Source organism: Lysobacter gummosus (assembly GCF_001442805.1).
GTDB lineage: Bacteria > Pseudomonadota > Gammaproteobacteria > Xanthomonadales > Xanthomonadaceae > Lysobacter > Lysobacter gummosus.
In genome coordinates this window covers 4,930,862-4,988,532 of sequence record NZ_CP011131.1, presented here as the reverse complement: position 1 = coordinate 4,988,532, position 57,671 = coordinate 4,930,862, and the positions used below count along the sequence as shown (strand labels likewise).

44 protein-coding genes and 1 pseudogene (2 of these 45 running past the window's edge) are annotated in these 57,671 nt (G+C 67.1%); 21 read left to right on the top strand and 24 right to left on the bottom strand.

Going from position 1 to position 57,671, the window contains the following annotated elements:
• On the top strand, positions 1-560 hold the 3' portion of the coding sequence (locus LG3211_RS20220; protein ID WP_148649039.1) for a hypothetical protein. It extends 208 nt beyond the left edge of the window; only the last 560 of its 768 coding nucleotides appear in the window; its start codon lies beyond the left edge, outside the window; its stop codon occupies positions 558-560.
• Positions 561-629: 69 nt separating this feature from the next.
• On the opposite strand, the gene LG3211_RS20215 is transcribed toward LG3211_RS20220, so the two are convergent.
• A complete protein-coding gene (locus LG3211_RS20215) occupies positions 630-2,156 on the bottom strand; it encodes a S8 family serine peptidase (protein WP_083512699.1) in 1,527 nt (508 codons plus the stop codon).
• Between the two features lie 396 nt (positions 2,157-2,552).
• Between LG3211_RS20215 and LG3211_RS20210 the strand changes: the two genes are divergently transcribed.
• From LG3211_RS20210 to LG3211_RS20180, 7 genes are all read left to right on the top strand, one after another.
• The gene (locus LG3211_RS20210) at positions 2,553-3,074 is read left to right on the top strand and encodes a YcxB family protein (protein ID WP_057944398.1); all 522 of its coding nucleotides are present in this window, start codon (positions 2,553-2,555) and stop codon (positions 3,072-3,074) included.
• A gap of 146 nt (positions 3,075-3,220) precedes the next feature.
• Positions 3,221-3,475 (top strand): hypothetical protein, encoded by a 255-nt coding sequence (locus tag LG3211_RS20205; RefSeq protein ID WP_148649038.1) that lies wholly within the window; start codon positions 3,221-3,223, stop codon positions 3,473-3,475.
• Positions 3,476-3,796: 321 nt separating this feature from the next.
• Positions 3,797-4,687 (top strand): hypothetical protein, encoded by an 891-nt coding sequence (locus LG3211_RS26550; RefSeq protein WP_057944396.1) that lies wholly within the window; start codon positions 3,797-3,799, stop codon positions 4,685-4,687.
• A gap of 44 nt (positions 4,688-4,731) precedes the next feature.
• Complete coding sequence (locus LG3211_RS20195) at positions 4,732-6,990, top strand: peptidoglycan-binding domain-containing protein (RefSeq protein ID WP_057944395.1); 2,259 nt, start codon at positions 4,732-4,734, stop codon at positions 6,988-6,990.
• Positions 6,991-7,332: 342 nt separating this feature from the next.
• Positions 7,333-7,557, top strand: coding sequence for a CPCC family cysteine-rich protein (locus tag LG3211_RS27545; protein ID WP_083512698.1), 225 nt, complete (start codon positions 7,333-7,335; stop codon positions 7,555-7,557).
• Positions 7,558-8,156: 599 nt separating this feature from the next.
• Positions 8,157-11,054: a winged helix-turn-helix domain-containing protein gene (locus LG3211_RS20185; protein WP_057944393.1), complete on the top strand. Its 2,898-nt coding sequence runs from the start codon at positions 8,157-8,159 to the stop codon at positions 11,052-11,054.
• A gap of 819 nt (positions 11,055-11,873) precedes the next feature.
• Positions 11,874-14,027, top strand: a complete 2,154-nt coding sequence (locus tag LG3211_RS20180) for a M4 family metallopeptidase (RefSeq protein WP_083512697.1) — start codon at positions 11,874-11,876, stop codon at positions 14,025-14,027.
• A 450-nt stretch (positions 14,028-14,477) separates the two neighbouring features.
• On the opposite strand, the gene fabV is transcribed toward LG3211_RS20180, so the two are convergent.
• Positions 14,478-15,683 (bottom strand): enoyl-ACP reductase FabV, encoded by a 1,206-nt coding sequence (gene fabV, locus LG3211_RS20175; RefSeq protein WP_057944392.1) that lies wholly within the window; start codon positions 15,681-15,683, stop codon positions 14,478-14,480.
• Positions 15,684-15,953: 270 nt separating this feature from the next.
• Here fabV and LG3211_RS20170 point away from each other — a divergent pair, with 270 nt between their 5' ends.
• On the top strand, positions 15,954-16,418 hold the full coding sequence (locus tag LG3211_RS20170) for a hypothetical protein (RefSeq protein WP_083512696.1): 465 nt from the start codon (positions 15,954-15,956) through the stop codon (positions 16,416-16,418).
• A gap of 24 nt (positions 16,419-16,442) precedes the next feature.
• Here the strand turns inward: LG3211_RS20170 and LG3211_RS20165 are convergent, their stop codons facing one another.
• Positions 16,443-17,315, bottom strand: a complete 873-nt coding sequence (locus tag LG3211_RS20165) for a helix-turn-helix domain-containing protein (protein WP_057944391.1) — start codon at positions 17,313-17,315, stop codon at positions 16,443-16,445.
• A gap of 397 nt (positions 17,316-17,712) precedes the next feature.
• Here LG3211_RS20165 and mltB point away from each other — a divergent pair.
• The 3 genes and pseudogenes from mltB to LG3211_RS20150 all read left to right on the top strand — a co-directional run.
• Positions 17,713-18,849: pseudogene (mltB, locus tag LG3211_RS20160) on the top strand (lytic murein transglycosylase B); the annotation flags it as partial.
• A gap of 89 nt (positions 18,850-18,938) precedes the next feature.
• The gene (locus tag LG3211_RS27260) at positions 18,939-20,606 is read left to right on the top strand and encodes a septal ring lytic transglycosylase RlpA family protein (protein WP_057944390.1); all 1,668 of its coding nucleotides are present in this window, start codon (positions 18,939-18,941) and stop codon (positions 20,604-20,606) included.
• A gap of 190 nt (positions 20,607-20,796) precedes the next feature.
• Complete coding sequence (locus LG3211_RS20150; RefSeq protein ID WP_057944389.1) at positions 20,797-22,050, top strand: D-alanyl-D-alanine carboxypeptidase family protein; 1,254 nt, start codon at positions 20,797-20,799, stop codon at positions 22,048-22,050.
• Between the two features lie 81 nt (positions 22,051-22,131).
• On the opposite strand, the gene LG3211_RS20145 is transcribed toward LG3211_RS20150, so the two are convergent.
• The 5 genes from LG3211_RS20145 to LG3211_RS20130 form a co-directional block, all read right to left on the bottom strand.
• Positions 22,132-23,901 (bottom strand): PI-PLC domain-containing protein, encoded by a 1,770-nt coding sequence (locus tag LG3211_RS20145; RefSeq protein ID WP_148649037.1) that lies wholly within the window; start codon positions 23,899-23,901, stop codon positions 22,132-22,134.
• A 303-nt stretch (positions 23,902-24,204) separates the two neighbouring features.
• Entirely contained in the window at positions 24,205-25,134 is a 930-nt protein-coding gene (locus tag LG3211_RS20140) for a hypothetical protein (protein ID WP_057944387.1), read from the bottom strand.
• 45 nt (positions 25,135-25,179) lie between these two features.
• Positions 25,180-25,380 (bottom strand): hypothetical protein, encoded by a 201-nt coding sequence (locus tag LG3211_RS27540; RefSeq protein WP_425479919.1) that lies wholly within the window; start codon positions 25,378-25,380, stop codon positions 25,180-25,182.
• Positions 25,381-25,423: 43 nt separating this feature from the next.
• Complete coding sequence (locus LG3211_RS20135) at positions 25,424-25,996, bottom strand: NIF family HAD-type phosphatase (protein ID WP_057944386.1); 573 nt, start codon at positions 25,994-25,996, stop codon at positions 25,424-25,426.
• Positions 25,997-26,040: 44 nt separating this feature from the next.
• On the bottom strand, positions 26,041-26,820 hold the full coding sequence (locus tag LG3211_RS20130; protein ID WP_057944385.1) for a hypothetical protein: 780 nt from the start codon (positions 26,818-26,820) through the stop codon (positions 26,041-26,043).
• A gap of 231 nt (positions 26,821-27,051) precedes the next feature.
• On the opposite strand from LG3211_RS20130, the gene LG3211_RS20125 reads away from it, so the two are divergent.
• The 5 genes from LG3211_RS20125 to LG3211_RS20105 all read left to right on the top strand — a co-directional run bounded on the left by LG3211_RS20125 (position 27,052) and on the right by LG3211_RS20105 (position 32,923).
• Positions 27,052-27,330, top strand: coding sequence for a DUF493 family protein (locus tag LG3211_RS20125; protein ID WP_057944384.1), 279 nt, complete (start codon positions 27,052-27,054; stop codon positions 27,328-27,330).
• The gene (gene lipB, locus LG3211_RS20120) at positions 27,330-27,998 is read left to right on the top strand and encodes a lipoyl(octanoyl) transferase LipB (protein ID WP_057945630.1); all 669 of its coding nucleotides are present in this window, start codon (positions 27,330-27,332) and stop codon (positions 27,996-27,998) included. Before LG3211_RS20125 ends, lipB begins: the two co-directional genes overlap by 1 nt.
• 161 nt (positions 27,999-28,159) lie before the next feature.
• The gene (lipA, locus tag LG3211_RS20115) at positions 28,160-29,200 is read left to right on the top strand and encodes a lipoyl synthase (RefSeq protein ID WP_057944383.1); all 1,041 of its coding nucleotides are present in this window, start codon (positions 28,160-28,162) and stop codon (positions 29,198-29,200) included.
• Between the two features lie 340 nt (positions 29,201-29,540).
• Entirely contained in the window at positions 29,541-31,763 is a 2,223-nt protein-coding gene (locus LG3211_RS20110) for a carboxy terminal-processing peptidase (protein WP_057944382.1), read from the top strand.
• 251 nt (positions 31,764-32,014) lie between these two features.
• Positions 32,015-32,923: a methylated-DNA--[protein]-cysteine S-methyltransferase gene (locus tag LG3211_RS20105; protein ID WP_083512694.1), complete on the top strand. Its 909-nt coding sequence runs from the start codon at positions 32,015-32,017 to the stop codon at positions 32,921-32,923.
• A gap of 277 nt (positions 32,924-33,200) precedes the next feature.
• On the opposite strand, the gene LG3211_RS20100 is transcribed toward LG3211_RS20105, so the two are convergent.
• Positions 33,201-33,704 (bottom strand): Lrp/AsnC family transcriptional regulator, encoded by a 504-nt coding sequence (locus tag LG3211_RS20100; protein WP_187313058.1) that lies wholly within the window; start codon positions 33,702-33,704, stop codon positions 33,201-33,203.
• A 94-nt stretch (positions 33,705-33,798) separates the two neighbouring features.
• Here LG3211_RS20100 and LG3211_RS20095 point away from each other — a divergent pair, with 94 nt between their 5' ends.
• The 3 genes from LG3211_RS20095 to rarD all read left to right on the top strand — a co-directional run bounded on the left by LG3211_RS20095 (position 33,799) and on the right by rarD (position 36,548).
• Entirely contained in the window at positions 33,799-34,356 is a 558-nt protein-coding gene (locus LG3211_RS20095) for a GNAT family N-acetyltransferase (RefSeq protein WP_222837528.1), read from the top strand.
• 324 nt (positions 34,357-34,680) lie between these two features.
• A complete protein-coding gene (yedA, locus tag LG3211_RS20090; protein ID WP_083512693.1) occupies positions 34,681-35,643 on the top strand; it encodes a drug/metabolite exporter YedA in 963 nt (320 codons plus the stop codon).
• Positions 35,640-36,548 (top strand): EamA family transporter RarD, encoded by a 909-nt coding sequence (gene rarD, locus LG3211_RS20085; protein WP_057944380.1) that lies wholly within the window; start codon positions 35,640-35,642, stop codon positions 36,546-36,548. Before yedA ends, rarD begins: the two co-directional genes overlap by 4 nt.
• A 9-nt stretch (positions 36,549-36,557) precedes the next feature.
• On the opposite strand, the gene LG3211_RS20080 is transcribed toward rarD, so the two are convergent.
• The 15 genes from LG3211_RS20080 to LG3211_RS20010 form a co-directional block, all read right to left on the bottom strand.
• Complete coding sequence (locus LG3211_RS20080) at positions 36,558-37,271, bottom strand: hypothetical protein (protein ID WP_057944379.1); 714 nt, start codon at positions 37,269-37,271, stop codon at positions 36,558-36,560.
• Between the two features lie 138 nt (positions 37,272-37,409).
• Entirely contained in the window at positions 37,410-38,735 is a 1,326-nt protein-coding gene (locus LG3211_RS20075; protein ID WP_057944378.1) for an ABC transporter permease, read from the bottom strand.
• 12 nt (positions 38,736-38,747) lie between these two features.
• Positions 38,748-39,914 (bottom strand): ABC transporter permease, encoded by a 1,167-nt coding sequence (locus LG3211_RS20070; protein WP_057944377.1) that lies wholly within the window; start codon positions 39,912-39,914, stop codon positions 38,748-38,750.
• 16 nt (positions 39,915-39,930) lie between these two features.
• The gene (locus LG3211_RS20065) at positions 39,931-40,623 is read right to left on the bottom strand and encodes an ABC transporter ATP-binding protein (protein WP_057944376.1); all 693 of its coding nucleotides are present in this window, start codon (positions 40,621-40,623) and stop codon (positions 39,931-39,933) included.
• A gap of 176 nt (positions 40,624-40,799) precedes the next feature.
• A complete protein-coding gene (locus LG3211_RS20060) occupies positions 40,800-42,059 on the bottom strand; it encodes an efflux RND transporter periplasmic adaptor subunit (RefSeq protein ID WP_057944375.1) in 1,260 nt (419 codons plus the stop codon).
• Between the two features lie 251 nt (positions 42,060-42,310).
• Positions 42,311-44,359 carry a GEVED domain-containing protein gene (locus LG3211_RS20055; protein ID WP_148649036.1) on the bottom strand — a complete coding sequence of 683 codons (2,049 nt, stop codon included), beginning with the start codon at positions 44,357-44,359 and terminating at the stop codon, positions 42,311-42,313.
• Positions 44,360-44,800: 441 nt separating this feature from the next.
• Positions 44,801-46,897, bottom strand: a complete 2,097-nt coding sequence (locus LG3211_RS20050; RefSeq protein ID WP_083512692.1) for a DUF7933 domain-containing protein — start codon at positions 46,895-46,897, stop codon at positions 44,801-44,803.
• Between the two features lie 326 nt (positions 46,898-47,223).
• Complete coding sequence (locus LG3211_RS20045) at positions 47,224-47,799, bottom strand: nucleoside 2-deoxyribosyltransferase domain-containing protein (RefSeq protein WP_222837527.1); 576 nt, start codon at positions 47,797-47,799, stop codon at positions 47,224-47,226.
• 91 nt (positions 47,800-47,890) lie between these two features.
• Positions 47,891-49,270 (bottom strand): leucyl aminopeptidase family protein, encoded by a 1,380-nt coding sequence (locus LG3211_RS20040; protein WP_057944372.1) that lies wholly within the window; start codon positions 49,268-49,270, stop codon positions 47,891-47,893.
• The gene (locus tag LG3211_RS20035) at positions 49,267-49,983 is read right to left on the bottom strand and encodes an HAD-IA family hydrolase (RefSeq protein WP_057944371.1); all 717 of its coding nucleotides are present in this window, start codon (positions 49,981-49,983) and stop codon (positions 49,267-49,269) included. The genes LG3211_RS20040 and LG3211_RS20035 overlap by 4 nt, the downstream gene beginning before the upstream one ends.
• A 187-nt stretch (positions 49,984-50,170) precedes the next feature.
• Positions 50,171-51,376 (bottom strand): AI-2E family transporter, encoded by a 1,206-nt coding sequence (locus LG3211_RS20030; RefSeq protein ID WP_083512691.1) that lies wholly within the window; start codon positions 51,374-51,376, stop codon positions 50,171-50,173.
• A 390-nt stretch (positions 51,377-51,766) separates the two neighbouring features.
• Positions 51,767-52,162: a hypothetical protein gene (locus LG3211_RS20025; protein ID WP_057944370.1), complete on the bottom strand. Its 396-nt coding sequence runs from the start codon at positions 52,160-52,162 to the stop codon at positions 51,767-51,769.
• Positions 52,159-52,662, bottom strand: coding sequence for a phage holin family protein (locus tag LG3211_RS20020; RefSeq protein ID WP_386816181.1), 504 nt, complete (start codon positions 52,660-52,662; stop codon positions 52,159-52,161). Before LG3211_RS20020 ends, LG3211_RS20025 begins: the two co-directional genes overlap by 4 nt.
• Positions 52,663-52,664: 2 nt before the next feature.
• Positions 52,665-53,027, bottom strand: coding sequence for a hypothetical protein (locus LG3211_RS20015; RefSeq protein WP_057944369.1), 363 nt, complete (start codon positions 53,025-53,027; stop codon positions 52,665-52,667).
• Between the two features lie 307 nt (positions 53,028-53,334).
• Positions 53,335-54,774: a Do family serine endopeptidase gene (locus LG3211_RS20010; protein WP_057944368.1), complete on the bottom strand. Its 1,440-nt coding sequence runs from the start codon at positions 54,772-54,774 to the stop codon at positions 53,335-53,337.
• Positions 54,775-55,636: 862 nt separating this feature from the next.
• Between LG3211_RS20010 and LG3211_RS20005 the strand changes: the two genes are divergently transcribed.
• A protein-coding gene (locus tag LG3211_RS20005; protein WP_057944367.1) for an adenosylcobalamin-dependent ribonucleoside-diphosphate reductase crosses the window boundary here: on the top strand, positions 55,637-57,671 show its 5' portion. Its footprint extends 119 nt past the window's final position; 2,035 of the gene's 2,154 nt are visible here — the first part of the coding sequence; its start codon is at positions 55,637-55,639; its stop codon lies off the right edge, out of view.

Genomic DNA, 57,671 nt, shown 5'->3' with positions numbered 1-57,671 from the left:
GGTGCATTGTGGACCCCGGTCTGCAAGGCCCCGCGTATCGCGCGGTGGGCCGTCGCAGCGCATCAGGCTTCGGGCATGGCGGCATTGAGTTCGAGCCTGTCGATCCGGCCGGCTTGAAACTCATGGAGATGCCTATGGATACGGACCTGTCTACCGCGCAAAAAGCGCTGCACGCATTGCAAAGCGCTTATCGCGCCCACGACATGGATTTGGCGGCCACGTACCGCGATTTCGGACTTGAAGCGCAATTGGTGCTGCAACATCTCGACAAGCGCCCCGGCGCGGTTACCGCCGAGGCGATCGCTCAACTCGCCACGACGCTGGAAGCGAAGTGGCGCCAGGCCGGGCCGCCGGATCTGGCCGGCGTCACCACCCGCGTCACCGCCACTGAGCATTACGCCGATTGCTTCTACGTAGTCACCGAAGAAGTGCGCACCGCCGACGGCCGCGTGTTCTCGCATCGCCTGTTCCTGTCGCAAAGCGGCGGACCGTGGGCGGTGCTGTGCCCGTATGCGGCGCCGCGGCAGGAGCAAAAGCCCTGGTGGGTGTTCTGGGGTTGAACCGCCCGGGCCGAGGCAGAGCGCGCCGTCAACAGCGCAGCTCTGCCTCCGCCGTTCGATCGTGCGTGCTTACAACCCCGCGTTGAGCTGCGCGATCGCCGCGCGCAGATTCGGCAACGGCCCGATCTTGCCGCCGGTGCCGGTCTGCGGCGTCCCCGTATTGACCAGCAGATCGCGCATCTGCCGCGGCGTCAGCGTGATGCCGCGTTGCCTGGCGATGCCCGACAAGGCCACCACCGCCGAGGCGACGATGGGCGAAGCGCTGGACGTGCCGGAGAAGGTCTTGGTGTAGAACGCGTTGGCGCCGCCGTTGTAGAGGTTGCCGTAGCCGCTGGTAGTGACGCAGCGGCCCCAGGCCTGCACGTTCACGCGGTTGCCGTAGGTGGAGAACGGTTGCTTGGCGCGTTCGGCGACACTGTCGCTGCACCAGGTGGTCGAACGCGGGCCGCCGGCGCCGACGATGATCGCGCCGGAATCCGCGCGTCCGCGCGGGAACGGCGCGCCGAAGCAGGCGGTGTTGTCGAGGTTCTGATTGCCGTTGCCGCCGGCCTGGACGACGTGGATGCCTTTGTTGACCGCCACGACAATGGCGTCGTAGATCGACGGCACCCATTCCACCGGCACGTAGCCGTTGCAATTGCTCGGGCCGCCGGTCTGCTGTTCGATCAGGATCACATCGCCGGCGCGCAACGCGTTGGCGGCGGTCAGCACGGCGTTGGCCGGGTCGTAGCCGCGCTGGGTGTTCATGGCATTGGTGAAGTGCGCGGTGGCGCCGGTGACCAATCCGGTGACGCCGATGCCGTTGTCGTCGGCGATCAATTGCCCCATCACCGCGGTGCCGTGATTGTTGTCGGAGAACGGATCGCTCGGCGTGCCGTTGTTGATCGCCGCGCCGGCCGCGCGCAGCTTCGACAGGTCTTCGTGATTGGTGTTCCAGCTGTACTCGATGTCGAGCACGCGCACCCCGACGCCGTTGCCGCCGGCGACGGTGCGGGCGTATTCGATGTCGATGCCGCTGTTGGCCGCGGGCAGCTTGTAGTACTGATAGTCGTGATACGCCGGCGACGCGGGCGCGCGCACCGGCAGCGGCGCCGGATAGGCGACCTCGACGATGCCCATGGCGTTGAGTTCGTCGATCGCGCGGGCGATGTCCTGGCCCGGGCGCACGCGCATGCGGTACCACTGGCTCAGATCGGGCTGCGCCTGCGCGGTGTCCTTCTGCGCGTTGCGCGACAGCGCCGACAAGGTGGCCGCATCGGCGCGGAACAAGGGCTCCACCGCAGCGATCGGCCCGGTGCCGGCGGTCAGGCTGTCCAGTGCCAGCAGCGGGCCGAACTTGGCCGAAGCCAGGCGTCCGCTTTTTTGTAAGTGCACCTGGCTTTCCTGGGCGAATTTGACCTCGATGAATTCACGCGAGTCGTAGCGGCCGAGCACGGTCTTGCCCGGCTTGTGCGCGATCGACTGCGGTGCGGCGGACGTGGCCGGCGGTGTCGCGGCCATCGCGGTCATGGCGGGCATCGCCGCCAACGCGATGCAGGGCAGCAGGCAACGGAACAGACGCGAAGTGGCGGGTGCGGAGTGGGAGTCAGAGCGCATGCGGAAGTCCTGAAGTGGAGGGCATGAGGCGGTGCGCGACTCCGCGTGGGTTGCGCGGGCGGCGCGGGGTCGGATCGGAGCGGATGGTTCGCATCCCGATCCGGCCGCGAGATTAGTCAGGCCCCCCTAGGCGCCGGATTGAGTCGCGTCACGCTTTGTGCAGGGCGATTTTCGCCGGGTATTTTTCTGCGAAAACCCGGATCGGGCGCACGGCTTCGGCGCCGGGCGAGGGTGTCCGAAGCCGTTGCGATGCGGGCCGGCATGGCAAGGTGAGAGGTTGTTTGCGCGTGCGATAGGCCTATTCCCGCATTAAGCCCGCGGCTCTGAGATGATGGCGGCAGGGCGCGGTGCCACATGGCATTTCGCTCACTTCATCCACATGCTCGAATCGCACACATGGACTCTCCGGAAAAAATCAGTTTCCCGTCGTCGTTCTCGTACTGGGAGCGCGTGCGCGCCAGCGCGCTGCTGATGCTCGAACGCAAGGCGAGCTATGTCTTCATCGCATTCTGGCCGTTGGCCGCCTTCGGCCTGGCGGCGTTGAGCCTGTCCAAGGGCCGGCCGTTCGATGCGCAATTGTGCGCGGTTGTCGCCGGATGCCTTTTGTTCGTGCCGGCGATGCTGCTGCTGGGCGCGGCGTCGACGCACTACCTGTACAAGCAATCGCGCGAACCGTTCACGTATGTCTTCGACGACGACGGAATCCGCGCCGTAGGCGTCAGCTACGAGTACGCGCACAAATGGCCGGTCATCTTCAAGGTGAAGCGCCGCGCCGGATTTCTGATGTTCTTCTTCGCGCCGGGGGCCGCGCATTGCATTCCGTTGCATTCGATCGCCGATGCGGACCTGCAGGCATCGTTGATCGCGATGGCGGCGGCGAAAGGCGCCGATGTGAGCGGGGCAGTGACACCGGCTTGATAATCGCCGTCGCGCGCTTGACGCTGCCACGAACGGCTCTGTATATCTGCGGAGCCCGTGGTTCGAAGGGTAAGTTATAGCTGGGGTAAGTTTTCTATTGCAGACAATCGCGAAGTTCAGACGAATATTCAATGGAGGAATACGTTATGGCTCGTTTGATCGCAAAGAGCGTTGCGCTTGCGCTAATGGTCGCAGCCGTCGGCTCGGCCTCGCCGGTATCGGCCGAACCGCCCGGGCCGTGCGCGCCCGAGGGCGGGTTCTTCTGGGAGCAGGTGGACCCGAGCAATCCGAACATCGTCAACGCCTATCAATGCCGCGCCGGCATCTGGCGCTTTCTGGCGCAGTGCCATGTATCGAGTTGCCCGTCGCCGGATCCGGATGGGCCGATCGTCGAGGCTTGATGGCGCGATGAAACGTCAGGTTTCCGGTTGCGACTAAGTGCTCGATGCAGTGGCGAGTTCCCGGCCGGCGACAGTGGGAGCAAGGCGTGTTTTTTTCAGGGGCTCGATTGCCTTGTGAAAACGTCGCTTTGCTCCCTTTATGTTTTTGACGAAGGGGATGCAAACTTCGCGGCCTCGGCTCGTTATGTGGCCGTGCCGACCCGTTGTGAAAGCCGGCGGGGTTGGGCAAGTTTCTGCAGTAAATCTCCTGGCCTCACGTCCGATACCTTTGCGGTGATATTTGGCTAAACTCGCCTCGACTTACTGAGAATCCGTCCGACTATGCGCGATCGAATCTGCCTCCTGCTGTTGCCGCTGGTATTGCTGGCCGCCTGCAAACCGGCGACGTCCGCTGTCGAGCCGGCTGCGGCCCCGGCGCCTGCCGCGGCTACGGCGGCCGCGACCGCGCCGACGATCGCGCAAGCGGCCGCACCCGCTGCGCCCACCGTGCCGGCGAAGGCGTCCGCCGAGCCGGATATCGCCAAGGGTTTCAGCAAGGACATGGCCTACGCCGATCTGCGCAAGCGCCTGATTGGCGCCGGTTGGCTGCCGCTGCGCGATCCCAAGTGCTGGGACAACGTCGGCGGCGAAGCCGAGGTCTGCAACTATCTGCCGGAAACGGAAAGCTGCAGCGCGGATGGGTTCTGCAAGATGTGGTTCGCCAATCGCGAACTCGGCGTGCGAATCCAGGTCGGCACCTACGGTCCTTACGACCGGAAGAACACCGTGGGTGGCGGCGTGGCGACGAAGGTGCGGTTCTGGGGCTTCCGCGATCTGGACAAGCCCGCCGCGGCCGCCTGCCCGTCGCGCGATTTCGATCAGTTCCTGAGCAAGTTCGCGGCCGACAAGAACCTCGCCCGCGAGTTCACCGCGCCGGTGGTCAAGGTGGCGGAATTGCTGTCGGACGGGGAAAGCGACCGCGCCCAGCCGGTGTATATGCTCGCGTCGAGCTACAACGGCTTCAATGTCCAATACAAGGACGGCGCCTTTCATTACGTGGACGGCCAGGGCGCGGTGGATGCCGCGCGCCTGCGGCTGGACGTGTCGAAGGAGGGCGCGGACAAGCGTCTGGTCCGTTACGCCATGAACATGTCGGAAGGCAACTCGTACCTTTTCGAAGACAGCAACGGTTGCTGGCGCCTCACCGAAGACCCGGAAGCTCCCGCGCCCTGAGTTGGCTGGGAGCCTTATTTCCCCAAGGATTAGGAGAAACGGCTATGGGCAGATTCACCATCACCGAGAGCGTGGACCGCAACCACGGCGTTGAGCACGTCCACAGCTTCGAAGACCTGGAAAAGCATCATCCCAGCGCCGGTCGCGAACCCGGTCGTCAGTACGCGACGGTCAACGGCGAGTTCGAAGAGGTGCGCAATCTGGCGGACGGGCGCACCTTCGTAAAGAAGGATTTCATCCTCTCGCAGGACACCGCCGGGCCGGTCAACGTTCCGGCGCCGGTTTCCGGATACGCGCATCGTCTCAACGATGCTTACAACACCGTGCAGATCTTCGACCGCCCGTTCAACGAGCCCGGCGCCGTGCGTCTGGGCCAGGTGCTGCACATGGCCCGCGGAACCACGCTGGCCGAGGGCACGCGCGTCGAATACGGCGAGCCGCTCGGACGCATGGGCGACACCGGCACGCCGGGGTCGGTGCATGCGCACGTCGAAGTCGAGGTCGGGCAGTTCCAGAGCTACATCCGCGATATCGACAACGGCACGATCCAGCCCGGCGTGATCTCGCCGATGCGCGACGGCGTTCTGCGCCGCGGCGAGCAGGGCGCGGAAGTGCAGCGGCTGCAGGAGGCGCTGAACCGCAACGGCGCGCAACTGCCGACCAACGGCGTCTATGGGCCGCAGACCGAGGCGGCGGTGGCCGATTATCAGCGCCGGCACAATCTCGGGTCGGTGGACGGCATCGCCGGTCCGCGCACATTGGGCGCGCTGGGAATCGCTGTGGCGGCGCCGGCCGCGACAGCGCCGAATGCACAGGCGCCCGCACCGGCTCCGGTGGCACCGACGCCGGCCGCTCCTCCTTCCGCGCCTTCGCCGGTGCCTGCGCCCGCGGCACCCGCACAAGCACAAGCACAAGCGCCTGCGCCTGCGCAGGCTCCAGCTCCCGCACCCACACAACCTTTCCGCGACAGTCCCCTTAGCGCGCTGATCTCCAGCGGCGAAGGCGGGTACGGCTCGTTCAACCGCGGTCGCGCCGGCGATGCCAACGGTGCGGAGATCGACTTTTCGGCCATGACGGTAGGCGAAGTCATGCGCCGTCAGCGTCTGCACGAAACCAATCCGGGCCATGCCGATGAGTTGTTCGCCGTCGGCAAATACCAGATGGTTCCCGCGACGATGCGCGAAGCGGTCGCCAAGCTCGGCATCGACGAGAACGCGCCGTTCACGCCGCAGTTGCAAGAGCGCATGTTCAACGATTATCTGGTCGATGAAAAACGTCCCGAGGTGCGGGCGTACATCACCGGGGCCGGTGGAGACCCGCAACTGCGCAGCGCGCAGTTGGCGCTGTCGCAGGAGTTCGCCAGCGTCGCCGATCCCAACACCAACCGCAGTTATTACGACGGCGACGTGGGCGGCAACAGCGCCTCGATCACCGCCGCGCAATCGGCGGCGGCGCTGCAGCAGATGCGCGAGCGTTATCAGCAGAACGTCCAGGGCGGCATGTCGCCCAACGAGGCCTATCGCGAAGTCACCACCGGCGACCGCAACAGCACGTTTCCGTCCGTGCTCGGCGGCTCGCTGCGTGAAGGCCGCGGCGCGCCGGACGACGTGCGTGAGTTGCAGACCGCGCTCAATCGCACCGGCGCCAACCTGCCGGTGACCGGCACTTTCGATCGCCCGACCACCGATGCGCTGAAGGCTTTCCAGCGCGCCAATCATCTCGATGACGACGGCATCGCCGGCACCAATACCCTCAAGGCATTAGGGATCGGTCAGCCGGGCCAGACTCGGGCGGCTCCGGAGCAAGCACCGGTTCCGCCGCAGCCTGCTGCCGCTCCGGCCGTGCCCGCACCAGCGGCTCCGGCTCCGGCCGTTGCGGTGCCCGCCGCCGAGGCTCCGGCCCGCGCGCCGGCCGCGCACGCGTCGCCGCTGATCTCCGATCCGGCCCATCCCGACAACGCGATGTACCGTCAGGCGCTCAGCGGCGTGGAGAAACTGGGCCCGCAATCGGGGCTGAACACACCCGAGAAGCAGGAACGCGCCGCGGCCACGATGGTGTACGAAGCGCGTGTCAGCGGCCTGAACCGGATCGACCACGTCGTGCAGAGTCCCGATGGCAGCCGCTTGTTCGCGGTCCAGGGCGGACTGCAGGACCCCGCGCATCGCCGCGTGGTCACCGACACCGCGCAAGCCGCGTCGCAACCGGTCGAGCAAAGCACGCGCGCGCTCGGTCAGGACGTTCCCGCCGCGGCCGCGCTTCAACACGAAGCGCAACAGGCGCAAGCGCGGGCGATGTCGCACTGATTCGAATGCCGGTGATGACTGTCATGCGCAATCCCCGCTTCGCTATCCGATCCGGATGACGAGGCGGGGATTGAAAACCGTGGTGCGATGGCGAGGCCGCATCCGAGCCGCAGCGCATGAAGCGCAAACGCTGCCCATCCTGATTTCCACAGTTGTCGCTCCGGAGCCAGGCCAATCATGCGAATCGCGCGAGTGTGGTGACGATGCGCAAGGTTGCCGGGGGTTCATTCAAAGGCACCTGGGTCGATGGCGAACTGGTCGGCTGGCGTACAAGTATTGTGGGGAGAGGTGCCTTACCGTAGCCGCCTCAATGCCCTGATGATATAGCCGCGAGAGTCGGGAATGACGATGGTCCAAAACCTACCCCTGCGTTGCCCCTGTTGCGGTGGCGAAACCCTGGATGAGCGCGGGCAATATGAAATCTGCTCGGTCTGTCGCTGGGAGGACGACGGTCAGGATGACGACGATGCTGACGAAATACGGGGCGGTCCTAACCGCGATTTGAGTCTTACCCAGGCGCGCGCCAATTATCTTCAGTTCGGAACCTCGGGTAGTCGCGCACAATAGTTGCATTGCGCGGGATGTGGACAGAGCCTTCGGGCGGGTGTCGTCAGTTAGTCCTGGCGAGACCGATGGAATGCAGCGATCTCAGATGCAACCAGTCCGAATGGATAAGTTCAGTGTAGTGACCGGTGTTTTTATTGTTGGCGGCGTTGAGTGGTTGCGGTGAGCCTCCGCAGGAATCCAAGCCGGAGTGGAAGGTTTGCGCTCAATTCCATTTCAAGGTGAACGACCAAGTTGATGGCGGTGCAGGTCCGCCGCAGCTTTTAGCACGATACAAATTCGAAACATCCGCATGGCGCGTGCTCGATTCGTCTGCGCAGACGCTGCGCCGCACTGGCACGCCCATCGTTGTGCCGCGCTTGCGAACTCGCGCCACGCCGCCATCCGTACGCGGCAGCACACGCTGCGTGCCGGCATTCGCCGAGCAAAGAAAACCTCGGCACTGTGACCGATCTCACCGGAACTTCGCTATGTGAGCAGGTTTTTGGTGCTCGATTAGTGCGCTCTTGTCGTACAGTCGAACACCCCCAAGCACAGCATCCGGACCGTGACGCCGAGAGCGATCTCGCCGTTCGCGCTGTCGTCTGCGACCAGGGAGGCCCATGACCATGGCAACGAGCGATGTCTGGCACAGCGATGCGCGATATGTGCGCGTCGGCAGCTTGTGTCTGGACTTGCACCAGCGCCGGATCGTCGGCATCGGACCCGATGTGGACCTGCCGCGGCGGGTGTTCGATCTGTTGCTGATCCTGTTGTCGGAACCCAACCGCCTGCATCCGCGCGAGGAGTTGTTCGACCGGTTGTGGCCGGGTTGCGTGGTCGAAGACAAGAACCTGTCGCGCAGCGTGTGGCTGTTGCGCAAGGCGTTGGGCGATGAGCGCAAGCATTGGATCCGCACGGTCACCAAGGCCGGTTATCTGTTCGAGCCCGATCATCCGATCGAAGCGGTCGATACGTTGCCGGCGATCGAAGCGACACCGGAAGAGCCGTCCGATGCGGCGCCGTCCCTGCCGGTCGCGATGGATACGGCACAACCTGCCGACACCATCGAAGCCGAACCCGCCGACGACGGCGAAGGATTCAGGCCGATCGCCGCTGTCGATCACCAGCGCCATGCGGCGATATTCGGCATGGCCTCGTTGCTGGTGTTGATGGCGGCGATGATCGGCATCACCGGATGGCTGGTTACGCGCCAGCACACGGCGCCTGTGCCCGGGCCGAGCGCCGCCATCGCGCTGATCGAAGTGCGCGATCCAGGCAACGCTGATCGATGGCCGTCGCGGCTGAGCTACGAATGGCTGGCGTGGAAGCTCGGCGGTATTCCCGATGTGGCGCTGCTGACGCCGTCGGAACTGGCGGCGCGCTCGGATGCGATCACCCCGCGCATCGCGGTGGTGTTCATTTCCTCCGCGACGCCGCCCAATGCGCCGAATCAGATCGTGCTGCGCGCGCGTTTCGAGGACGCCGGACGGGATCGCAACATCGAACTGCGCGGCTCGCCCGAGCAGGTGCCGGCGATGGCCGATGCCTTGTCGCGTCAGCTCATGCAGCGGTTGCTGCCGCGGCGCGAAGGCGTGTGGCCGAAGCTGGAACTCAACGAGACCGCGGCGCGCCGCTACGAAGCGATGTCCACCGCGATCGAGCGGCGCGACTGGATCGCCACGGTCGCGCTCGGCAACGAAGTGGTGCGCATGGCGCCGCGCTTCGGTCTGGCGCGCATCCAGTTGGCGCAGGCGCAATCGCGGCTGGCGCAATCGATGGCCGCGATCGAACAGATGGACGCGGCGCAGGCGATGCTGCGGCCGGTGCCGGAGGAAGTCGCGCGGCGGCTGCGCGCGCAGCGCCTGAGCATGGACCCGCGGCGCCTGAGCGATGCGGCCGCGGCTTACGCCGATTTGAGCCGGCGTCATCCCGGCGCGCTGCAATACGCGATCGAGCACGCGCGCTTGCTCAATGCCATCGGCCAGCCGCAGCCGGCGCTGGACGCGTTGGCCGGGCTCGACGCCGATCAGGCGCCGATGAATCTGCGCATCGCCCGCGCGCTGATTCAGGGCGATGCCTATGCCCTGGGCGGCGATCCCGATCGCATGCGCGCGCAGGCGCGCATCGCCCGGCGCATGGCGGGCAACGCCGGGCAGGGCTGGGAGATCGAAAGCGCCGATGCCGCGCTGATGCTGGCGCGCGCCGACACCATGCAATATCCGGAACGGCCGCCCTCGCTGTTGTACGAGGAAGCCGCGGGCCTGTACGAAACGGCGGGCAACGCCACCGGTGCGATGACCGCGCGCTTCTATGCGCTGGCGGCGAGTCCGCCGTCGCCGCAGGCCGACGCGCAACTCGACAAGTTGCTGGCCACCGCCAACGCCGGCGGCTTCCGGCAGTTGGAGGTGGACATTCTGTTGCGCATCGCCGCGCAGGCGCAGCGGGCCGGCGCCACCGACGAATACCGCGCGCGGCTGGAGCAGGCCGCCGCGGTGGCCGACGCGGCCGGCGATGCCGGCGCGCGCGCCAAGGTCGGGGTGATGTTGGCGGGCCTGGACATGATGAGTCTGCGCTTGAGCGAAGCGCAGGTGCGCATGCGACGCCTGGATCGCAACGATGTGTCGGGCCCGTTCCGGCGCTGGTACGACCAGGTGCAATCGCTGCAATACGAAATGCGCGGCGACGCCGCCGGCGCGCTGGACGTGGCCTTGCGGGTCGAGCGCGAACTGCCCGCGGCGGCGGCCGGCGATGCGCCTTCGGAACTGCGTTTGCGCATGGCCTGCCTGATCGGCGAGCAACGCCTGGCGCTGGGCGATCTGGCTGCGGCGCGCGCCAATCTGGAACGTTGTGCGGCCAGTCGCGAGAAGAGCAGCCAACTGCTGGCGAAACTGCTCGACGCCCAGACCGAGTGGATGAGCGGCGATCGCGACACGGCCAGGCTGCGTCTGGGGCAGGCCGCGGCGATCCTGCCGATGATGGGCACCGGTGCCGATCACTGGAACACCACCTTGCATCTGGGCATGTTGCTGACGCGCTTGGGCGATTACCCGGCCTCGCAGCGTTGGTATGCGCAGATCCAGGCGCCGGTGCGCGCGTCGGGCTATCGCTTGCCGATGGCGCTGCTGGCGATCGGTCAGGCCGAGAACGAAGCCGCGCAAGGCAACTGGAGCGCGGCGCGCGCGCATATGGACGAAGCGCGGCGGATCACCCCGGCTTCGGCGTGGCCGCTGGCGCGGCGGATCGAAGCGCTCGACGCGGTCGCCGCGTTCGCTGCCGGCGATTATCTGCATGGGCGCGATCGGGTGGTGCGGCTGCATCAACGCGCGCATGAACTCGGCGACGTGTACGCGCAGGTCGAACTGCACAGCCTGCTGCCGGCGGCGGAATGGGACCGCTGCTGCACCGAGCCCGATCGCATCGCCCTGGCCGAGCGCACCGGCCTGCGTGGGGCGACGCTGGATTGGCTGAGCCGGCCGCGCGGGCAGGTGACCGCCTCGTTGCCGGTTGCGCGGCACTGAGTCGAAGGGCGTCGAAGGCGGGAGCAAATTGCGGCGCGTCGTGCACGGGTGAGGCGGTGGTGTCTTGTCTGAGCGGGCCTCGCCTGGGACGTGAGTGCGGACGTTATCGGTACCACTGCCCGTTTCTCTATCGCTATTGATATCGCGAGCGCATGTAGCGACTGCATGCGTTTCGTTCGATCGCCTGCGCTGCCTTCAAGCCGTCATTCCCGCGAACGCGGGAATGACGGTAGGTGAGTTAGCTATTCGCTTTACACCCCCCCTTAAACGCGACCGCACCAGCTTGAAACCGCGGTCAGCGCTGCTGCGTCGCAGCACAACCCCATGCAACACGCATTACACCGCACCACATCTCCACCGCGATTTCAGTGCCCCCGACACAACACGCCCGCGCAGGCGATCACATATCGGCGCGAAGCGAACAAAAAAGGATATCCGCGGGGAAGTTCGCGACCGGTCCAACACCCCTTATGGCCCGGCGAACGGAATCGCGACGGCCGCATCGGCCGCCAGGTGGCCTTGGCCTTATCGGCTGTGGAATCGTCGCGACCCACTCGCAATACCGGTGTCGCCGATCGAGCCATACGCAATCGCATTGCCTGGCCACCCAGCAAGGCGCCAGCGAGCCGGATCGGCCATCGAAGGCAAGGGGCAGCACAAGCACCCGCACTACCCGTACTACCGGCAGTGACCGCGTACACCGCTCGGCTTTGGGGAGTCGCAGCGACGACCGCGCCCAGGCAGCAACCGGGCCGGCCGCACCGAACCGGCGTCTTTCACTTCTTACCGTCTTTCACTTCTTATTTGGGGTAATCCGGAATGAACCGTCAATTACGTATGCAGGTTTTGTTCGTCGCCACCACCTTGGCCCTGGCCGGCACCGCCGCCTCGGCCGCCGAACGCATCGACCTGCACCGCCTGAACACCGCCGCGCTGCAGCAGCGCAGCGCCGCATCCATCGCCGCCATCGGCCCGTCGGCCGCGCCCGCCGCGCGTCACGCCGGCCTGCTGGGCCTGGGCGCCGAGTCCAAGCTGACGCTGATCAAGCGCAACGCCGGCGCCGGCGTGGTCAATCATCGTTATCAGCAGAGCTTCCGCGGCGTGCCGGTGTTCGGCGAGCACGTGGTCGTCAGCGAAGACGCGAACGGCAACGTGCGCACGCTGTTCGGCCGCATGGTCGATGGCCTGGCCGCCGAGCTGCCCAACACCGCGCCGAAGCTGAGCAGCGCGCAGGCGCTGGACCTGGGCAAGCGCGCCGGCCTGGGCAACCGCCTGGCCGCGCTGCAGGTCACCAATCCGCAGTCCAAGCAGATGATCTTCGTCGATGACAACGATCGCGCGCACATGGCCTATGTCGTGTCGTTCAACGCCGACGCCGTCGGCGGTGGTTCGCCGACGCGTCCGTTCGTGATCGTCGATGCCAATACCGGCGCGGTGCTCAAGCAGTGGGACGGCCTCAACCATGCGCTGGTCGGCACCGGCCCGGGCGGCAACCAGAAGACCGGCCAGTACGAGTACGGCACCGACTTCGGCTTCAACGATGTCGCCCAGAGCGGCAGCACGTGCACGATGAACAACACCAACGTCAAGACCGTGAACCTCAACCACGGCACCAGCGGCACGACGGCGTTCTCCTATACCTGCCCGCGCAACACGGTGAAAACGATCAACGGCGCGTTCTCGCCGCTCAACGACGCGCATTACTTCGGCAAGGTCGTGTTCGACATGTACAACAGCTACGTCGGCGTCGCGCCGCTGACGTTCCAGCTGTCGATGCGCGTGCACTACAGCAACAGCTACGAAAACGCGTTCTGGGACGGCTCGGCCATGACCTTCGGCGACGGCGCGACCACGTTCTACCCGCTGGTGAGCCTGGACGTGTCGGCGCACGAAGTCTCGCACGGCTTCACCGAGCAGCAGTCGGGCCTGGTGTATTCCGGCCAGTCCGGCGGCATCAACGAAGCCTATTCGGACATCGCCGGCGAAGCGGCCGAGTTCTACATGAACGGCACCAACGACTTCCTGGTCGGCGCGCAGATCTTCAAGGGCACCGGCGCGCTGCGCTACATGGCCAACCCGCCGCAGGACGGACGCTCGATCGGCCACGCCCGCGATTACCGCAGCGGCATGGACGTGCATTACTCCTCGGGCGTCTATAACAAGGCGTTCTACCTGCTGTCGCAGAAGGCGGGCTGGGGCACGGTCAAGGCGTTCAAGGTCTTCGCCAAGGCGAACAAGGACTACTGGACCCCGAGCACCGACTTCAACCAGGGCGCGTGCGGCGTGGAAACCGCGGCCACCGACCTGGGCTTCACCCTGGCCGACGTGTCCGATGCGTTCCTGCAGGTCGGCGTCGATTGCCCCGGCGGCCCGAGCAACACCCCGCCGGTCGCCAACTTCACCTCCAGCGTCAGCGGCCTGAGCGTCAGCTTCACCGACACCTCGACCGACAGCGACGGCAGCATCGCCTCGCGCAGCTGGAACTTCGGCGACGGCACCACCTCCACCGCCGCCAACCCGAGCAAGACCTACAGCACCGCCGGCACCTACACCGTCACCCTGACGGTCACCGACAACGGCGGCTCGACCAACACCAAGACCGGCTCGGTCACCGTGGGCGGCACCGGCGGCAGCCAGACCTACACCAACGGCACCGACGTGATCATCAGCGACAACGCCACGGTGGAAAGCCCGATCACCGTGTCCGGCCGCACCGGTAACGGCTCGGCCACCACGCCGATCGCGGTGAACATCGTGCATACCTACAAGGGCGATCTGAAGGTCGATCTGGTCGCGCCGGACGGCACGATCTACAACCTGCACAACCGCAGCGACGGCAGCGCCGACAACATCAACCAGACCTACACCAGGGACCTGTCGAGCGAAGCGCTCAACGGCGTGTGGAAGCTGCGCGTGAACGACAACGCGGCCTTCGACACCGGCAAGATCGATACCTGGAGCATCACGTTCTGATCCGCTCGGCGATGTGAGTCGCCGATGGTGTTGAAATAACTACAGCCCCGGGGATTTCCCCGGGGCTGTTTTCGTATGGGGATAGGGGTTTGGGCGAAGACCCGGCCGGGACCGCACACTCGCCAGCCGTCATTCCCGCGAACGCGGGAATCCAGTGCCTTGGTCGCTGCTGCACGAAAGTCGCTGGATGTTCGGCTCCGCCGAAGTAGAGCAGAGCCCGCGTTCGCGGGAATGACGGCTTGGGCGGACGCAGGTAAGCAAGGGAAACGCCGGTGGGCGAAACCTCAATGCCTCGCCAAGCAACAATGCTTCGCCACGCAACGACGCGCGATCTCCCGCGCGGCGGCCGAGCCAACGACGCACCGAAAACGCCAGACATAAAAAAAGCCGGACCCGCGTCGCGCGAATCCGGCTCGTTTGGATCGCGAAGCTCTATCGAGCCCTGCGCCGTTACAACTCGATGCAGTCGAAGCTCACTTCCGGATCGACATCCTTCGTGTAATCCACGTCCCCGCGTTCGAACCCGAACAGCTTGAGGAACTCGTGCTTGTAGCCGGCGTAATCGGTGAGCTGGAACAGGTTCTCCGTAGTGACCTGCGGCCACAGCGCCTTGCACTGCGCCTGCACGTCCTCGCGCATTTCCCAATCGTCCAGGCGCAGGCGCTGCTCTTCGTCGGTCGGCGCCGGCTGGCCGTCCTCGCGGTACATGCGATCGCGGAACATGCGGTTGAGCTGTTCGATCGGGCCTTCGTGCAGGCCCTTTTCCTTCATGATCTTGAACACCAGCGCGATGTAAAGCGGCAGCACCGGGATCGCCGAGCTGGCCTGCGTCACCACCGACTTGAGCACCGCCACGTTGGCGCCGCCGCCGATCTTGGACAGGCGGGTGTTGAGGCGCTGCGCGGTCTGGTCCAGATCGACCTTGGCCTTGCCGAGCGCGCCGTGCCAGTAGATCGGCCAGGTGATTTCCGTGCCGATGTAACTGAAGGCGACCGTGCACGCGCCCGGCGCCAGCGCGTCGGCGCGTTCGAGCGCGTCGATCCACAACTCCCAATCCTGGCCGCCCATCACCGTGACCGTGTCTTCGATCTCCTGCTCGGTGGCCGGCTCGACCGTGGCCTGGATGACGGTGTCCTTGTTGGTGTCGATCGCGGTGGAGGTGTAGGGCTCGCCGATGGTCTTCAGCGCCGAGCGCTTGACCTCGCCCGTGCCGGGCAGCTTGCGCACCGGCGAGGCCAGCGAATAGACGATCAGATCGACCTGGCCGCCCATTTCGTTCTTGATCAGGTCGATGACCTGCGCGCGCGCTTCGTCGGAGAACGCATCGCCGTTGATCGACTTGCTGTACAGGCCCTGCGCCTTGGCGAACTTGTCGAACGCCGCCGAGTTGTACCAGCCGGCCGTGCCGGGCTTCTTGTCGGTGCCGGGCTTTTCGAAGAACACGCCGAGGGTGTCGGCGCCGTAACCGAAGGCGGTGGCGATGCGCGCGGCCAGTCCGTAACCGCTGGAGGCGCCGATCACCAGCACCTTCTTGGGGCCGTCGCTGCGCGCGCCGAGCGCGCGGGTGGCTTGAATCTGGTCGCGCACGTTGAGTTCGCAACCCAGCGGATGCGTGGTGGTGCAGATGAAGCCGCGGACCTTGGGCAGGATGACCAACGTGAATACCTCTGAAGTGGGGCGTGCGCTGCATCTTAGTGGCTGGCGCGGGTTTGAGAAATGCCGGGGTTGCGTGTTCGCGCGTGCCGGCGCGGCGGTTTTCCGGACGTTTGCGTACGGAATCGGGCGAGGCCGGGCCGGGTGGGGCGCCATTAGCCCGGAACGGACGGCTCCGCGCCGCTTGGCCACACAGCCCCGGCTCGCATGGCGATTGCGCGCCCCTGCGTCCATGATGGTGCGCTTCGGCGCTCATCGCATCAGGAAGCTCCCGTGTACGACCGCTTCATCGCTTCCACCGGCACTTTGCGCTACAGCCCGCAACTGGGCAGCGGCGGTCACGGCCGCCGCGACGGCGGCAGCACGCTGTGGTGGCTGATCATCGATTGCGATCCGGAGCTGGGCCGCTACCTGCGCCATCAGTACCTGCTGGGGCACCGGCGCACGCGCTCGCTGCAAGCTCCGCTGTGGGGCCCGCACATCTCGGTGATCCGCGGCGAAACGCCGCCGCGCATGGAGGCGTGGAAGCGCGGCGACGGCGGCGCGGTGGAATTCGTTTACGACCCGCGTCCGCAGCAGACCGACGGCTACGTCTGGTACCCGGTGCGTTGCGAGGCGATGCTGGATCTGCGCGTCGCGCTGGGCCTGCCGCGCGAACCCGAACCGGCCTTGCACCTGACCATCGGCAACGACAAGCACGGCGAGACCGATCCGGCGGGAACGCCTCGGCGCGCATAGCTGCGCGCTCGCCTCATCGCGCGCTTAGTGGCGCGAGCTTGCGATTTGCGACGGACTCAGTCCCAGCACCCGGCGCATGCAGCGGGCCATGTGGCTGGCGTGCGAGAACCCCGCGTCCAGCGCGATTTCGCCCATGTTCTTTTTGCCTTCCAGCAGCAGCGTGCGCGCGCGTTCGACCCGCCGTTCCAGCACGAAGCGATGCACCGGCATGCCCGTGGCCTGTTTGAACAGCGGCTTGAAGTGCGACAGGCTGAAGCCGGCCACGGCCGCGAGTTCGGCCAGCGACAGATCTTCGTCCAGATGCGCTTCGATGTAATCGAGCACGTGACGCAAGCGCCACACCGGCAGCGCGTGCGTGTGGCGCTCGCTCGCGGCCGGCTTGCGCGACTGCAGCGCGAGCAGGCGCGCGGCCAGCGCACTGGCGAGGCTGTCGGTGAACACGCGGCCGCCGGGATAAGCGTCGTGGTCTTCGGCCTGCATCATCCAGCCGATGCATTCGACCTGCGCGTCGCGCACATGGATCGACGGCGCCAGTTGCCCGGCGTGCGCGCTCAGGCCCATGGTCTCGGAGATTTCGCGCAGCAGCGACGGCGTCAATCGCAGCAGCAGTGAGCGCGCGGGTTTCGACACGATCCAACGTGTGCTCGATCCGGCCGGCACCACGCAGAACCGGCCGTGCAGACGTACGCCCTGCCGTTCGTGGCCGTCCATGCGGTACGACACCGGCACCGGTTCGCCGACGTGCAGACACAGCACGTGGCGGCCGTCCACCGGTGAGTCGAACAGCCCCAGCGGTACCGGCGAGGTCAGCACGTCGAGCAGCGGGGCGCGATCCGGGCCCGCGCCGGCCTGCAGTGCGGCCGGGGGAGCGGGGTAGCAGGCGGGGCGGTCGGTCATGCGGCGATGCTCATCCGCGGAGCCCGGCGGCGAACAGTGTCGAAGATCATTCCTGTGTGCTGCGCGCGACCGTTTCGGTTGCGCCGCGGTGGCGGGTTGTCTCGCCGATCTGCGCGGGCGTTGGTGAGAGCTATGGGCATCGCCTCGCTCCGGCACCCGTCACGGGATTGCGACCTGCATCGACAGCGGGGCGGCACAAAGGCCGAGGCGTTGGCGGCGGAGTTCGGCCGACCCAGCCGAATCGGGCAAGCGCTATTCAGCTTCCGACACCGCCGACCCCCGCCTCGCAAGCGCCCCCGACGCCCGTTTCACTTCGACAACCCTACATGAATAAAATCGGTTAAGTCCCGCAAACCCAAGGTTTTTTGTCCCGCGGTCGCGTGCTACCCTCGCGACGATGACCCGACGCCACACCGCCCGTTGCGCCCTGTTCGGCGCACTCACGATCGTGTTGGCCGCCTGCGCTACGCAGGCGCCTACCGCGCCTATCGCCTCCGCTCCGGCCGCGCCCAAGCCGGCCGTGCCCGCACCGGCCACGCCCGCCACCCCGGTGGTCGGCACGCCCGCGCTGCCTGAACCGGTGGTGCAGATGCCGATCGAGCAGGCCCGCGCCTTGTTCGTGCGCGACACCGCCGCGCAGTACGGCATCGACCCGGCCTATATCGAATCGGTGCTGGCGCGCGCGCAGATCCGCGACAGCATCGTCGCGGCGATGTCGCGTCCGGCCGAAGCCAAGCCGTGGCGCGATTACCGTCCGATCTTCATCACCCAGGCCCGCATCGACGGCGGCAAGGCGTTCCTGGCCGAGCACCGCGCGCAGTTGTCGCGGGTGGAAGCGGCCACCGGCGTGCCGGCCGAGATCATCGTCGCGATCGTCGGGGTGGAAACCAGCTTCGGCAAGAACACCGGCAAATACAGCGTGGTCGATGCGCTGTACACGCTGGCCTTCGCCTATCCGCGCAGCGGCGATCCGGCCAAGCTCGATCGCGAGAACCGCCGCGAAGCGTTCTTCCGCGGCGAGCTGGGCCAGTTGTTCGCGCTGGGCAAGGAAGAAGGCATCGACATCACCACCCTGACCGGCAGCTACGCCGGCGCCATGGGCTGGGGCCAGTTCATGCCGTCGAGCTATCGCGAGTTCGCGGTGGACGGCGACAACGACGGCAAGCGCAATCTGTTCACCGATCTGGACGACGTGTTCTTCTCGGTCGCGAATTACTTCGTCAAGAAGGGCGGTTGGGTACGCGGCGGCCCGGTGGTCGCGCGCGCCAGCCGCGATGCGACCGCGCAGGATTTCGTTCCGGAAAACATGGACCCGGTGTATTCGCTCGCCGACCTGGCCGCGCGCGGCTATCGGCCGGTGAGCAAGGTGGCGCCGACGCAGACCGCGACGCTGCTCAATCTGGACGGGGTCGATGGCCCCGAGTACTGGTTCGGTTTCCGCAACTTCTACGCGATCACCCGCTACAACATCTCCAAGCATTACGGCATGGCGGTGTACCAGCTGGCCGAGGCGATCGCCGGACGGGAGAATCCCTTGATCATTCCAGCTCAAGCGCCGATCCAATCGACCACTCCCACGCCCGTTCCGGCCGCTCCGGCGCCGAAACCGCAGGCGCCGCGGGCATGAACGGCGGCCCGAAGCGGCCGCCGACGGCGCGTGCGGCCGGCGTGACGATCCGGCGGCTGATCGTCGCCGCGCTGCCGCTGGCCCTGGTGGCCTGCGCCAGCGCTCCGAAGAAACCCAATTCGCAGGCGCTCGCGCTGCCCGACCGCGACCGCGTCCACAGCAGCGGCCTGCCGGCCCATGGCGGACGCAAGAAGTCGCCGTACGCGGCGGCGCAGGAAGACCTCAGCAAGCGCGGCAACTACCGCGCCGGCGGCCTGTACGCGCCGGGGGTCAAGGACACCACGCCGGACTACATTCCCGACGTGGACGCGATTCCGGAACCGGAAGTCGTCGCCGAGCCGCGTTCGCAGTTCGGCAACCGCTCGCCGTATGCGGTGCTGGGCAAGACCTACAAGGTGCTGGACTCGCACGACGACTATGTCGAGACCGGCACGGCCTCGTACTACGGGCAGAAGTTCCATGGCCGGCGTACTTCCAACCTGGAGGTGTACGACATGTACGCCTTCACCGCCGCGCATAAATCGTTGCCGTTGCCGAGCTTCGCCCGGGTCACCAACCTGGACAACGGCAAGTCGGTGACGGTGCGGGTCAACGACCGCGGCCCGTTCCACGACAATCGCGTGATCGACCTGAGCTACGCCGCCGCGGTCAAGCTGGGCATCACCCAACGCGGCACCGGCCGGGTCGAGGTGCGCGCGCTGCATCCGGGCGAAGCGGCGCCGCCGGTGTACGCCAGCGCCGCCAACAATCCGCCGCAGTCGCCCGCCGCCGCGCCCAAGCCGGCCGCGCCCAGCGCCATCGACCGCCTGGTCGCGGCGATGCCGATCGCCAGCGCCAACGCCGGCGAACTGCCGCCGGGCGTGCGCATCGCCACCGGCAAGCCGGCGCCGGTCGCCAGCCAGGCCGAGACCGGCACCTACGGTTCGGCGAAGACCACGATCGCCACCGGCAAGCCCGCGCCGGTCAAGACCACGGTGGCGACCGGACAGCCCGCGCCGGTGGCGTCCTCGGTGCCGGCCACCGTCGCCACCGGCAAGCCCACCACGGTTGCCAGTGCCGCCAAGCCGCTCAGCGGCGGCGCGCAGGACTACCGCTTCGACATGATGCAGAACGGCAAGTCGATGACCGCGGACGAGTTCGACGCCTGGATGAAGTCGCGCCAGGTCCGCGTCGCCACCGGCAAGGGCATCGACGCGCCGCCGCCCAAGCCGCTGACCAAGGCGGAAAAGCGCGCCCTGGCCAAGCAGCAGAAGGAACAGCAGCGCGCCCTGGCCGCGGCGGAGAAAGCCGCGAAGAAGGCCGGCAAGACTCCGCTGGCCACCGCCGTGGCCGCCGCGTCCGCCGCCGCGCTGCCGGCGCCGCCCGCCGCGCCGCCGCCGCCGAGCCCGTCCAAGGCCGCCGCCGTGGTCGCCGCCAACACGCCCAGCGCCGGGGACGTGACCCTGCAGGTCGCCAGTTTCTCCGCGCGCAGCAACGCCGACCGCGCCCTGACCATGCTGCGCGGCGCCGGCATCGCCGCCGCGCGCCTGCTCGACGGCAACGCCGCCAACGGGCAGAAAGTCTGGCGTTTACGGGTCGGGCCGCTGCAGGCCGACGCCGCTCCGGAACTCGCCGCCCGTATCGTGGGTCTGGGATTCGGTCAGCCTCAACGCGTTCGCGACTGAACCTCCGCCGCCGTCCGGCGCAGCCGGCGGCTGCAAGCGCCGCGTATCTGAGGCACGATGCACGGCTCGCGAACCGCAGCAGGAAGGCACGGTTCGGCCACATTCGACGGTTTGCCGCAGGACGCGGGCGCCGCGCCCCAACACCAACCCCCTCGGCCGGCACGGTTCCGGCCTCCGGAGTAGTTCACAGATGATCGTTCGCTTCACCCCCCGCGCGGCCGCCTTCGCCGCGCTGACCTCGGCCTTTCTGGTCACAGCCTTCGCCGGATTCGCCAGCGCGCAGGCGCCGGCCAAGCCCGCCGCCACCGCCGCGGTCACCCCGGCCGCGGCGCTGCCTCCGGCCAGCGATTCGTTGCCGGTTCCGCCGCCGCCGCAGATCCAGGGCACCGCGTGGGTGCTGATCGACGCGGCCAGCGGCAACATCCTGGCCAGCTTCAATCCGGATCTGCGGGTCGAGCCGGCCAGCATCACCAAGGTCATGACCAGCTACGTCATCGCCGCCGAGCTCAAGGGCGGCAAGGTCAAGGACACCGACCAGGTGATGATGACCGAGAACGCCTGGCGCAAAGGCGGCGCGGCCACCGACGGCAGCTACTCCGGTTTCGCGGTCAACCAGACCGCGCCGCTGACCGAGATGGAGAAGGGCATGGTGGTGCAGTCCGGCAACGACGCCGCGATCGCCCTGGCCGAACACGTCGCCGGCAGCGAAGACGCCTTCGCCGCGCTGATGAACCAGTACGCCGCGCGCATCGGCCTGAAGAATTCGCACTTCATGAACCCGCACGGCCTGTCGCAGGAGAATCACTACTCCACCGCGCACGATCTGGCCCTGCTGGGACGCGCGTTGATCCACGATTTCCCGGTCGCGTACTCGTACAACAAGATCAAGGAACTCAAGGTCGGGCCGATCACCCAGCCCAACCGCAACCTGCTGCTGTGGCGCGACAACACCGTCGACGGCATCAAGACCGGCCACCACTCCAAGGCCGGCTACTGCCTGATGGCCTCGGCCCTGCGCGGCGACCAGCGCCTGATCTCGGTGGTCATGGGTTCGACCTCCGAAGCCCAGCGCGCCACCGACAGCCAGGCGCTGCTCAACTGGGGCTTCCGCTTCTTCGAAACGCACAAGCTCTACGACGCCGGCAAGGCCGTGGCCAAGCAGAAGGTGTGGAAGGGCCAGTCGCCGGAAGTCCAGCTCGGCGTCGCCGAGCCGATGCTGGTGACCGTGCCGCGCGGCAAGTACGCGCAGCTCAAGCCCAGCATCGACGTGCCCAAGAGTCTGGTCGCGCCGATCAAGAAGGGCCAGGCCATCGGCACGGTCAAGGTCATGCTCGACGGCAAGGTCATCGCCCAGCGTCCGCTGGTGGCGATCGCCGCGGTCGAGGAAGGCGGCTTCTTCAAGCGGCTGTGGGATGAGTTCTGGATGTGGTGGGAGTCGGAGTGATCGTTCAGATCGCACGACACCGCAGTTGATGCGCAACGAGCCGGCATTGCCGGCTCGTTGCGTTTTGGGGCGGCCAATCGCTTACTCGATTCCGTTCATGAACATCGCCACGTCGGTGGCGCGCGAGTATTCCTCGTAGTCCACGTACAGGTAGTTGATTACCAAGTCCTGCGGGTTGGGCACGCCCTGCGTGGCCATGACTTCACCGAGATTGCGGTTGGCCTCCTGCGACACCAGCCAGACCCCGGTCGGCGGCGTCAGCGTCCACGACAACAGGAACTGATCGCAGGGCACCTCCTCGTTCGGTGCGGCGCAGAATCCTTTGTAGTTCTCGAACTGCTCCAACTGACCAGTCTTCATCGTCTCGTAGCTCAGCGTGTTGGAATACTTGTCGTAGACACGCAGATCGCCGAGTTGCGGACGTTCCGCGTTGTAATCCCGATAAACCCAGATGCCGGCCGCCGGGAACCGGATCGGGTAATCGTCATCGCAAACGGCCAGGACCACGCCGGATTCAGCGAGGAATTCCCGCATCGTGATATCCGACAGTCGCCTGTCCTGCAACGGCCCCCGATACAGCCAGTCGCGCAGTTTTTCCTGCAGCGTCACGACCAGCGCTTCGTAAGCCTCGGCGGTGAATTTCTCGTAATGCGAGAACTTCAGCACCACCAGTTCGCGATGCCCCTCGAGCATGAAACGCTCGACATCGTTGATGATCTCCGACACGGGCGGACCGCTGACACCGCCGTGATGAACATAGAGAGTGCTGCCGCTCCATTTCGGCCGCAAGTCGAAATAGCGGATGCCATTGCGCAACTGCTGGTAAAGATTGAGGTTCTGGGTCTTGCCGAACGTGGCCAGGGGGCCATGCAGGTACATACCCGCGTCGTGCGACGCGCCGGTGGTAAGTTGCGGCAGGGTCTTGTCCTCCAGGACGTTCATGTTGTGCTGCATCCATCGCGCGCGGTTGGTGATGCGCGAGCTGGATGCCCACAACGTCTTGGCGTGCTCGGATTTGTGCGCCTGGATCGCCATGTGGCCGGCGCAGGCCACACAGGGAAACTGTCCATCGTCGAAATAGACCGCATCCTCGGCCCAGGCGATGGCGTTGTCGCGAATCTTGCCGAAGCGCTGCAACAAGGTTTTGGATCGACTGGACTGGAAGACGACGATGACTTCGCCGTCGTGGGTCAGCGCCACCGCGGGCTCGCCGCCGCTGCCGAACAGAATCGCTTGCCCCCAGGCGACTTCGGCGAGGCCCACTCTGCCGACGCGGTAGTACAGATTAGCGTCGGAGTACGAGCGATAAACGATCACCGCGAGGTTGTCGTCGTTGACTGCGATATTGGGTTGGATTCCCGGGCACAACGCCATGTTGCCGCGCCACAGCACGGATGCGTCATCGCCGATATCGCACACGTTGTACCAGACTGCCGGGCCGGTCGGAGATTCGTGGACCGCGAAGGCGATGCGGTCATTCATCGCGATGCGCGGCATCTTTCCGCTGGCGTATTTGAGCGGCGCGCTGAACTCGAATTCCGCAGGCCCTGCGCCGGAGTCGCTCCATCTGGCGGTGCGCCAGGCGAGGTCGTCGCTGTCGGGTATTTCTTTGTGCACTTCCATCAGCAGGCTGCCGTTGAAGGCGATGGACGGAGTCAGGCCCCGGCCGTAGACGACGTCTTGTTTCGCCCAGAGCAGTCCCATCTTCCGGCGTACTCCGAGGCGATAGGCCAAGTCGCCATCGCGTGCCGATTGGTGGACTTCCATGATGCGGCCGTCTCTGCTCGTGGCGATGCTCGGAGCGGATCCGTCTGCGTACTTAAGACCCAAGCCGAAGAACACGTTTTTCATGGAGGAAGCTTCCTGCGAACGGGACCGGGGCGTCGCCGTCGCCGGCAGCGCCGGGGCGACACCCGTGTTAAGCGGTGCGCGAGGAGGTTTGTGAAATCGTGGCAGCGCGCGAGGCGCGGGAGCGATGCGGGCGGCGCATGTGGCGTCAGCACGCGGACGATCGAGGTCCGCGCGCATTCGTTCTTGTGTTCGAAGGGCGCGCTCGAAGAGGCAGGCGCGGACCGCGGTCGGGCTAGCGCGACGCGATGGTTTCGGCCATCGTGTCGCGGGGCGCGTATCGCCGCGCGATGCGGGTGTCGAGCCTCAGCGCTTGGCCGCCGGCAATTTACCGATGATCGCACCGCGGAACTTGGTCGCCAGGGCGTGGAAGCCGGCTTCGGTGGGGTGCATCTCGTCGAACCACTGGCTTTCGCCGGTCAGGGTGCCGCGCAGATCGACGTAGTCGAAGCGGCCGCCGAAGCGCGGATCGTTCTTGAGTTCGCGCAGGACGTTCTTCTCGAAGCCGTCGATCAGCATGCGCACGAAGCGGCGCCGCTCGTCCGGGGTCTTGCCCGGATCGGCGTTGACCACCGCGCTGATATGCGGCCCGATCCACGGCCCGACCTTTTTCTTCAGCAGCGCGGCGACGCCGATGTTGCCCGGCGTCAGCGCGCCGGGGCGGCCGATCAGCTGCGGATGGTCGTAGGTGTGGGCCAGGATCGGCGTGTCGGGCTTGACCGCCAGCGCCGCCTGCAGGAACAACGCATAGGCCTTGCGCACGGTTTCGTACTTGCCCGAATCCAGCACCAGTTGGAACGCCGCCTCGGCCGACAACGAGGTCTGACCGCGCAGGGTGCGCTTGAGGAAGTCATCTACGAAATCGTTGCCGCCGGCGCTGAGCAGGATCATGTCGAAATCGAACTGGTCGTACCAGCCGATGATGTCGTCGATGTTGTCGCGCACGAACATCGAGCGCTTGGGATCGTCGGGATTGCGCGAAGCGTGGTCGCCGCTGTGTTCGGCGCGGAAGAACAGGCCGCCGTTGCCGAGCAGCGGAACGCCGCGCTCCTCGTCCTCCGGGGCCGGCGACACGATCCAGTCGAGCAGGTTCATCGCCAGCGGCGTGGAGAACCACGAATCTCCTTCGCAGAAGATCACCGGAGTGCGCTCCAGCAGGCGGGCGCGCTTGAGCTGGGTGTAGAGGCTGCGGAACTGCCCGCGCAAGGGCAGGGCGACGGATTGGCTGGCGGGCATGGGGGATCTCCTGAATGCGCATCCGGTGCGCGATGGGGCCAAGTTCTAATCGCTGCGTGCTACAGCGTGTTGATAGCAGATGAACCGCTCAGTGGTTGAGAACGTTTGGCCGGTACGATGCAGGCCAGGGGCGCGGCGCCCGCATGGACCTTGCTGGACAGCGAGGTCTGTTGTCGGAGGGGCTTTAGCCCCGATGCTTTTCGGTCGGCCCGGGTCGAAATTCATCGCAATCCGAAACAAGAGCATCGGGGCTGAAGCCCCTCCCACAAAAACCTTGCTGGCTGTGGATTCAATCGCGCGGCTGCGAGCGCGCCACCTCCGGCTCGCCTTCGCGACCGGCCGAGGCCATACGCTCGCGCCAGCGCCGTTTTTCGATCTTGCGCATGTCCGGCTGCGAAGCCAACCGGTCCAGATACCCCATCAAATGCAGCAGCTCGTCGTCGTGCGTCTCTTTGCCCAGGTACTCGCGCACGCACACCAGATTGCCGTAGTTGTAGATGTGCTTGGACGGCGTATCGTCGATCGCCAACAGGCGTTCCAGGCGGTAACCGTGACGTTTGAGTTTCTGCAGGCGTTTGCGATGGGTGTATTCCCCGGTGGTCCAGTCGCGGCTGATCGAGCAGCGTTCGCTGGACCAGAGGAAACGCAGCGACTGCGGCGGAAACAGCGCGGCGACCACCGCATCGGCGTAGAGCCGGCCCGAGGACGTCCACACGCCGACGTCGAAATTCGCCAGCGCGTGGTCGAGGAAGGTCTGCAGATGCGGCCGACGGTAGACGTGATAGCCGACGGCGCGAAAATCCGCGGGCCGGTCTAGTTCGATCTCGCTGGCGTAGATCAGCGTCTCGTCGAGGTCGAGCATGAGCACCAGCCGGTCGCCGCTAGGCGGGAAAGGGCGGTCGCGGCTCAATGTGCAGGCCCCGATGACGGGGTGAGTTCGACCACGCGCTTCCACAACTGCGCCAACGGCTCCTGCGCATTGCGATCGCAGGCGCGGTCGCGGGCGTAGTAGCGGCCGTGCACGCAGGCTTCGAAAAACGCCTCGCGCAAGCCGTTGTGGCCGGCGCACCACACGCCGCTGCGCTGGTTGGCGCTCCATAGCTCGGGCACTTGCCAGGCCTCGCGCAACGGCGCCAGGGCGCTCAGCGACAGGCGCTGTTCGCTGCGGATGTCGGCGGCCGATCCCGGTGTCGTGCCGGCATGGCGCCAGTCGCCGTTGCTGATGAGGACCCGCGCGCGGTCGCCGTCGATATCGATCTGCACGCGCCGGGTATGCGACGGACCGGTCGGCGCGCCGGCGATCACCATGATGTAGCGCTCATCGGGCAGCGGTGGAGGGGACGGCGCGCCAGGCGAAACCCAGTCCGTGACCGGCGCCGCCGCAGGCTGGCCGGCCGGCACGATTTCGGCTTCCGCGTCCTCTTCGCCGCAGCGCTGCGCCAGGCTTGCATCGGCCGGAGCTTCGCCGACGTGCTGGCGCGGCGTCAGCATTTCGGACTTGGTCAGCAACTGGCGGATATCCGGATCGCTCGCGTCCATCGGTTGCGGCGGCAGCGCGATCCAACCGTCGCGCTCGGGTTTGCGCAGCACGGTTACGGCCAGCGACAGCAACACGGTGGCGAGCGCCAGCGCCAACAGCCCACGCACGCGGGGTTTGACCGAGTTCAAGGTCGCTTTCGAGGCCATCGCGGCGTCCGTGCGAAACAGTCGATGAGGTTAACGGTTCGCGTGCCGGCGCGGCAGGGCGCGATCGCGCCGACGCGGCGCGGCCGGCCCGGTCGGGGGCGGTGCCGAATCTGGCGGTCCACGGCGCGATCAAGCGCCCGTGGCCGCGCCGCGGGGCCGTTCCATCTGAGCGACACCGCCGTCCCACCGCTGCGCTTGGGTTGCCCCCCACGCGGACCCATAATGGCCGCCATGGACATCAATTCCGACAATCCCGATCACGGCTTCCAGTTTCCCGGCACCTTCGAGCTCAGCGCGATGGGCGCGGCCGAGGCGGGCCTGGAGCGCGAACTGCCGCGATTGCTGCTTCAAGCCGGGCTCGAGGTGGAAACCGAGACCATCCAGTGGAAGCATTCCTCGACCGGCAAGTACGTGTCGGTACGGATCACCTTCCGCGCCAATAATCGCGAGCAGTACGACCTGGCCCATCAGGTGCTGCGCGAGCATCCGGAAGTGAAGTGGACACTGTGATCGACACCGTCGCCGCCGTGCTCGGCGGAGTGGTCGCGCCCCCGGCCGCGCAGCTGCGCGACCTGGGCCGGCAACCGTACGAGCCGGTCTGGCGGGCGATGCAGGCCTTCACCGACGCGCGCGACGCCGACACCCCCGATGAGCTGTGGCTGGTCGAGCACGACCCGGTGTTCACCCTGGGCCAGGCCGGCAAGGAAGAGCACGTGCTGATGCCGGGCGATATCCCGGTGATCCACGTCGATCGCGGCGGCCAGGTGACCTACCACGGACCCGGCCAGATCGTGCTGTACCCGCTGCTGGACCTGCGCCGGCTCAAGGTCGGGGTGCGCGAGTACGTGGACCGGATCGAGCAGGCGGTGATCGACACCCTGGCCGAGTGGAACATCGAAGGCGCCCGCAAGGACGGCGCGCCGGGCGTGTACGTGGCCGGGGCCAAGGTCATGGCCCTGGGCATCCGGGTGCGCCGCGGCTGCACCTTCCACGGGCTGGCCTTCAATATCGCCATGGACCTGTCGCCCTACCAGCGCATCAATCCCTGCGGTTATCAGGGGCTGCAGGTGACCTCGGTGCTAGACTTGGGCGGCCCCTCGGGCATGGAACAGGTCAAGCCGGTGCTGGTCGCGCAGCTTGCGCGGCAGTTCGGGCTGACGGTCGAGAACGCCCTTTAAAGATCCTCATCGCGCTAGCGCGATGAACACAGATTCCCTTCTCCCGCTTGCGGGAGAAGGTGCCCGGAGGGCGGATGAGGGCACGCAAGTCCACGGGCCCTCACCCCAACCCTCTCCCGCAAGCGGGAGAGGGCGCTAAACGACAAGAGCTAAGCGACCCCATGACCACCCCCGCCTCCAAGTCCATCCCGCTCACCGTCGTCAGCGCCAGCGCGTCCGAGGGTTTCGTGCCGGCGGTGCTGGAATCGACCACGATGACGCCCGGCGCCAAGCAGATCGGCGGCGACAAGATCAGCCGCTCGCCGGTGCAGTTCGCCGACGTGCCGGTGCTGCGCAAGCCGTCGTGGATCCGGGTGCGCATCCCGTCGGGCAATTCGGTCGCCGTGCTCAAGGCCAAGCTGCGCGAGAACCGCCTGGTCACGGTCTGCGAAGAGGCCAGCTGCCCGAACATCCACGAGTGCTTCAGCCACGGCACCGCGACCTTCATGATCCTCGGCGAGGTCTGCACCCGCCGCTGCTCGTTCTGCGACGTCGCCCACGGCCGGCCCAAGCCGCCGGACGCGAGTGAACCGGCCAATCTGGCCCGCACGGTCGCCGACATGGGCCTGAAGTACGTGGTCATCACCAGTGTCGATCGTGACGACTTGCGCGACGGCGGCGCGCAGCATTTCGTCGATTGCATCAAGGCCGTCCGCGAACAGAGCCCGCGCACCAAGATCGAAGTGCTGACCCCGGATTTCCGCGGCAAGGGCCGCATGGAACGCGCGCTGGAGATCCTCGCGACCAGCCCGCCGGACGTGTTCAACCACAACGTCGAGACCGTGCCGGATCTGTACACCAACGTGCGTCCGGGCGCCGACTACCAGTGGTCGCTGACCCTGCTGCAGAAGTTCAAGGCCCAGCATCCGCAGGTCGCGACCAAGTCCGGGATCATGCTCGGCCTGGGCGAGACGATGGAGCAGGTGCAGGCGACCTTGCGCGATCTGCGCGCGCACGACGTGGACATGATCACCATCGGCCAGTACCTGCAGCCGACCCCGCACCATCACCCGGTGCTGCGCTACTGGACGCCGGAAGAGTTCAAGGAGCTGGAGGTCTACGGCATGTCGCTGGGCTTCACCCACGTCGCTTCCGGCCCGCTGGTGCGTTCGTCCTATCACGCCGACCGGCAGGCCATCGACGCCGGTTTCGCGGTCGCCTGAGCCGCGTCCGCCGCGCATCGCGCGGCACCCCGGGGCCGTCGTCTGCGCGGCCCGCGCGCCGGCGCCGGCTACACGCGGATCGGCCGCCGCGGTCTTCTGTCCGGATCGGCCCGCGAACCTTGCGAAAACGGCCCGGCGCCCCCGATCCGGCCGCGCAATAACGGCCCGATAACGCCCGTGCCGTCCAAACTGAACCGCATTCACGCCCGCAACGGGCAATTTCGGCAGCGAAGGTGACAGCGCAGGCAACTTTCGGCACTGTGGCCTTGTCGAAAGCCGCACCATCCTCCTGTTGCATCCTCTCTAAAGTCCGGCTCTCCCCGGCCGGGAAGACTTCGCGATGACCCTCAAGAACACGCGTGCCCTGACCCTCGTCGCAGGCTTCCTGCTGACCGCTCCGCTGGCGCTGCTCGCGCGGCCCGACTCCGCCGCCGCTCCGGCGGCCGCGGGCGCTGCCATCAGCTTGCCCAGCGCGCCCACCGCCGACCAGACCACCGCCGCCAAGCTGGTGTACGGCCTGCTCTCAGACAGCCGCTACGCCTATCGGCCGCGCGCGCTCGACGACGCGCTGTCGGCCGACATGTACAAGCGCTATCTCGAATCGCTCGACGGCGGCAAGCAGTTCTTCACCGCCGTGGATATCGCCCGCTTCGACGCCTACAAGAACAAGCTCGACGACGCGATCAAGAGCGGCGACCTGTCGCCGGCGTACTCGATCTTCTCCACCTACAAGCAGCGCGTGGACGAACGCGTCGCCTACGCGCGCGGCCTGCTCAAGCAGCCGGCCAACTTCGAGTTCAACGGCGCCGACCGTTACGACTACGACCGCAAGGACGCGCCCTGGGTCGCCGACACGGCGGCGCTGGACGCGCTGTGGAAGCAGTCGGTGCGCAACGACTGGCTGCGCCTGAAACTGGCCGGCAAGAAGAGCGACGACATCGCCAAGACCCTGGACAAGCGCTACACCAACATGGCGAAGGGCATTTCCGAGCTCAAGGGCGAGGACGTGTTCCAGACCTTCGTCAACAGCTACGCCAACGCGATCGATCCGCACACCGACTACCTCACGCCCAAGTCGGCCGACAACTTCAACATGACCATGTCGCTGTCGCTCGACGGCATCGGCGCGCAACTGCAGAAGCAGGACGACGTGGTCGCGATCCGCGAAATCATCCCCGGCGGTCCGGCCGCGCGCAGCAACCTGCTCAAGCCCGGCGACCGCATCGTCGGCGTGGGCCAGGGCGACAGCGGCGCGATGGACGACGTGATCGGCTGGCGCATCGACGATGTCGTCGCCAAGATCCGCGGCGCCAAGGGCACCAAGGTGCGCCTGGACGTGATCCCGGCCGAATCCGGCCTGGACAGCAAGCCCAACCGGATCGTGCTGGTGCGCGACAAGGTGCGTCTGGAAGAACAGGCGGCCAAGTCGGAAGTCATCGACATTCCGGCCACCGACGGCGTGCCGGCCAAGCGCGTGGGCGTGATCAAGCTGCCGGGCTTCTATCAGGACTTCGAAGGCCGCCGCAAGAACGCCAACGATTACGCCTCGGCCACCCGCGACGTCGCCAAGCTGCTGGTCAAGCTGCGCGCGGACAAGGTCGATGGCGTGGTGCTGGACCTGCGCAACAACGGCGGCGGCTCGCTCAACGAAGCCATCGAGCTCACCGGTCTGTTCATCGATCGCGGCCCGGTGGTGCAGGTGCGCGAATCCGGCGGCCGCGTCAGCGTCGAAGGCGACAGCGATACCGGTATCGCCTGGGAAGGCCCGCTGGCGGTGCTCATCAACCGCGGTTCTGCGTCGGCCTCTGAAATTTTCGCTGGCGCCATCCAGGATTACGGGCGTGGGTTGGTCATCGGCGAAACCACCTTCGGCAAGGGCACGGTGCAGAACCTGGTCGATCTGGACCGCTGGCCGGCCAACGAGAGCGCGCGCTTCGGCCAGGTCAAGCTGACCATCGCGCAGTTCTTCCGCGTCAGCGGCGGCTCCACCCAGAACAAGGGCGTGGTGCCGGACATCGCGTTCCCGGTGTCGGTGGACGCGACCGAGTACGGCGAGAGCACCTACGACAACGCCTTGCCGTGGACCAAGATCGCCGCGGTGCCGCACACCAGCTACGGCAATTTCGCGCCGCTGCTGCCGAAGCTGGAAACGCTGCACACCACCCGCATCGGCAGCGACAAGGAATTTCAGTGGTGGTCGCAGGACGTGGCCCAGTTCCGCGAGGAACGCGCCAAGAAGTGGATCTCGCTCAACGAAGCCGACCGCCGCGCCGAACGCGATCGCGAAGACGCCAAGCGCAAGCAGCGTCAGAGCGAGCGCAAGCAGCTGGGCCTGACCCTGGACCCGCTCGGCGACGATTCCAACGACGACGGCCTGGCTTCGTCGGAGCGCGACATCGTCAAGGACGCCGCGCGCGAGAAGCTCGCCGACAAGCGTCCGGACCCGTTGCTGCGCGAATCGGCGGCGATCCTGGCCGACGCGGTGCGCCTGCTCAACAACGACCGTCAGCTGTCGGCGCAAGTGCTGCCGACCGCGACCCGGCCGGGACATTGGGCCGACTGAGCCGCAAGGCTTCCGAGTCGATGGAAAACGCGCCTTCGGGCGCGTTTTCTTTTTCCGGGTCCGGCTTCGCCAGGGCCGCTTTTGTGGCAGGGCCGCTTTTGTGGAATGCGGCTTCAGCCCCGAAGCTTTTCGCTCAGCACTCCACGCATCCACCACAAGAAAAATCCGACCTGAATCCAGGCAGAAAACCCGACCCCATCCCTCGCAAGATGCGGATAGCGGCCTCCGGGGATGAGGCCTAGTCTTGCGCCATGAACGCCAAAACCACTCCGCGCAAGCCCGAATCCGGCCACACCGCTGACGTGCCGGCCGCCCGCAACGCCACCCTCGGCCAGCCCGCTTCCATCAAGGCGGACAAGCTCGAACAGGCCCGCATCCTGCTGGATGCCGGCGAGCCCTCGCTGACCGAACTGGCCGACGCCGTCGGCCTGAGCCCCTCGCACCTGCAGCGCCGCTTCAGCGCGCGCTTCGGCCTGAGCCCGGCCGAGTACCTGGCCCAGCGCAAACTGGGCAGCCTGCGTTCGGCATTGCGCGAAGGCAGCGACGTCAGCGCCGCGTTGTACGACGCCGGTTACGGCTCGCCCTCGCGCGTGTACGAGAGCGGCGCCGCGCGCCTGGGCATGACGCCCGCGCGCTACCGCGCCGGCGGCGCCGGCGAGCAGATCCGCTGGAGCCTGGCCAAGACCGCGATCGGCACCGCGCTGATCGCCACCACCACGCGCGGCATCTGCATGGTCGAACTCGGCGACGATCCGGCGGCGCTGGAAGCCAAGCTGCGCAGCGAGTTCCCGCAGGCGGCGCTGGAGCGCGTGGACGCCGGCCGCGACGAATTCCTCGCCCCGCGCGTGCAGGCGGTGGCGGAAACGCTGGGCGGGCAGAAGCAATCGGTGCCGGTCGATCTGATCGGCACCGCGTTCCAGAAAAAAGTCTGGGATGCGCTGATGAAGATTCCGGCCGGGCAGACCCGCAGCTACGAACAGATCGCGCGGCAGATCGGTTCCCCGCGCGGCGCGCGCGCGGTCGCGCGGGCTTGCGCGAACAATCGGGTCGCGGTGGTCGTGCCTTGTCACCGGGTGGTGCGCGGCGATGGCTCGCTGGGCGGGTATCGCTGGGGGCTGCCGCTTAAGGAGAAGTTGCTGCAGCGGGAGCGGGCGGCTTGAGGGGAAGCAAAAGCAAATCCCCCTGGCCCCCCTTTTTCAAAGGGGGAACCCGTCTTGTAGGGGGAACGGTGGCGTGCAGTTGCGGATCTTCGTTGCGAAGACTGAAAAGCGAAAAGCGAAAAGCGAAAAGCGAAAAGCGGAAAGCGGAAAGCGAACAACCATCGCCGCCCCGCCTGCCGAAGATCGACCAGACACGTTCCCCCCTTTGAAAAAGGGGGGGCAGGGGGGATTGGCTCTTGCTCTAAAAAGCCGCCCAACCAAAAGGCAGCCCCCCACCTCACCCCCGCCGCTTACGCGCAGCACGCGGCGCATCGCGAGTCGGCAACTCCAACCCGTGCTTGACCACATCGAACACCAGATGGGTGTCGTAGCGCTTGACGTTGCCCTCATCCAGGAACAGACGATCCACCACCTGCCGGCAATGCAGGACGCCGGTGGTGGCCAGGATCACCAGGTAGTCCCATTCGCCGGCCAGGGTGTAGCACTGCTGCACCTCCGGCGCGGCGCGGACCCGGGCGTGGAAGGCGGCGTGGCGTTCGACCGATTCGCGCTCCATCGTCACCCATACCGCCGCCAGGGTGCTGCCCAGCGCCAGCGGGTCGAGCACCGCGACCTGCCGCATCAGGCCGTCCTGGCGGTAACGGGTCATGCGTCGCTGCACCGCGCTCGGCGACAGTCCGACCGCGTCGCCGAGCTCGCTCAGGGTCGAGGAGGCGTCTTGTTGCAACAGTTCGAGCAACTTGTGGTCGAACTCGTCCAAAATCAGGGGGGCAGCACTCATGCAAGATTTTTGCGTCCACGCGGACAAATATTCAACCGCAATTTGACTGACATCGATACGCTATTCGTACGCTTGGTACATAAAGAATTTTTATGTGGCGGCGCAATCCCCCCAAACCCTACATACGGACGCCCCCGGGATGTCCCGGTACGTGACGCAAGCCGCAGTACCCGAGCAGATCGGCGAGATTCTGACGCTGATCCGCGAACACGGTCCCAATCCCTGGAATTACCTGCCCGAGGTCGAGCTCGCCGCGCATCTGTCGGCGATCCGGAGCGGCCGCACGCAGGCGGTAGTCGCTTTGCTTGAAGGTCAAATTGTGGCGGTCGTCACATTTGAGCCCAGCGACGCGTTCCACCGCTACCAGCCCGGCGGACGCGAGATCGAGTGGCAGGGCCATATCGGCGAGGCGGTCGTGCATCGCCAGCATCGTGGGCAGGGGCTGGGCACGCAGCTGTTGAAGGCGGCGGTGGCGCGGCTGCAGCAGATGGGATTGGTCGAAATCTACGTCGAGCGCCACGAGGACAACGAGGGCTCGGCGGGGATGATGCGCAACGCCGGTTTCGTGGTCATCGACGTGTTCGACGATCCGCGCCGCCGCGATGCAGGCAGCCGCCGCACCACGGTGTCGCGCTACCGGCCGCATCCTTGATCCTTGCGTGGCGCCGCGCCGATGCGCGCGCCGCGGGCGGCACCTTCGTCGGCACCGGCTTGTGCGTGTAGCTTCGTCCGATTCGCTTGCTTTTTGATGTCGCGGCGGCGTGTGGCCGCGACCGACCCTCAACTCGATCTCCGGCCGGCTCGCGTCGTCCGGCCCCTGCGCTGTTTCCGTGCATCGGTGTTCGCTCCGCCATCGGCGCCGACGCCAGCCCGCAGACCCCGCGAATTTCTACAGGCTGTAGCAAGTTTTTCTCGCTCCCGCTGGCGGCGCATTGGCTTCAAGCTATCCCATTCACTTCCCCCGAGTATCCGCTTCATGAGCGCCGCACCATCGACCGTCGAACGCCACGCTCCCAGCGCCCTCGCGGTCGCTTTCGCCCTGGGATCGGTGTACGTGCTGTGGGGATCGACCTACCTCGGCATCCGTTTCGCCCTGCAAAGCTATCCGCCGTTCCTGCTGGGCGCGGCGCGGATGTTCCTGGCCGGCGTGCTGATGTACGCAGTGCTGCGCTGGCGCGGCACGCCTGCGCCGACGCGCAAGCAGTGGCGCACGCTGTGGCTGCTGTCGATCTGGATGGTGCTGTTGTCCAACGGTCTGGTGAACCTGGCCGAGACCCAGGTCGATTCCGGCCTGGCCGCGATCGCGGTGGCGTCGATGCCGCTGTTCGCCGGGGTGTTCGCGATGCTGCGCGGACGGCATCCGTCGAAGATCGAATGGGTCGGTCTGGCGATCGGTTTTCTCGGCGTCATCTGGCTCAATGCCGGCGGCAAGCTGTCGGCGTCCACGCTGGGGCTGGTATGCCTGATCGTCGCGCCGATCGCCTGGGCCTGGGGTTCGATCTGGAGCCGCGACCAGGACCTGCCGTCGCCGTTCATGGCCGCCAGCGCGCAGATGCTGACCGGCAGCGTGTGGATGCTCGGCGCGGCGGTGGTGACCGGCGAGAGGATCACCGCGATGCCGACCTTCAGCGCCACCGCGGCGCTGCTGTATCTGGTCGTGGCCGGCTCGATCTTCGGCTTCACCGCCTACATCTGGCTGCTGCATCACGTGCGCCCGGCGCTGGCGACCAGCTACGCCTACGTCAATCCGCCCATCGCGGTGTTGTTCGGCGCGCTGCTGGCGGGCGAGCGTTTCACCTCGCACGACCTGGGCGCGATGGCGGTGATCCTGGTCGGCGTGGTCATCATCACCCTGGCCAAGGCCCGCGCCGCCAAGGCCGCTCCGGCGGTCGCGCCGGTTGCGCCGCCGCAAGCCGGTGAACTGGAGAAACAGGCATGACCGCCGCCACCGACCGCCGCGGGCTCTGGATCGCGGTCGCCTCGTTCGTGCTGTGGGGACTGATGCCGCTGTACTGGCACCTGCTGCATTCGGTGCCGTCGTTGCAGATCGTCGCTCACCGCATCGTCTGGAGCACGCTGCTGGTCACCGGCTGGCTGTGCTGGAAATTCGGCCGCCACTGGCTGCGCGACATCCTGCGCGAACCGCGCAAGGCGGCGATGCTGGCGCTGAGCGGCGTGCTGATCGCGTTCAACTGGGGCCTGTACATCTGGGCGGTCAACGCCGGACACGTGATCGAGACCAGCCTGGGCTACTTCATCGGCCCGCTGGTCAGCGTGATGCTGGGCGTGCTGTTCCTCGGCGAGCGCCTGCGCCCGGTGCAATGGATTTCGATCGCGCTGGCCTTCGCCGGCGTGCTGTGGCTGACCCTGCAGTACGGGCGCCCGCCCTTGATCGCGCTGGGGCTGGCGGTGTCGTTCGCGGTGTACGGACTGGTGCGCAAGCTGGTCGCGGTCGAAGCGGTGACCGGGCTGGGCGTGGAGAACGTCTATCTGTTCGTGCCGGCGCTGGGGCTGCTGCTGTGGGGCGAAAGCCACGGCCAGGGCGGTTTCCTCGGCGGCTGGGGCCTGGGCATCGACGTGTTGCTGATCGTCGCCGGCGCGCTGACCGCGCTGCCGCTGATCGGCTTCGCCTACGCGGTGCGGCGCGTGTCGCTGACCGCGATCGGGCTGCTGCAATACGTCGCCCCGACTCTGCAGTTCCTGATCGGCGTGCTGATCCTGCGCGAGCCGTTCGACAGCGAACGCGCGATCGGCTTCGTGATCATCTGGCTGGGTTTGATGCTGTTCGCCAGCGAGGGCGTGCTGCGGTCGCGGCGGATGGCGACGGTGGCTGGGACGGCCTGAGGCGTCGCGTTAGCCGGATGCTTCGCGATGCGGGTTCGCAGCCAGCGCGGCGTGGGCGGGCTGCGCCGCGGCGAGGAATTCGCGCAAGCGCTGCTCGATGACGGCCGCGCTCATCAAAGCGTCCCAGTCTTCGATCCAGGGCTCGGCGCAGTCCCCGCGCAGACTGCGAGCTACCTCACAGGCTGTTTCCGCATCCACCCGATAGGCCTGCGTCGGGATATCGATCCGGCCGTGGCGGGCGTCGCGGGCCAGGTGCAGACGGTATCCCCAGGCCAGCAGCGTCGAGCCGTCGTTGTCTAGGTAGCGCCAAGGGTCGCGCAAATAGATCCGCAACGCGGGTGCCGGCGCATCGTCGATTGCGGAGGTTTCTGCCGACAGCCCGAGGACCTGCGGCCAAGCGATCAGCCCTAGGCGGGTTTCGAAAATGCCCTCCTGATCGATCCTCAGGCATCGCTCGTGCGTCGCGGTGAGGCCGCCGATGCGGCGGCGCTGCAGGGCCAAGCGCCGGCTCGCGGAATCTTTGGCGTGCCCACGCCGGGCCCCGGGAAACAGGATCGACCCGCCGACATAAATCATCAGCAGGAGAAAGCACAGGCACGCCAGCGCGTCGGTGAAGGGCGAGCCGTTGGCGGGGGCCTGGTAATGCATGAACCACCCGGCGCCCGCGGCGGCCGAGACGGCGATCGCCAAGGCGAGCGATCCTTGCTTGGGTTGCTTGCGCATCCTTGCCTTCCTGACGGTTTGGTCGGTTGCGAGCGAGCATAGCGCGGACCGGCGCGAGGTTCGGACCGGTGCGAAAAAAAAGCCCCCTTTTATCGCAAGGGGGCTTTTCGTATCGCAACCGCACGTGGAGCCTGGAACCTAGGAGTCGCGCAACGCCGAAGTCACCGGCAAAGTCGCCGCGCGCAGCGCCGGGAACAGGCCACCGATGAAGCCGATCGCCAGCGCCCACTTCAAGCCGCTCCATAGCAGCTCGCCGGTGACGCGGAAGTCGAAGGTCAACTGCCCGACACCGCCGGCGATGGTCGATGCGGTGTAGCCGTTGAATATCGCCCAGGCCAGCGCACCGCCGATCAGGCCGCCGAGCATCGCCAGCAGCATGGTTTCCAGCATCACCGCGACCACCACCGGAAAACCGCGGAAGCCGATCGCGCGCAGGGTCGCGATCTCGCGCGCACGCGTGGCCACCGTGGCGAACATGGTGTTGAGCGCGCCGAACACCGCACCGATGGCCATGATCGAACCGACGATGATGCCGATGGTGCGGATGACCGTGGTCATGGTTTCGGATTGCTTGGCGAAATACTCCGAGGTCGTGGTGGTATCGACCTGCAGACGCGGATCGCCGGCGAGCGCGGCCTTGAATTGCTTGAACTGCTTGGCGTCGGTGAGCTGGGCGACGACCGAGTTGCGCGAGGCGCCGCGACGATATGTGGAGGCGACCATCTCGGCATCGGCCCACAGTTCCGAATCCATCGCATCGCCGGATTTGAAGATGCCGACGACCGTCCACATCTCGCTGCCCAGACGGATCTGCTTGCCGACCTGCATGCCGCGGAACTGACGTCGCGCGCCGCTGCCGACCACGACTTCGCGCTTTCCGGTTTCGAATTTGCGGCCTTCGACGATCTTGACCTGCTTGCGTACCTGCCAGGCGCGATCGCCGACGCCGCGCAATTGCACGCTGCCGTCTTCGTCCGGCGCACCGCCCATGATCGGCAGGTTCGCCGCGACCACGGTTTCCGGCGACGCCAGCGGGCGGCCGTCGGCGCTGCGGGCGATGCCCGGCGCCTGCTCGATCACGTTGATGCTGGCCAGGTCGAGCGTGGACATCACCTCGGCCGCGGACGCGCCGCGCAGGACGATGACGCTGTCTTCGCTGCCGGTGCGGCGCAGCGTCTGCTGATAGCCCTCGGCCATCGACAGCATCGCCACCAGCACCGCGACCACGCCGGCGATGCCGATCACCACCACCGAGGAGGAACCCAGGCGCTGGCTCAAGGTACTGATGCCGACGCCGGCCACCGACGCGGCCTGTTTGCCGCTGCGGGTCAGCAGCATCCACAGCGCGATCAGCGCGGCGAGGGCGAGCAGGACCGGCCAGGGCGCGGCCGCCCACAGCGCCAGAGCGGCGATCAGGCCCAGGAAAATGGCCAGGCCGCGCAGAAACGATAAGAACTTTTTCATGTGCGCTCTCCGTTAACGTCCGGCCAGTGCATCGACGATGTTCAAGCGCATCGCCCGGATCGCCGGCAACGCGCCGACCACCAGACCGATGCCGACCATCAGCGCCAAGGCCAGCGACCAGCTGTTCAGCCCGATCGGCGGAACGGTGATGGCGCCGCGGCTCATCACGCCGACGACCGGGCCGAGCCCGCTGGCTATGAGAACGCCGAGAACCCCGCCGATCAGCATCAACAGCATCGACTCGGCCAGCACCAGCATCAACACGCTGCGGTCGGGGAAGCCGATCGTCTTGAGCACGGCGAGTTCGGACGTTCGCTCGCGCACCGCCTGGGCCATGGTGTTGCCGGTCAGCAGCACCAGGGTGAAGAACACCGCGCCCATGATCGAACCGACGATCAGGCCGATGTCGGCCATCTGCTTCATCCAGCTCGCGGTCGCCGCCGCTTCGGTCTGGGTCTTGGTTTCGTGATCGGAATTGGCCGAGATCGCGTCGATGGCCTTGGCCACGCGGTCGCTCTGGTTCACGTCGTGGACCTCGGTGACGTACCAGCCCACCTGACCGCGGTTGTAGGGCGTGGAATCGTCGAAGTACTTCCAATGCAGCAGGATCATCTGGTCGAACCAACCGCCGGATTTTTTGTCGGTGGCCGCGAGCGTGCCGACGATGTCGAAGCTCCAGTTCTTGGTGCCATCGCTGCTGGTGAAGATGGTCGACTGCAGCGGCAGTTTCTGTCCGACCTTCCAACCGAAGCGTGTCATCAGGCCTTCGCCGACCAGCACGCCGGTGCGGGTGGCGGCGAACGCCTTGCGGTGTGCGGCGGACACGGCCATCTCCGGATACAGATCGAGATAGTTATCGGCCACGCCGAAGCTGAAAATCTGGTTGTGCGGGTCCTGGTAGGCGCCGCCGAACCAGTTCGCATAGGTGACCTGCTTGACGCCCGGCACCTGCGCGATGCGGTCGTTGAGCGACATCGGCAGCGGTTGGATGAAGGACAGGCGCGAGCCGGTCTGCAATCGCTTGGCGCCGTTGGCGCTGTTGCCGGCTTGCTGGAAGCTCTCGCGCACGCCGTCGAGCAGGCCGAACAACAAGAACGCGGCGACGATCGACAGCAGGGTCAGCGCCGTGCGCGTCTTGCGACGCATCAGCTCGGCCCAGATCAGATGGAAATATTTCATGGTGGCCGCTCCCGGCTCAGGCCGCGTGCGACTGCTGCTCGACCAGGGTGCCCTTGTCGAGGTGCAGTGTGTGGGTGGCGTACTCGGCGGCCTTCGGGTCATGGGTCACCATGACGATGGTCTTGCCGTGTTCGCGATTGAGCAGTTGCAGCAGATTGAGGATTTCCTCCGCCGCGTGCCGGTCCAGGTCGCCGGTGGGTTCGTCGCAGATCAGCAGAGTCGGGTCGGACACGATCGCGCGTGCGATCGCCACGCGCTGCTGCTGGCCGCCGGACAGTTCGTTGGGGCGATGCTTGCCGCGGTCGGCCAGGCCCACCAGGGTCAGCGCGATCTCGGCATTGCGTTTGCGCTGCGCGCCGCCCAGCGGCGACAGCAGCAGCGGCAGTTCGACGTTCTTCTGCGCGCTCAGGGCCGGCATCAGGTTGTAGAACTGGAACACGAAGCCGACGTGGCGGCTGCGCCACTGCGACAACTGGCCCGCGCTCATGCGGTCGATGCGTTCGCCTTCGATCGAGATTTCGCCGCCGCTGGGGTTGTCCAGGCCGCCGATCAGATTGAGCAAGGTGGTCTTGCCCGAACCCGACGGCCCCATCAGCGCGACGAAGTCGCCCTTGGCGATGTCCAGGTTGATGCCGTGCAGCACTTCGACCTTTTCCGGGCCGCGCTGATAGGTCTTGGTGAGGTTATGGATCGAAACCAGGGTTTCCATCTTCGACGTCCTCGAGCGTGTTGACTGCGGTGAATGGGCGACAGGCGCGCTGCGCGCCGGTCGCAGATCGGTAGGGCGGCCGCGCGGGTGCGCGGCGGTTCGAACTCGTTGTCGCGGCCGGCCGCGGGTTTGGCGGCCGCGCCGGCTGGCGCCTAAAGCGGTGAGGGCATCAAGGCTTACTTGTCCGACGAATCGGCATCGGCGTTTTCGACACGCACGCGCGATCCGTCTTTCAGCGATTCGGGCGGGTCGAGCACGACGCTCTCGCCGCCGCTCAGGCCGGCGGTGACTTCGCGGTCGTCGCCGAGCTTGCGGCCCAGGGTCACCGCGGTCTGGGCGACCTTGTCCTGCGCGATCACGAACACCACGTCCTTGCCGTCGCGCTGGGTCAGCGCGGCGTTGGGCGCCATCGCGCTGGGCTTGCTCTGCACGGCGTTGGCCGGTTTGGCCGCTTCCAGGAAGCTGACACGCACGCCCATCTCCGGGACGATGCGCGGATCGCGGCTCTTGATCGAGATGCGCACCTTCACCGTGGCCTTGCCGCGATCGGCGGTGGGGATGATGGCGATCACCTCGGCCGGAATCTTCCAGTCCGGGTAAGCGTTGAGGACGGCCTCGACCGGCATCTTCGGCTGCACGCGGCCGATGAAGGCTTCGCCGACATCGACTTCGATCTCCAGCGAATCCATATCGACGATGGTGCCTATGCCGGTGCGGGTGAAGCCGCCGCCGGCCGACAAGGGCGAAACGATTTCGCCCGGCTGCGCGGCCTTGGCGGTGACCACGCCGGAGAAGGGCGCGCGCACGATGGTGTTGTCCACGCCCAGGTCGGAGATGTGCAGGCTGTCGCGCGACACCTTGACGTTGCGTTGTGCGGTGTCCAGCTGCGCGCGCAGCGAATCGCGCGAGGCCACGGCCTGGTCGTATTGCGACTTGGACACCAGCTGCTGCTTGACCAGCGCCGCCAGGCGGTTGGCGTTGGCTTCGGCTTCCTTGAGCTGGGCCTGCACGCGCGCGGTGTCGCTTTGCGCGGCGGCGAGCTGGGCGGCGCTGAGCGAGCGCTGGGCGTCGGCGTCGATCGGGTCGAGCGTGGCCATGACCTGGCCTGCCTCCACGCGCTGGCCTTCTTCGATCATCACCTCGCGCACCTTGCCGGTGATCTTGGCCGAGACCGTGGCGATGCGGCGGGCGACGATGTAGCCGGTGGCGTCGAGCACGGAACTGCCGGCGCCGTTGCCGCCGCCGATCGCGGTGACGCTGGCGGTCTTGACCTGCGGCGCGGCGTTGCGGCCGAACACGAACCAGCCGGCGACGGCCAGCACGATCAGCACCAGCACGACGATGCCGACGATCGTGCCGCGGCCGGGACCGGAGGACTGGGCCGGCCGGTTGCGGTCGATGCGAAGTTCCTTCAGCAGATCGGCAGATGCACTCATGTGTTCCAACCAGGACGCCAGATGTCACCGTAAGTGTGACGGTGCCGAGAAGGCGCGCCAACCTGCGGAAAGTCAGTTTTTGTCAGCTGGGTCGTCGCCGGTTTTGCCTGACAAGTGTCATTTCGGGCATGTGTTGTCGCCCGCGAACCGTATCAGCAACCGGTTATGCGGCGCTTGCGGTTCGGCCGCCCGGCGGGCCGCAGGCCCTCTGCCGTCAACGGAAGCGGGCGCAACCAGTCTGCGACCTGCGATCAGTAATCGGCCGGATTCGAACTGAAGACTGCCGGCACGGTGATGTTGAGACAACCGCCGGCCGGCAGGGTGGCGGCGGTCAGCGAGATCAGGTTGCTGCCGACGGTGCCGCCGCTGGCGGCCGAGCAGGTGGCGCCGCCGGTGCCGGTGCAGCCCCACTGCGCCGACAGGGTCGCGCCCGGCGGCAAGGTGTCGGCGATGGCCGCGCCGTTGGCCGGGTCGGCGCCGGCCGCGTTGCAGGCCTGGATCGTGTACGTGGTCGAGCCGCCCGGGGTGTAGGTCGTCCGCACGGGACTCTCGGTCTTGGTGATCGACAGCGCCGAGGACGCCAGGCGGTTGGTGAAGGTGCAGGTGACCGTCTGCGCGCGGCCATTGGCGGTCGCGCCGGGCACCGAGACCGGCAAGGTGATGTTGACGCTGGTGCCGGTACCGGTGGCGACCGTGGCGCCGGCGCCGTTCACGCAGGCGTAGGTGCTGACGTACAGCGCGGTGGTCGCCGGCGTCGGCACTTCGCTGACCGTGGTGGTGATCGCGGTGGTGGTGATGTTCTGCGCGACGGTGAGGTCGGGCGCTCCCGAGGCGCTGTTGTGATACAGCGTGCGGAAGTTGGTGGTGCCGTTATGGCCCGCGGCCAGGGCGAAGGCGGTGCCGCCGATGCCCAGGTCGAAGCGGCCGGTGGCTCCGGTCGGATTGAGCAGCTTGATCACCTGCACCGCCGGTTTGATCTCGATCATGTAGTCCTCGACCTCGCCGCTGTCCACGCGGCCGGTCGGGGTGGCGGTGGTCAGCTGGCTGCCCTGGGTCGCGCGCAGGCGCACGTAGCTGCGTCCGGCGGTGGTGGCGATCGGCACGGTCCAGCTCAGCGTGGTGGTGGTGGCGCCGCTGGCCACCGCGTTGCACACGCCTTCGGCGGTTTCGAACACGTTGTTGCGGTTGAAGTCGATCCAGCCGCAGACCGTGCCGGCGGCGGTGCTGCCGCTCAGGCTCGGCGAAAGCGTGTAGGCCTGTCCGATCAATCCGGTGTGCAAGGTCGCCAGCGGTGTGGTCAGGCCGTCCTCGTCGGCGCCGTCGCCGGCCGCGCCGTTGTTGTCGGCGCCGACCGCGACCGCGTTCGGGCTCGGCGTGACCGCGGGCGTGGTGTTGAGCACGTTGGTGTTGTCGGCATCGACGCTGGCGCCCAGGCGGATGCCATCGAGGATGTGGCTGGCCGCCGCGACCGTGTCGTAGGTGGCCGGCGCGTCGCCGAAATCTTCATCGACGGTGGTGGTGATCATGTAGCCGTCGTCGCCGAGCGCATTGCCGATGGTCGCGTTGAAGTTGGTGCGCCGGCCCGCCAGGCCGACGTTGAAGGTCACCGAGGTGATCGTGCCGTTGATGCGCACGCTGCCGCAGCCGGCGAACTGGGTCGCAGGCGCGGTGATGGTCGAACAACTGGTGCCGTTGTAGGTGGTGTTGATCAGATCCAGCGAGCTGCCGGCGCCGAGCGTCTGCAGATTGACCGCGCCGCCGAGCACGGTCATGGTCGCGCCGGCCGGGACCGAGCTGCCCAGGACGTGGACGGGACGGGCGGCGGTGATCGTGACCGTATCGCCGACCACGGACTGCACGCTGCCCAGGCCGACGAAATGCAGGATCGGGTTGGTGACCGGCCGACTGAAACTGACGGTCAGGGTGCCGATATTCGCGCACGCGGTGGTGGTCGCCGCAGTGGTGGCGAACGGGCAGGATGCGCCGACCGTCTGCATCTGGATGCCGGTGGTCGTGGTCGGTACGTTCGGCGTGAACATCGCCGCCGTCGCGCCGCCCAAGGTGGTCAGCGGGCCGTTGTTGGCGACGATCTGCAGATTGCTGCCGGTGACCGTGTAGGTCGTGGTCAGCGTCGAGGGAAACGGCTTGGTCGAGTTGCTGTTGAAGCCGGTGCCGCCGGTGGCGGTGGCATTGTGCGGCTGGGCCGCGTTTGCCGAGGGGCTCCAGGCCGCCGAAGCGACTAGCAGGGCCAGGCCGGCGGCGCCGTGAGCGAGCCGAGACAACTGTGTAGCGAGTGCCATCGCTTTTCCCCGAATGACGCATTGCAAGCCTCGCCTCCGGCGAGGGACCCCTGATGCGATGCAGTACAGGCGCACTCTACGACTGGCATATCCGATACGGATTCAAGCCTTAAGGTTCAACACGTAATCTGTGGCTTGGTGCGGCCATGGTGCGTGACCAAGGGCCGTAATGGCACCGATTTTGCGCGCGGCGACGGGCGATCCCGGTCCTGGCGGGCCGGGTTTGCGGGTGTTTTGCGCGAACCCGGGCATACACGCGGGTTTCGGCGGATGGCGGGTGTCCGCCCCGGCAGAGGGTGCCTGGGCGCGGAATCGGGCGAGGGCGGCGGTCGCCGCCGGGGCCGGGGTGATCGATCAGGCAGGACCCGGCCGGGGCCGGATCGCGGAAGCGGGGCAGGCCGCCCGCGCCCGGCGCCGCGAAGGCGCCGGACGCGTCATGGCTCAGTAGTCGGCCGGGTTCGCGCTGAACCGCACCGGCACCTGCACATTGATGCAGGTGCCGACCGGCAGGACCACTCCGGCGATCTGCACACTGGCGTCGCCGGCCGCGCCGCCGCTGGTGGGGCAGGTGGCGGAGCCGGTCGGGGTGCAGGACCACGGGCCGGTAAGGCGCACGCCGTTGGGCAGCGGATCGTTGACCGTGGCGCCGCTGGCCACGGCCGGGCCGGTCGGATTGCAGGCGCTCAGGGTGTAGGTGGTGGTGCTGCCCGGGGTGTAGGTGGTGGCGCCGCCGACCTCGTTCTTGGTCAGGCTCAGGGCGATGTTGACCGCGACCGGCACCGTCACCTGCGCGCACTGCGGATTGCCCGCGGCGGGGCAGGTCGGCAGCGGATCGGGATCGCCGCCGCCGGCGACCGCGACGTGGTTGGTCGGCGAACCGCTGGTCGCCGCGGCGATCGCCACGTTCAAGCGCACGCTGGCGCTGCCGCCGACCGCGATCGGCGTGGACGGGGTGAAGGTGCAGGTCACCGTGCCGGTCGCCGGCAAGGTGCCGCAGTTGACCGCGCCCTGCGCGCTCGATGCCGCCGTCAGGGTGAAGCCGGCCGGCAAGGTATCGACCACGGTGATCGCGCCCACGGTCGGGCCGCTGCCGTTGTTCTGCAGACCGATCGAGAAATAGCCATCGCTGGCCGCACCGGTCTGGCCGGCGGCGAGGGTGCCGTTGACGGTCTTGCTCGCGGTCAACTGCGCCTGCACCACGGTCAGCACTTCGTCGGCGACCAGATTCACCAGGTTGTTGGTGTTGACGATGCTGGAATTGGTGTTGTGGTAGACGCCGACCGTGTTCGAAGTGACGTCCACGGCGATCTGGCAGAGGACCTGATTGCCGACCGCGCTGGCGCCGTTGACGCTGGCGCCGGTCACCGTGATCGAGTTGCTGCCGGCGGCCGCGGCGACGGTCATGCCCGCGGGCAGGCCGGTGCCCATGCTGGCGCCCGAGGGGCAGCTGGTGCGGATGTTCGGCGTCGGCGCGACCACCACGTTGGCCGGCAGATTGTCGCGGAAGTTGATGCTGGCGGTGGAGTTGACGCTCTTGTTGGCCAGATCGAAGGTCAGCGTGGAAATACCGCCGGTGTTGATCGTGGTCGGCGCGAAGCTCTTGGTGAGATCGACCGCGCTCAAGGCGAAGGTGACGCGGTATTCGGCGGTGAAGCTGGCCGCGCCGGCCGGCACGTTCCACTGCGCGGCCATGCCGTTGTCGGTGGAGGCGTTGGTATCGATATTGTTATTGAGGTTGCCGGTGCCCGTGGTGCAGGGCGTGGTCGTGGTGGTGGTGCCGTTGCAGATCAACGACTGCGCCTGGCTGTAGGTCGCGCTGAAATAGCGGTCCCAGATCGGCGTGCCCGAGGACGGCTCCCACCACAGCGCTTCGAACTGATTGTTCTTGAGCACGCCGACCAGGTCCGGCCGGCCGCTGGTGTTGCCCGGCGTGGTGCGGGTGAAGCCCGGGCCGTTGTCGCCGCCCAGCAGATAGGTGTCGACGTTCTGATACAGCTTGATCGTCGCGCCGGTGGCCGGCATGCCGCTTACCGTGACCCGGCGGGTGAACCAGGCCTGCGGGGTGATGTAGCTGTCGACGATGGTGACGGTGATCGCGTTGTCCGGAGCTCCGGGCTGCAGCACCGTGGTGGTCGTATACGGCGAGGCCGCCGTGCCGGTGCCGGCGAGCGCCGTTTGCGAGACCTGGGTGAAGGTCGAGAACGGTGCGCCCGCGGCGTTGTCGGCGTTGGTGTAGATGCGGGTGGTGGCGTTGGTGCCGCGGTCCACGCGCAGATAGACGCTGTTGAACATCGAGCCCGAGTTCGGCAGCGCGGTGTTCGAATACACCTGATTGGCGTTGGCCAGCCGCACCTGGAACTGGCTGTTGCTGCCCCAGGTCACCAGCAGACCGTCGGAGCCGTTGGCGAGCACGCCGCCGGTGCTGTTGGCCGCGCGCTGGGTGGTGGCACCGTTGCCGTGGGCCGCGCCGGCCAAGGTCATCAGACACACGCACGCCGTCCAAGCGGTCCTGCGACCGAAGCGGGTCAAACGATTCATGTAATCCCCTATTACGAGCCTTACTGCGAAGGTTCGGGCGCGCTGACGCTGCCTGGCTGCCCCGGCCCCCTGGCCGATGCCCGGGTTGCCGTTTGATGATGTGCGGCGTTAAAAATGTGCCGCTAATCACATTTTGTCTGAAAGCGGGGGCGAATGCCAAGCCCGCGGAGGCTTGGAGCGTAAAAAGCCTGAACTGGGGGCAGGCCAAGGCGGGAGCGGCGGCGAACCGGCCGGGACAGGCCGGCGCTCAATCGCGGACGGATTCGAACCGGCTCGGCCGCAAGGGCGCTCGAAGAGAAGGGGAGCCGCGGATGGCCGTGGCCGGGTTAGTCCGCCGCGTTGTTTGGCCGCTCGCGGCGCAGCTGCGCCAGACGCGCGCGCACCGCCTCGATCAGGGCCGGCAGCGACTCATAGCGCGGCACTGCATAACGGTCGGCGGTGATGTCGACATTGCCCTTGCGCCAGAACCCTTCCGGGCAGGCCAGCAACAACTTCCCGGAACCGGCATGCAGGCCGAGTTCCAGCAGACTCACCGGGCTCTGCGAGCCGGGCTGCAGATACATCGCGATCACGTCCGCGCGCTGCAGCGCCGTCAGTTCCCATTCGACCTGACGACGGAACTCGGGCTCCTGCGCCACCGGCTTCCACGCCGGATTCCAGTCCTCGCGGCGCGGATTGAGCAGGATCACCCCTTCGTCGGCGAGTTCGCGCGCGACCTGCGCCTGCCAGTCGCTGGAACCGCCCATGTCGATGCTGCCGGCCAGGAACACCGTCAGCCGGCCGTCGCGCGGCAGCGGCTGCGGCGAGCGCACGGTGACCGAGACGGCGGCGGCCGGGGCGGAGGTTTCGCTTGCCTGGGACGGGAGCAGCGTCATCGTCGCCATCGCGAAAGTGATCGACATCAGCACAGCTTTCATCGCAGCGAACCCGGGCGCGGATGGACGGGCGGGCCGCGGACGACGGGCGTCGTCCGCGGTCTCGGCAGCGAAGCGGTCAAGCCGCCGCGCGCGCCTTGAGCATGGCGTACACCGCACGCAATCCCTGCGCCTCGCCGCCGGCCGGACGGCCCGGGCGGTCGGCGTCGTTCCAGCTGTAGACGTCCAGGTGCGCCCAGGCCAGGTCGGCCGGGACGAAGCGCTCCAGATACAGCGCCGCGGTCACCGAGCCGGCCATCTTCGACGGCCCGCCGTTGGCGATGTCGGCGATGTGGCTGGTCAGATAGCGCAGATACGGACGCCACAGCGGCATGCGCCAGACCTGATCGCGCTGATGCGCGCCGGCGTCCAGCCACTGGTTGGCGATCTCGTCCTGATTGGAATACAGCGCCGGCAGATCCGGGCCCAGCGCGATCCGCGCCGCGCCGGTGAGGGTGGCGAAATCCAGCAGCAGCTCGGGCGATTGCTCGCCGGCATAGGTCAGCGCATCGCACAGGATCACGCGGCCCTCGGCGTCGGTGTTGTCGATCTCCACGCTGATGCCCTGGCGCGTGGCGATCACCTCGCCCGGCCGGAACGCATCCGGGCCGACCGCGTTCTCGACCGCCGGCACCAGCATCGTGATCCGCAGCGGCAGCTTGCGCGCCATGATCAGCTCGGCCAGCGCGATCGCGTGCGCCGCGCCGCCCATGTCCTTCTTCATCCAGCGCATGCCGTCGGCGGGCTTGAGATCCAGGCCGCCGGTGTCGAAGCACACGCCCTTGCCGACGATGGCGATATGCGGATGCGATTCATCGCCCCAGCGCAGCGCGATCAAGCGCGGGGCGCGGTGCGAGGCGCGGCCGACCGCGTGGATCGCGGGGAAGTTCTGCGCGATCAGCGCATCGCCGGCGATCACCTCGATATCGGCGCCGAAGCGCTGCGCGATCTCGCGCGAGACCGCTTCCAGCTCGTCCGGGCCCATGTGCTCGGTCGGGGTGTTGACCAGATCGCGCACGCGCACGCTGGCCGCGAGCAGGGCGAAGACTTCGTCGTCGGCCGCGGCGTCGGTGTGCAACAGCGCCGGCGCGCGCGAAGGCGTCTTGTAGCGGCTGAAGCGATAGCTGCCCAGGCCCCAGCCCAGGCGCAACGCATCGCGGATCGCCGCGTCGTGCTCGCCCTGCAGCCGCCAGCTGCGGGCCGGCAGCGCGAACGGCGCGTGGCCGTAGGAGTAGGGATCGAGCGCGTCGCCGATGCCGAGCGCGGCGCCGGCGAGTTCGCCGTGTTCGCCGGGCAGGACCAGCACGGAGCCGGCGGAGCCGTCGAAACCCTGCGCCTGGGCCCACGCCGCGGCCGCGGGCGTGAGCGCGTCGCGCCAGGCGTTGAAGCCGACGCGGCCGACCAGGGCCAGCGGCAGAGCGTCGGCGTCGGAAGAGGTGAAGCCCAAAGGCAGAGTCATGCGGCTGCGGTGTCCGTGCGATGCGCCGTGTCCAGCCAGTCGGCCAGTTCGGCAAGGGTGGTGAATTCCAGATCGGGCCGCACGTGCGTGTGCGGCCAGCGGCGTTCTTCGCGATTGATCCAGCACGTGCGCAGGCCGGCCTGGACGCCGCCGACGATGTCGAGCTCGATGTCGTCGCCGACATGCAGCACCTGCGCCGGTTCCAGCTCCAGACGCGAGCAGGCGGCGTGGAAGATGCTCGCGTCGGGCTTGGCGCGGCCGTGTTCGCGCGCGCCCAGCTGGAAGCGGAACAGCGGCATCAGCCCGATCTTGACCAGATCGGCGTTGCCGTTGGTGAGCGCGGCCAGCGGCAGGCGCGCGGCCAGTCGCTGCAGCGCCGCTTCGCTGTCGGCGTAGTGCTCGACCTCGCAGCGCGCGGCGAAGAACACGTCGAAGGCAGGCTTGGCCAGGGCGATGTCGTCGCCGGACTCGCGCAGCATGTGTTCCAGGGTCAGGCGGCGCTGGGTGGTGAAGTCGTGGGCCAGATCGGGCCGTTGCGCGGCGATCTCATCGCGCAGCGCGCGCATGGCCTCGACCGGAAACCGCTGCGCGGTATTGGGCGCGTGCCGGCGCAGCCAGTCGTCGAGTATGCCTTCGGCGCGCAGCATGACCGGCGCGATCGGCCAGACAGTGTCGTCGAGGTCCAGGGTGATGGCACGGACGGGAAAGCTCATCCGCACATTTTAGCGCGCGCCGGGCCGCTGAATGGGTGATGCAGGCGACAGGCCGGTTGCGGCACACGCCGCTGTGTGGCCCGCGGAGTCGATCGTGGCAGGGCCTTCAGGCCCGGCGCTGCCCGATCCGGTCGCCGCAATTGCCACAGGGCTCGCCGCGAAAAGCCACGGCCGAGATACCCGGCCCTCACTCCATCAACTTCGACCACCCCTCCATGCCTTCGATGCGCGCCAGCAACAGCTTCACGCACACCAGCAACGGCACCGCCAGCAGCAGGCCGACGATGCCCCACAGCCAGCCGAAGAACATCAACGCCAGCATCAGCACCAGCGGCGACAGGCGCATGCGCCGGCCGAGCACGATCGGCGTCACCACTTGCGATTCGATGGTATGCAGCAACAGATACAAGCCCGCCGGCAGCAGCGACGCGCCTGGATCGTCGAAAGCGACGAAGCCCATCAGCAGCATCACCGCCATGCCGATCAGCGGCCCCACGAACGGCGCGAAATTCAAAATCGCCGCCATCGTGCCCCACAGCAGCGACTCCTGCAGCGGCACGCCCAGCGCATACAGCGCGCAGGCCAGCGCCAGGCCCAGGCCGCTGTTGATCAGGCTGATGGTCAGCACGTAGCGCGAGATTTCGCGCTCGATCGAATGCAGGATGTCGATGGTGAGTTTTTTCTTCTGCTGATTGGGCAGCAACGCGATCGCATTGCGTTGCAGCGATTCGCCGAACACCATGAAGAAGAAGGTCAGCAGCACCACCGCCAGCACCTGGGCGACGTAGCGCGGCGTCGCGGTCAGCGAGCGATAGGGATCGTTGAGTTCGGTCTTGACCACCTGCACCGGCTTGGCGGTGCTTTCGCCGCCGGCGGCGCGGGCGAAATTCTGCGCGGCGCGGTTGGCGTCCTGCAGCGGCTTGGTCATCTGCCGCAGCTTCGGCCCGACCTGCTTGAGTTCGCGCGGCACCTGCCGCACCCACTCGCTGGCCGGCTCGGCCAGTTGCAGGGTCAGCGTGCCGGCGATGGCCAGTCCGCCGACCAGCACGATCAGCGCCGCCAGTACCCGCGGCAGGCGCAGCTTGCCGAGCAGGCGCAGGATCGGATTGCCGACCAGGGCGAAGAACGCCGCGAGCAGGATCGGCAGGATCAGTTCCTGCGCGGCCCACAGGGTGTAGCCGACGGCGAGCGCGGCCAGGACCACGAGCGAGACCGGGCCGGGCGGGCGCGGCGGAGTGATGGGAGCGGTGGTTTGCGCGGAGTCGTCGCCGGGAGCGGCGGCGTCCGTTTCCGGCGAGCCCGGCCGCGGCGTGATCCGCTCGGGCGGCGAGGCGGGAGCGGCGGCGTCGGGCGGTGGCGGCGTGGACGGATTCAAGGCGGCGGGATCGTGCATTCGGCAGACGTGCACTGTGCGCCGTCGTGCGTGAGGGCGCCAGCATGCGTGTGGGGTGGGCGCTTTGTGGGAGGGAGCTTCAGCCCCGATGTTCTCGTCTCCGCTCGCAGCGCTCTCTCACCCTGGCTGATCGAACAGCGTCGGGGCTAAAGCTCCCTCCCACAAAAGCTTTCGCTCGCGGCTTGGAGGTCTGTTGTGGGAGGGCCTTCAGGCCCGATGCTGTTCGATCAGCCGTGGTGAGAGTCATGCGCGAGCCGAGACAAAAGCATCGGGGCTGAAGCTCCCTCCCACAAAAGCTCTCCCCACAAAAGTTCGCTCTTACAAAAAACTCGCTCTTACAAAAAGCTGCCTTCCACCGCAGCTTCCTTCCCCAAAGGTTTCATTGCTGAATCAAGCCGCGTCGCGCCGTGCAGCCGACGCCTGCGCGCCCGTCGCCGCCTGCGCGCTATCGGCCGCATGCCCCGCCTCGCGCGCGGCATGGCCGGCCTGACTGGCGGCCTTGTCCGCATGCTCGGCGGCTTCCTGCGCGCCGCTGCCGGCGAACAGCCCGGACAGCATCGTCACCATCTGCATCAAGGTGCCGCTCTTGACCGCGATCTTCACCGGTTCGGCGCGGCCCATGACGAAACCGCTCACCAACCCCGCGATGATGATCCGCCCCGGCGTCCAGGCCTCCCGCCAGGTTTTCTTCAAGGCATCCTTGCGCTCCACCGCCTGCTGAAAGCGCCCCTCCAGCAGTTGCTCGCGCTTGTCTACCCGCCGTTGCAGACGATCGAACCGGCTCATCGCGCCTCCGTCTTGTGCGATCCGATCTCGCGATCGTCGTCGTCCTCGTCGCCCAGGCCCAGCCGGCGCAGTTGCCGCCGCGTCGCCGACAAGCGGGTGTATTCGAAATAACGCAGCGCCTGCCACACGCCGACGGCGGTCACCACCAGGCTCAGCCCGGCCGCGGCCGACATCGACGCCAGCCACGACCAGCCCAGGATGCCCTGCAGCAGCGCGATCAGCGCCGCCATCAGCAACAGCCAGGACGATGCGCCGAAGATGATCGCCACGCTCACCCACATCAGGGCCCGGCCCAAAGCGCTGCGGGCCAGGGCGAAGTCCGCGATCAGCAGGCCGCGCAACGCGCGGCCGGTGTCGAGCGCGGCGGAAAGGCCTTCGCGCCCGGCGTCGCTGATCTCGCGGAAGGCATCGTCGATCGACGGCGGCGGCCCCTGGCGGGGCTCGCGGCCGGCGTGCGCGGCGGCGTCCGCCTCGCGATCGGTGGGCGGCGTGTCGCTCACGCTTACTTGTCGCCGCTGCGGGCGAGCTTGGCGATGATGAAGCCGGCGGCGAAGGCCACGCCGAAGGAGGCCAGCGGACGCTCGCGCACCAGTTCGGCGGCGCTTTCGATCAGATCGCGGCCCTTGTCCATCAGCGCATCGACTTGCTCGCGCGCCGCGCCGCCAGCGTTCTCGGCCGCGGCGATGCCGGCCAGCGCGCTGTCGGCCAGTCCGGACTTCACGTTGGCCTTGCCGATCTTCAATTCTTCGCCGGCCACGCCGGCGGCGTTGCGGATCGCTTCGCCGGCATCGCTGGCGGCTTGCTTGAGATGGCTGCCGGCTTCGCCGAGGTTGCTCTTGATGGCGTCAGTCGAGGTAGGGGTCATCGGGTGTTCCTCCGTGCTGCATGGACATGGAACCGCTGAACGAGTCCAGGGTTCTAGCGGGCCGTCGCGGGGCCGGGCGGTGCCTGCCCTCGACGGTGGTAAGCGAAGCGCCGCGCGCGGCGCTCGGGTGCAACGGATTGCTTGTCAGTGGAACTTCCGGGCCGGCCGGCGTACGGCCGATGGAGTCCGGATCGTCGAACCTCATCGCCGCGACCGCTTTGACGGATCCGACATCGATCGACGCAGTGCGATCGATCAGGCATCGCGCCGCGTGAACCGATCTTAACGGCCGCGCGTGTCGATGCGGCTATTGCATCTGCAGGTTGCCGCCGCCGTTGCCGCGCTGGATGCGCAGGATCAACTGTGCCGGAGTGCGCGTGAAGCTCGCGCGGAAACCGGGCAGATCGTCGAATTCGCCGCTGCTGGCCGCAAGAACGATGTCGTCCTTGCGCAAATTGTTCGCCTCGGCTCGACTGCCGCGGGCCACGCTTTCCACCACCACGCCGGAAAAACCCGATTGGCGCAGGCGTTCGGGCAATTCGCCGAAGGTCGCGCCGCTCAGGCGCGGATCCAGCTCGGTGCCGGCGATGGACTTGGGCTGTTCACGCAAGGTGGCGTTGAGCTGCAGCGGCTGGCCGTCGCGGCGCACCTCCAGCGCGATCTTGCTGCCGATGGATTGCAGGCCTTCGAAATTGCGCAGCGCGTCGCGCCCGTCCAGACGCTGGCCGTTGGCGCCGAGGATCACATCGCCCGGCTTGAGCCCCGCCGCCGCCGCGGCGCTGCCGGCGAACACGCGCGAGACCAGCGCGCCGCGCGCTTCGCCCAGCTTGAGGGCGGCGGCGAGTTGCGGCGTCACATCCTGCGCTTCCAGGCCCAGCGTGCCGCGGCGCACGACGCCGTTGTTGGCGATCAGCTGGTCCTTGATGTTGCGCGCCAGATTGACCGGAATGGCGAAGCCCAGGCCGATGTTGCCGGCCATGCTGCCTTGCGGGTTGAAGCTGGCGGTGTTGATACCGATCAGTTCGCCGTTGAGATTGACCAGCGCGCCGCCGGAATTGCCCGGATTGATCGAGGCGTCGGTCTGGATGAAGTTCTGGTAGCCCAGCCCGCGCAGGCCGCTGCGGCCCACCGCCGAGACGATGCCCGAGGTCACGGTCTGGCCGATGCCGAAGGGATTGCCGACCGCGACCACGAAATCGCCAACCTTGAGCCCGTCCGAATCGGCCAGGGCGATCGCGCTGAGGTTCTGCGCCGGAATGCGCATCAGCGCCACGTCGGTGTCCGGGTCCGAACCGATGAAGTCGGCCTTGACCGTGCGCCCGTCGGCCAGGGTCACCGAGACCTCGTCCGCGCCTTCGATCACATGGTGATTGGTCAGCACGTAGCCGTTCTTGGCGTCGATGATCACGCCCGAGCCCAGCGACTCGTTGATCCGTTCCTGCGGGATGTTGGGAAACATGCGGCGGAAGATCGGATCGTTGGCGAAGGGATTGCGGATGCGCACGGTCTGCTTGGTGTGCACGCTGACCACGGCCGGGGTGACCTTCTGCAGCATCGGCGCCAGCGAGGGCAGGGCCTGTCCGCTCACCGAGGCCGGCAACGCGGCGGTGGTGGGGACGGGCAGCAGGGCGGAGGCGGCCGGCGAGGCCTGGGCCGGGGCCTGCAATCCGTCGCGGATCGCGGTGGCGGCGAAGCCGCCGAAGGCAGCGGCCAGGGCAAGAGTCATCAGGGTCGGCAAGGGGCGCATCGCGTTGCGGTTCCGGGTGAGCGTGAAAGGGAGCGGAGCGGTCTGACTAACGATGTGGGCGCGGCGGGGCAGAGCCAACCGCGGTGGTGCGATCCACCGCCGGCGGGCGACGAACTTGGACCGCGGCCGCCGCGACCAGTTCAGTGCCGGCCGCGTTCAGTGTCGAAGACGGGCAATAAATAACCGATGAAGTGCGTCGGCGCAGCGTCGCGATTGAACATGGCGGCGGCCACCGCTGGCGGGGGCGTATCCAGGCACGGCTATGGCGCGTCGGGACTGAATCGGGCGCGCATCGGGATACGCAATTTGTGACGGGGCCATGTCGCGAAAAGCGTGATAGTCATCAACAAGCCGTTGACTTCCAGGAAAGCCGGGCGTAGCTTGAGTTCCCTGCGGGGCCACAACATCTAGTGGTTGGTTCCGTGGAGGGAGCCCAAGCGTAGGGGTTCAGCTTGGGATGGTCTCAGCGTCTCCTTAGAAGTGAGCGGGCTCATGACGAGAGCGGACGCGAACCTCAAAAACATCCAAATCAGCCGCTCGCGGCGCGTAACAACGCGCTCGCGCGCTTTGTCGTCGGCGGGGGGCTGACGACGGCCGGAATCCCCGCGCCGGACCTGGTCCGGCGCAGGCTGCAACACCCGCGACGGTCCGTACACATGTGAATCGATACACAACATGTAGGTAAGGAAATCCGAAGCGGGACACATACGATCGTCCCGATTACCGTTCGACCCGATCCAACCGCTTCACTGCAGCACCGCGACACTACCGGCTACACCCCGATTACCTCGTACAAAAAAGAAACCACCGGCGGCGGGCGCAACCCAACGGCCCGCCGCCAATAGAAGGAGATGAAACAGGCATGAGCACCGTGCGCCTCGAGGCGGTCAAGAATCCGGCGGCAGAGCAAGAGATCGCCCTGCAGCCCGCGTCCCAGGACATCTGGGACAAGAAGTACCGCCTCAAGACCAAGAGCGGCGAAGCGGTAGACGCCGATATCGACGGCACCTATCTGCGAGTCGCCCGCGCTCTGGCCGACGCCGAGCCCAACGCCGAGAAGCAGCAGTACTGGTACGAGCGCTTCGCCTGGGCCCTGCGCCGCGGCGCGATCCCGGCCGGGCGCATCACCTCCAACGCAGGCGCCCTGGAACACAAGCCGGCGACCTCGACGATCAACTGCACCGTCTCGGGCACCATCGAAGACTCGATGGACGGCATCCTGGAGAAGGTCCACGAAGCCGGCCTCACCCTCAAGGCAGGTTGCGGCATCGGTTACGAATTCAGCACCCTGCGGCCGCGCGGCGCCTTCGTCGCCGGCGCCGGGGCGTACACGTCCGGCCCGATGTCCTTCATGGATATCTACGACAAGATGTGCTTCACCGTGTCCTCCGCCGGCGGCCGCCGCGGCGCCCAGATGGGCACCTTCGACGTCAGCCACCCCGACGTGAAGGACTTCATCCGCGCCAAGCGCGAAGACGGCCGCCTGCGCCAGTTCAACCTGTCGCTGCTGATCACCGACGGCTTCATGGACGCGGTGAAAGTGGACGCCGACTGGCCGCTGGTGTTCCCGGTCAACATCAAGGAACGCGGCGACGTCGATCTGGACAACGCCGAGCAAGTGGTCTGGCGCGACTGGCCGACCACGCGCAATTACATTTCGCGCGAAGACGGCCTGGTCGCCTGCAAGATCTACGGCCACATCCGTGCCCGGCACCTGTGGGACATGATCATGGTCTCGACGTACGACTACGCCGAGCCCGGATTCATCCTGATCGATCGCGTCAACGAGATGAACAACAACTGGTGGTGCGAGACCATCCGCGCCACCAACCCCTGCGGCGAACAACCGCTGCCGCCCTACGGCGCCTGCCTGCTGGGTTCGGTCAACCTGACCAAGTTCGTGCGCAACGCCTTCACCGACCGGGCCGAGTTCGACTGGGAGGAATACAAGGAAGTCGTGCGCGTGTTCACCCGCATGCTCGACAACGTGGTCGAAGTGAACGGCCTGCCGCTGCAGCAGCAGCGCGACGAGATCATGCGCAAGCGTCGCCACGGCATGGGCTTCCTCGGCCTGGGCAGCACCGTGACCATGCTCAAGATGAAGTACGGTTCGACCGAGTCGTGCGAGTTCACCGAGCGCATCGCCCGCGAAATGGCCGTGGCCGGCTGGGAAATGGGCCTGGCGCTGGCCAAGGAGAAGGGCGCCGCCCCGATCATGGAAGAGCGCTTCGAGGTTACCGCCGAGATGCTGCGCAAGCGTCCGGAGATGAAGGCCGATGGCTGGAAGATCGGCCAGGAGATTCCGGGCAAGGTCCTGCACGCCAAGTACTCGCGCTACATGCAGCGAGTGGCCGAAGTGGCGCCGGAACTGGTCGAGGAACTGGCCGACATCGGCAGCCGCTTCACCCACCACAGCTCGATCGCGCCGACCGGCACCATCTCGCTGTCGCTGGCCAACAACGCCTCCAACGGCATCGAGCCGTCCTTCGCCCATCACTACAGCCGCAACGTGATCCGCGAAGGCAAGAAGTCCAAGGAAAAGGTCGACGTCTATTCCTTCGAGCTGCTGGCCTACCGCGAGCTGATCAACGCCCGCGCCATGCCGTTCAGCGAAGAGGCCGACTCCAGGCTGCCCGACTACTTCATTTCCGCCGACGATATCAGCCCGAAAGAGCACGTCGATGTCCAGGCCGCCGCGCAGAAATGGGTAGACAGCTCGATTTCCAAGACCGCGAACGTCCCCACGGACTATCCGTACGAGGACTTCAAGGACATCTACCGCTACGCCCACGAGCAAGGCCTGAAGGGTTGCACCACCTTCCGTTTCAACCCGGCCGCCTTCCAGGGCGTGCTGGTCAAGGAAGCGGACCTGGAGAACACCACCTACCGTTTCGAGC

Coding starts and splice junctions, on each gene's coding strand:
- LG3211_RS20215 (WP_083512699.1), bottom strand. CDS start 2,156: ATGCGCTCTGACTCCCACTCCGCACCCGCCACTTCGCGTCTGTTCCGT.
- LG3211_RS20210 (WP_057944398.1), top strand. CDS start 2,553: ATGGACTCTCCGGAAAAAATCAGTTTCCCGTCGTCGTTCTCGTACTGG.
- LG3211_RS20205 (WP_148649038.1), top strand. CDS start 3,221: ATGGCTCGTTTGATCGCAAAGAGCGTTGCGCTTGCGCTAATGGTCGCA.
- LG3211_RS26550 (WP_057944396.1), top strand. CDS start 3,797: ATGCGCGATCGAATCTGCCTCCTGCTGTTGCCGCTGGTATTGCTGGCC.
- LG3211_RS20195 (WP_057944395.1), top strand. CDS start 4,732: ATGGGCAGATTCACCATCACCGAGAGCGTGGACCGCAACCACGGCGTT.
- LG3211_RS27545 (WP_083512698.1), top strand. CDS start 7,333: ATGACGATGGTCCAAAACCTACCCCTGCGTTGCCCCTGTTGCGGTGGC.
- LG3211_RS20185 (WP_057944393.1), top strand. CDS start 8,157: ATGACCATGGCAACGAGCGATGTCTGGCACAGCGATGCGCGATATGTG.
- LG3211_RS20180 (WP_083512697.1), top strand. CDS start 11,874: ATGAACCGTCAATTACGTATGCAGGTTTTGTTCGTCGCCACCACCTTG.
- LG3211_RS20165 (WP_057944391.1), bottom strand. CDS start 17,315: ATGACCGACCGCCCCGCCTGCTACCCCGCTCCCCCGGCCGCACTGCAG.
- LG3211_RS27260 (WP_057944390.1), top strand. CDS start 18,939: ATGAACGGCGGCCCGAAGCGGCCGCCGACGGCGCGTGCGGCCGGCGTG.
- LG3211_RS20150 (WP_057944389.1), top strand. CDS start 20,797: ATGATCGTTCGCTTCACCCCCCGCGCGGCCGCCTTCGCCGCGCTGACC.
- LG3211_RS20145 (WP_148649037.1), bottom strand. CDS start 23,901: ATGAAAAACGTGTTCTTCGGCTTGGGTCTTAAGTACGCAGACGGATCC.
- LG3211_RS20140 (WP_057944387.1), bottom strand. CDS start 25,134: ATGCCCGCCAGCCAATCCGTCGCCCTGCCCTTGCGCGGGCAGTTCCGC.
- LG3211_RS27540 (WP_425479919.1), bottom strand. CDS start 25,380: ATGCTCTTGTTTCGGATTGCGATGAATTTCGACCCGGGCCGACCGAAA.
- LG3211_RS20135 (WP_057944386.1), bottom strand. CDS start 25,996: ATGCTCGACCTCGACGAGACGCTGATCTACGCCAGCGAGATCGAACTA.
- LG3211_RS20130 (WP_057944385.1), bottom strand. CDS start 26,820: ATGGCCTCGAAAGCGACCTTGAACTCGGTCAAACCCCGCGTGCGTGGG.
- LG3211_RS20125 (WP_057944384.1), top strand. CDS start 27,052: ATGGACATCAATTCCGACAATCCCGATCACGGCTTCCAGTTTCCCGGC.
- lipA (WP_057944383.1), top strand. CDS start 28,160: ATGACCACCCCCGCCTCCAAGTCCATCCCGCTCACCGTCGTCAGCGCC.
- LG3211_RS20110 (WP_057944382.1), top strand. CDS start 29,541: ATGACCCTCAAGAACACGCGTGCCCTGACCCTCGTCGCAGGCTTCCTG.
- LG3211_RS20105 (WP_083512694.1), top strand. CDS start 32,015: ATGAACGCCAAAACCACTCCGCGCAAGCCCGAATCCGGCCACACCGCT.
- LG3211_RS20100 (WP_187313058.1), bottom strand. CDS start 33,704: ATGAGTGCTGCCCCCCTGATTTTGGACGAGTTCGACCACAAGTTGCTC.
- yedA (WP_083512693.1), top strand. CDS start 34,681: ATGAGCGCCGCACCATCGACCGTCGAACGCCACGCTCCCAGCGCCCTC.
- rarD (WP_057944380.1), top strand. CDS start 35,640: ATGACCGCCGCCACCGACCGCCGCGGGCTCTGGATCGCGGTCGCCTCG.
- LG3211_RS20080 (WP_057944379.1), bottom strand. CDS start 37,271: ATGCGCAAGCAACCCAAGCAAGGATCGCTCGCCTTGGCGATCGCCGTC.
- LG3211_RS20075 (WP_057944378.1), bottom strand. CDS start 38,735: ATGAAAAAGTTCTTATCGTTTCTGCGCGGCCTGGCCATTTTCCTGGGC.
- LG3211_RS20070 (WP_057944377.1), bottom strand. CDS start 39,914: ATGAAATATTTCCATCTGATCTGGGCCGAGCTGATGCGTCGCAAGACG.
- LG3211_RS20065 (WP_057944376.1), bottom strand. CDS start 40,623: ATGGAAACCCTGGTTTCGATCCATAACCTCACCAAGACCTATCAGCGC.
- LG3211_RS20060 (WP_057944375.1), bottom strand. CDS start 42,059: ATGAGTGCATCTGCCGATCTGCTGAAGGAACTTCGCATCGACCGCAAC.
- LG3211_RS20055 (WP_148649036.1), bottom strand. CDS start 44,359: ATGGCACTCGCTACACAGTTGTCTCGGCTCGCTCACGGCGCCGCCGGC.
- LG3211_RS20050 (WP_083512692.1), bottom strand. CDS start 46,897: ATGAATCGTTTGACCCGCTTCGGTCGCAGGACCGCTTGGACGGCGTGC.
- LG3211_RS20045 (WP_222837527.1), bottom strand. CDS start 47,799: ATGTCGATCACTTTCGCGATGGCGACGATGACGCTGCTCCCGTCCCAG.
- LG3211_RS20040 (WP_057944372.1), bottom strand. CDS start 49,270: ATGACTCTGCCTTTGGGCTTCACCTCTTCCGACGCCGACGCTCTGCCG.
- LG3211_RS20035 (WP_057944371.1), bottom strand. CDS start 49,983: ATGAGCTTTCCCGTCCGTGCCATCACCCTGGACCTCGACGACACTGTC.
- LG3211_RS20030 (WP_083512691.1), bottom strand. CDS start 51,376: ATGCACGATCCCGCCGCCTTGAATCCGTCCACGCCGCCACCGCCCGAC.
- LG3211_RS20025 (WP_057944370.1), bottom strand. CDS start 52,162: ATGAGCCGGTTCGATCGTCTGCAACGGCGGGTAGACAAGCGCGAGCAA.
- LG3211_RS20015 (WP_057944369.1), bottom strand. CDS start 53,027: ATGACCCCTACCTCGACTGACGCCATCAAGAGCAACCTCGGCGAAGCC.
- LG3211_RS20010 (WP_057944368.1), bottom strand. CDS start 54,774: ATGCGCCCCTTGCCGACCCTGATGACTCTTGCCCTGGCCGCTGCCTTC.